We start from the raw sequence: 56,603 nt of genomic DNA, 5'->3' as shown, positions 1-56,603 counted from the left end.
GGTTGTACGCCGTGCATTGGTGGGGCGCCGGGCGGTTTCTTGAAGAGACCGACGATGCCTACATCGGCGGCGACGTCACGGTGATCGGGCCGAAAGTCGCCGGTTACATCGAGGAAGTGCTGGTCAGCGATAACCAGAAGGTGAAGGCCGGCGACGTGCTGATCCGCCTCGATGCCCGCGACTACCGCGCCAATCTGGCCAAGGCTGAAGGCGCCGTCGCCGCCGAAGAGGCGCTGCTGGCCAACCTCGACGCCACCGAACAACTGCAGCAAGCGGTGATCGGTCAGGCCCGCGCCGGCATCGATGCTGCCAGTGCCGAAACCGCCCGTTCGCGGGACGACAACGCGCGCTACAAACGTCTGGTGACCACCAACGCAGTCTCGGTGGAAAGCGCGCAACGGGCCGACGCCACCTTCAAGACCGCGCAAGCCTTGAGCGCCAAAGCCCAGGCCGAACTGCTGGCCGCGCAACGCCAACTCGCGGTGATCGAAACCCAGAAACAACAGGCCCGCGCCGCCCTTCAACAAGCCCGGGCCGAACGTGATCTGGCGCAACTCAACCTCGGCTACACCGAACTGCGCGCCCCGGTCGACGGCGTGATCGGCAACCGCCGCGCGCGGGTCGGCGCCTATGCCCAGGCCGGTTCGCAGCAGCTGTCGGTAGTGCCGGCCAGCGGTCTGTGGGTCGATGCCAACTTCAAGGAAGATCAATTGGCGCGGATGAAGCCCGGCCAGCGCGTGAGCATCCGCGCCGACGTGTTGTCCGGCCAGGAATTCCACGGTCGCCTCGACAGCCTCGCCCCGGCCACTGGCTCGCAGTTCAGCGTGCTGCCGCCGGAAAACGCCACTGGCAACTTCACCAAAATTGTTCAGCGTGTGCCGGTGCGGATCCTGCTCGACCCGGCCGACGGCGTGCTCGGCCACCTGCGTCCGGGCCTGTCGGTGACCGCTGAAGTCGACACCCGCGCCCAACCTGAAACCACCGCCGTGGCCAGCGCGCCATGAGCACCGCCCTCACCGCCTCCGCGCAGCCATTCAATGCCGCCGAGATGGCGACGGCGACCAAAGTGTTCGCCTTCGCCACCATGTGCATCGGCATGTTCATCGCGCTGCTGGACATCCAGATCGTCTCGGCCTCGCTGCGTGATATTGGCGGCGGGTTGTCCGCCGGCACCGATGAAACGGCGTGGGTGCAGACCAGTTACCTGATCGCCGAAATCATCGTGATTCCGCTGTCGGGCTGGCTGTCGCGGGTATTCTCCACGCGCTGGCTGTTCTGCGCTTCAGCGGTCGGGTTCACCCTCGCCAGCCTGCTCTGCGGCATCGCCTGGAACATCCAGAGCATGATCGCCTTTCGCGCGCTGCAAGGGTTTCTCGGCGGGTCGATGATTCCGCTGGTGTTCACCACCGCTTTCTTTTTCTTCACCGGCAAGCAGCGGGTCATCGCCGCCGCGACTATCGGCGCCGTGGCTTCGCTGGCGCCGACATTGGGCCCGGTGATCGGCGGCTGGATCACCGATATTTCGTCCTGGCACTGGCTGTTCTATATCAACCTGGTGCCGGGGATCTTCGTCGCCGTGGCAGTGCCGATGCTGGTCAAGATTGATCAGCCGGAACTGTCGCTGCTCAAGGGCGCGGACTATTTGAGCATGGTGTTTCTGGCGCTGTTTCTCGGCTGCCTGGAATACACCCTCGAAGAAGGCCCGCGCTGGAACTGGTTCAGCGACCAGACGATTCTGACCACCGCGTGGATCAGTGGCCTCGCGGGGCTGGCCTTCATCGGCCGCACGTTGCACGTGGCCAATCCAATCGTCGACCTGCGCGCGCTCAAGGATCGCAACTTCGCCCTCGGCTGCTTCTTTTCCTTCGTCACCGGGATCGGCCTGTTCGCGACGATTTACCTGACGCCGCTGTTTCTCGGCCGGGTGCGCGGCTACGGGGCGCTAGACATTGGTCTGGCGGTTTTCTCCACCGGGGTGTTCCAGATCATGGCGATTCCGCTGTACGCCTTTCTCGCCAACCGCGTCGATCTGCGCTGGATCATGATGGCGGGCCTGGCGTTGTTCGCGTTGTCGATGTGGGAATTCAGTCCGATCACCCACGACTGGGGCGCCGGAGAATTGATGCTGCCGCAAGCCCTGCGCGGGATTGCCCAGCAACTGGCGGTGCCGCCGGCGGTGACGTTGACGCTCGGAGGGCTTGCACCTGCGCGGCTCAAGCATGCGTCGGGCCTGTTCAACCTGATGCGCAATCTCGGCGGTGCTATCGGGATTGCGGCGTGCGCGACCATTCTCAACGACCGCACCAACCTGCACTTCACGCGGTTGGCGGAGCATCTGAACAGCAGCAACGAAGCGGTGAATCAGTGGCTGGCCCAGGTCGGCGGCAACTTTGCCGCGCTGGGTCAGAGCGGCGACGTCGGCCTCACCGCCAGCCTGCGTCAGCTATGGCTGCTGACCTACCGAGAGGCGCAGACGCAAACCTACGGCGACACGTTCCTGATGATCATGGTGTGCTTCGGCATCGCCACAGCGATGGTGCCCTTGATGCGCAAGGTGCAACCACCGGCCGCGCCGAGTGCCGATGCACATTGATCGATCAGGCTTGCGGGGTTTTACGGAAGCCCACGGCCAGACGGTTCCAGCTGTTGATGGTGCTGATCGCGACGCTCAGATCGACCATTTCTTTGGGCGAGAACTGGGCGGCGACCACTTCGTAGTCTTCGTCCGGGGCGTGGGTCAGGCTTAGTTGGGTCAGGGTTTCGGTCCACAGCAGCGCGGCGCGTTCACGTTCGGTGAAGAACGGCGCTTCACGCCATGCGGTCACGGCGAACAACCGGCGCGGGGTTTCGCCGCCCTTGATCGCGTCGGCGGTGTGCATGTCGATGCAGAACGCGCAGCCGTTGATCTGCGAAGCACGCAGCTTGACCAGTTCGATCAGGGTCTTTTCCAGCGGCAGTTTCGAGACGGCGGTTTCCAAGGCGATCATCGCTTTCAGGGCATCTGGGGACGCGGTGTAGAAATCGATACGAGGTTTCATGGCGACTCTCCGGGGCAAGTGAATGTGTGGCTACGTTAGTCCCGGGGCCGGGTCAGGCAAATAGCCAATCTCCCGAAAGTCGGGTAGGCCATTGCATTGGCGTTAGAAAAGAAAGTGTTGCGGGACAATTGCCAGCGCTCGTTCTGTGCCACTAGAATGCGATCAATTCTTAATTGCACAGTTTTCGCACTCACGACCGCACCCCCTGGCAACGGACGCCCGAAACGAGTATCTGCCCTTCATGTCGTCCCTCGATCAGCCGTTGAATCAGCAAGTCCAGACGCTCTACAGCGAACACCACGGGTGGCTGCAGGGCTGGCTGCAGCGCAAGTTGGGCAATCGCTGCGATGCGGCCGACCTGGCGCACGATACGTTCCTGCGACTGCTTACCCGTCAGGTGATCAAACCGCTGGGCAACGAACCACGAGCACTGCTGACGCACATCGCCAAGGGTCTGGTGATCGACCGCTGGCGCCGCCAGGACCTGGAGCGCGCGTACCTGGAAACCATCGCGCACCTGCCCGCCGCCGAAGTGCCGTCGCCGGAAACCCGCTACCTGATTCTCGAAACCCTGTGGCGCATCGAAGCGCTGCTGCGCGAACTGCCGGAACAGACCCGCGAGACCTTCCTGTTGTCGCAGATCGAAGGCCTGACCTACGCGCAGATCGCCACGCGCCTGAGTGTTTCGCTGATCACCGTCAAACGGCACATGCGTGCCGCGTTCATTGCCTGCCTGAGTGTCGCCTGATGAATTCGTCGATGATCAATCCGCAGATTCTCGGCGAAGCCGCCGACTGGCTGGTGCAACTGCATTCCGGCACCGCGACCCCGTCCGATCATCAGGCCATCGCCCAATGGCGCACCCGCAGCGCCGAGCACGCCATCGCCTGGCAACGGGCCGAAGCGCTGCTGGGGGATCTGCGCAGCGTGCCGGCCAACGTCGCGATCCAGACCTTGAAACGCGCGTCCCGCAAGGAAGGCCTGAGCCGTCGCCAGACCCTCACCCGCCTCGGCTTGCTGTTGATGGCCGGGCCGTTGGGCATCGCCTCGCAACATGTGCCGTGGCAGCAATGGACCGCCGACCAGCGCAGTGCCGTCGGCGAACAAAAGAACCTGCAATTGCCGGACGGCACTCAACTGGTGCTCAACACCGACAGCGCCGTGGACATCGCTTTCAGCCCGGTGGAACGCCGCGTCCTGCTGCTCAACGGCGAAGTGCTGATCAACACCGCCGCAGACGCCAGCGCTCGTCCGTTCATTGTCGAAACGCCGCAAGGTGCAGCCCGCGCGCTGGGCACGCGATTCTGCGTGCGCACCGAGGGTTCGCGCAGTCAGGTGTCGGTGCTCGACGGCCAGGTTCAGATCACCCCGCAATTGCTCACACAAAGTGCGACTCTCAAGGCCGGCGAGCGGCAGCGCTTCAAGCTCAACGGCTTCGACAGCGCCGAAACCTTCGACACCGCGTCTCTGGCCTGGGACAAAGGCATGCTGCTGGCCAGCAACATGCGCCTGGACGAATTGCTCGGCGAACTGAGCCGCTATCGCCGGGGCGTGCTGCGCTGCCATCCGGACGTGGCGGCGATGCGCGTGTCCGGAGCGTTTTCCCTGCGCGACACCGACGCCAGCCTGCGTCTGCTCAGCGACACCCTGCCGCTGAACATCAACAGCCTGACCCGCTATTGGCTGTCGGTGGAACCGCGTGTCTGAGCCCTCGGAAAATATTTTCAATATTCGCTGATACCTTTTCGCGACTCGTCCGGTGAGTGGATAGACCTCTCAATTCCACGCCCCCGACAGGAACACCGAATGACCGCAATGCCATCGCCCCGTCCTACCACTTTTGCGCTCAAAGCCCTGAACCTGAGCCTGGCCCTGGCCTTCAGCGCACTGCTGCCGACCGCCGCCCACGCCGCCGACAGCGTCAGTGAAAGCGCCAGCCGCAGCGTCAACATCGGCCCCGGCCTGCTCAGCCATGTGCTGGCGCAATTTGCGGTCAGCGTCGGTGTGCCGCTGTCGTTCGATCCGGCGCAACTGGGCAATCGCCAGAGCCCCGGCCTGCAAGGCAGCTATACCGCGCAGAGCGGTTTTGCCCGGTTGCTGGAAGGCAGTGGTTTCGAGCTGATCAGCACCGGCCACAACGGTTACACCGTGGCCCCGAAAGTCGCGGCGGACGGCGCGCTGGAACTCGGCGCCACCAACGTCAGCGCGCTGCACGACGACAGCGGTGACACCTACGGCGGCGAACAGGTCGCGCGCCGCGCGCAGGTCGGCATGCTCGGCAACCAGGAGGTCAACGACCTGCCCTTCAGCGTCACCAGCTATACCGCCAAGACCATGGCCGATCAGCAGGCCCAGACCGTCGGCGATGTGTTGCTCAACGACTCTTCGGTGCGCCAGTCCAACGGCTTCGGCAACTTCTCGCAGATGTTCATGATCCGCGGCTTGCCGCTGGCCTCCGATGACATTTCCTATAACGGCCTTTATGGCGTGCTGCCCCGGCAGATCATCGCCGTCGAAGCGCTGGACCGGGTGGAACTGTTCAAGGGCCCGAACGCGTTCGTCAACGGCGTGACCCCGAGCGGCAGCGGCATCGGTGGCGGGATCAACCTGCAACCCAAACGCGCGATGGACACTCCGACCCGCAGCGTCACCCTCGACTACAGCGCCGACGGCCGGGTCGGCGGGCATCTGGATCTGGGCCAGCGCTTTGGCGAGGACAACCGCTTCGGCGCGCGGGTCAACCTGATGCAGCGCGAAGGCGACACCGCCGTCGATGACGAAGACCAGCGCTCGTCGCTGTTCAGCGTCGGCCTGGACTATCGCGGCGATCGTCTGCGGGTCTCGACCGATTTCGGCTATCAGAAGCAAGTGATCAATCAGGGTCGCTCTGTGATCTATGTCGATTCGAGCCTGACAAAAGCCCCCAAGGTGCCGCACGCCAACGCCAGCTACGCCCAGAGCTGGAGCTATTCGCAACTCGAAGACACCTTCGGCATGGCCCGCGCCGAGTACGACCTGAACGACAACTGGACCGCCTACGTGTCCGGCGGCGCCAAGCACACCCGCGAGAACGGCGTGTACTCGTCACTGACCGTCACCGACCTCAACGGCAGCGCCCGTGGCGGCATGCTCTATTCGCCCCACGATGAAGACAATAAAAGCGCCATGGCCGGGCTCAACGGCCGCTTCGACACCGGCCCTGTCACGCACCAGTTGAACCTCGGCTGGGCGGGCATCTGGGGCGAGCAGCGCTCGGCGTTCGAAACCGTCGGCGCGGCCGGGCGCTACAGCACCAACCTGTACGACGTCACCGACAAGCCGCGTCCGGCGCCCACCTCATTTGCCAGCGACATCAACGACCCGCGCATCACCGGCAAGAACACCCTGCGCAGCGAGGCGATTTCCGACACCCTAGGCTTCGTCGATGACCGCATCCTGCTGACCCTCGGCGTGCGCCGTCAGGAACTGAAAGTCGACGGCTGGAGCACCGCCACCGGCGCCCGCACCTCCAGTTATGAAGAGTCGATCACCACCCCGGTCTACGGTCTGGTGATCAAGCCGTGGGAACACGTTTCGTTCTACGCCAACCGCATCGAAGGCCTGGCCAAGGGCCCGACGCCGCCGACCACAGCAATCAACCGCGACGAAACCTTCGCCCCGGTGCGCAGCAAGCAGATCGAAGCCGGCGTGCGCCTGGACATGGGCAGCTACGGCGCCAATCTCGGCGTCTATCGCATCGAGCAACCGTCGAGCTACACCCAGGACGGAATCTTCCGCGTAGATGGCGAGCAGACCAACAAAGGCGTGGAGCTCAACGTCTACGGCGAACCGCTCGACGGCCTGCGCCTGCTCAGCGGCGCGACCGTGATGAAGACTGAACTGGAAGGCAGCAGCAACGGCGTGAATGACGGCAACCGCGCCGTCGGGGTGCCGCGCTTCCAGTTCAACCTCGGCGCCGACTGGGACATCCCGGGCCTCGAAGGCGCCGCCCTTAGCGCGCGCATGCTGCGCACCGGCGGCCAATACCTGAACGCGGCCAACACCCAGAGCATTCCGGCGTGGAACCGCTTCGACCTCGGCTCGCGCTATGCCTTCAAGCTGGATGAAAAGCAGATCACCCTGCGGGCCAATCTGGAGAACGTCGCCAACGAAGCCTATTGGGCCTCGGCCAACGGTGGTTACCTGACTCAGGGCACGCCGCGCACGCTGAAGGTTTCGGCGACCGTGGACTTCTGACCGCTCGTCATCCGGCCGGCACCAAGGGTTCGGCGCGTCAGACCAATATCAGGTAAATCCCCCCTTCCGGAGACAGACCATGATGACGCGCAAACTCACTTCGCTGTTGCTGATCGGCCTGCTGGCCACAGGCTCGGCCGTCACGTTCGCCGCCAACGACGGCGCCGATGCCACGGGCACCAAATCCGGCTCCACCGGTGGTTCACAAATGCCGCCCGACAACACGCCGGGCTCGCCGTCCGGCGGTAGCGGCGCGGGTGGCGGCACCGGCACCAACGGCGGCGCCAGCGGTTCGGGTTCGGGAGCGGGCGGTGGCACGGTTCGGCCGGTGGCGGTACGGGCGGAGCCGGCGGTGGCACTGGCGGCTGAACGAACAAGAGCAGGTCATGGTGAAGACCATGGCCTGTGTCTGAACCCGATTGGTTTTTGTCAGCGATCCGAGCGCAGTAATTCGCCGAAGCCGACGTCCATCGACAACACGGCGGCGCGATTGCGGCCGGCGTTCTTGGCCTGATACAGCGCCGCGTCCGCGCGCTGGATGAACAGCTCCGGGCTGTCGTTGCCCAGCGGAATGAACGAATAGCATCCCAGGCTCACCGTCAGATAACCGGTCGGCGAGCCGCTGTGGGTGATGTGTTTGTCCATGACGCTGCGGCGAATCTGCCCGGCAATTGCCAACGCGCCGTTGATGTCGGTATCCGGCAGCAACACCGCGAACTCTTCACCGCCATAGCGCACCGCCAGATCGGACTTGCGCTGGCAGCAGTTTTTCACCACCTGCGCGACCTGCGTCAGGCAATGGTCGCCGGCCACATGGCCGTAGGCATCGTTGTAGCGTTTGAAGAAGTCGATATCGAGCATGATCAGGCTGACCGGGCTCGACTGCCGCGCGCCCCGGGCAAACTCCACTTCCAGCGAACGCTCGAACAGGCGCCGGTTGGCCAGCCCGGTCAAGCTGTCGTGGGTGGCGATCTGCTCTAGCGCCCGCTGGGCCTTGCGCAGGTTTTTCTCGATCCGCTCGCCATCGCGCACCTGATGAATGAACACCCAGCCGAACAGCCCCACCCCGAGGATCACCAGCGCGACGACAACGCTGGACTGGAAGGCCCGGGCATGCCACCCCTCCAGAATCGTGTCCCGCGATGAAGAGGCGGACACCACCAGCGGATAACTTGCCAGCTGTCGATAACCGTACAGACGCGTGACACCGTCCACCACCGAATCGATCATCGCCGTGCCAGCAGATGCATTGGGCAACAGCTTCCCGTAGATCTCGCCCTTGGCCAGCGAGGTGCCGATCAAAGCCTCGTCGAACGGTCGGCGGGCAAGCAAGGTGCCATCGGTCAGGCCGAGGAACATGGTGCCGTTGTCGTCCAGACTGAAGCTTTTGAAGAACTGGTCGAAGTAGGACATCTTGATCCCGGCCAGCAACACGCCCTGGAAATGACCGGCATGGTCGTTAACCCGTTTCGAGATCGGGATGATCCACTCGCCATTCTCACGGCTGCGGATCGCCGGGCCTATGTGCGCCACGCTCGACACGTTCTGCTGGTGAAACTTGAAGTACTCGCGATCCGCCACGCCATTGCCGCGCGGCAGATCCGGGAACGAGGTAATCACCCACTGGCCATCCCGATCGAACAGAAACAGCCCGTGCAACTGCTCAAGTTGCTGCACCCGCCGGGCGAAGGTTTTTTGCAGACGCGGCTTCTGCGTCGTGCCGTAGCCATCGTCCTGAATCCAGTCGACGAGGCTGGTCATGACCAGATCGGCCGCTTGAAAGGTGTCTTCGGCCTGCTGCGCCATGGCCCGGGTCAGGTTCGCCGACGACATCTGCGCACTCGCCAGATCCTGACGCCGCGACTGCTCGATCTGCAAATACAGCAAACCGGACAGGCTCAGACACACCGCAACAATGAACAGCACCGCCGCCTTGCGCAGGGGCAAACGCTTGAGGGTGCCGCCGGGGGCCTGATGCGGATCGTGAATGGGGATAGGCAAAAGCGTGTCCTGGGCAGGTACGACAGGGGCAAAGGCCCGAAACCCTTGTTTTTTGTGAGCGTAGCCCACCGGGTTGTGTGGGGCAACCAAGTGCCACCGAGACAATCCCGACCCTGTTGCTATCGGCGCGCAGGGCAATTGGATGACCTGCCGAACGAATTATTTTTGCCTGCCGGTTTTTGCCCGCATCAGCCCTGACGGGCCAACCGCCGCATCGCACTGTGCAGATGCGCCCGCGCACTTTCCGGATCGCCCTCGCGCATTTGCTCGTACGCCCGTTGCGCAACCGCATGCGGCACCGATTTCAGCACCCGTTGTGTGGCCATCGCCAGCAGTTGCACCTGCGCGGCACGCTCCAGGTAATACAGATCGTCCCAGGCTTCGGCGATGGTCGGCGCCGCGACAATCACCCCGTGATTCTTCAGGAACAGAATGTCGGCCTCGCCCATGACTCCGGCGATCCGGTCGCCTTCACGCTCGTCCAGCGCCAGCCCGTTGTAATGCTCGTCCACCGCCGTGCGCCCGTAGAACTTCAACGCGGTCTGACTCAACCACAACAGCGGGGGCCCTTCCAGCAGGCACAACGCGGTCGCGTTCGGCATGTGGGTGTGGAACGCAACCTTCACCCGAGGCAGCCGCTGGTGCAGGCGCGCATGAATATAGAAAGCAGTGGCCTCCGGCTGCCCCTCGCCTTCCACCACGTTGCCGTCGAAGTCGCAAATCAGCAGGTTCTGCGCCGTCACTTCGGAAAACGCATAGCCGTACGGATTGACCAGAAACAGGTCAGTGTGGCCCGGCAACATCGCCGAAAAGTGATTGCAGATCCCCTCCTCCAGCCCGTGCAACGCCGCCAGTTGAAAGCACGCCGCCAGCTCTTGGCGGGCGGTGATGATGGCTTCGCTGTCGAGGTTCAACGCGCCGGAACGCGCAGCTCGGGCGCTGCCGGTCAGGGTATGGGCCATGGCGAAACTCCTTGATGACGGGCGAGGTTTATTACCAGCCGAGGGACGAGAACAGCGGCAGCACTTCGTCCAGGGTTTTGAGGATCGCGTCGGGCCGATAGTCCGGCAGCAACTGACGACCGGTCCCACGGTCGATCCATACACAGCGAAAATGCATGTCGCGGGCCGCCGTGTGGTCGAGCATCGGGCTGGCGCAGATGTGCACCACCTGATCGCGGCTGACGCCCAATTGCTCATGAGCGTAGTCGAACAGCCTCGGCGCCGGTTTGTAGGCGCCGGCCTGTTGCGCGGTGATCACCCGGTCGATGTGGCCACCGAGTTGAGCGACGTTGCCGGCGATGATGTCGTCATCGGTGTTGGAGACGATGCATAGCTTGAAACCCCTGGCCTTGAGCTGCGCGAGGGTCTCGACGACTTCGGGAAACGGCGGCATCTGCGGGATCGCGGTAGCCAGGCGCTGACTGTCTTCGCTGGCACTCGCCAGGCCCAGTTCTTCCAGGGCCAGTTGCAGGCCGAGGGTGCTGAGTTCTCGAAACGAGCGATGCGGTGGCGTCTGTTCCAGGCGATGTTCGTGGCGATCGTAGACCTCGATCAGGCGCCCGGCGTCGACCCGGTGTTCACCCTTATCGCTCAGGATCCGCTCGGCCACGGCGCGCAGGCCTTCGTCCCATTGAATCAAGGTGCCGTAGCAATCGAAGGTCAGCCATTGCGGGCGCGGTGTGTTGATCAAGGTCATGGGGCATTCCTCTGCAAGTGAGGACTTCAGCTTATGAACTCGGGGTGATAGTGTGAAATTAAATAAATAGCCAACTGTAAGTTGCCAAACAAATATCGAGACCGCCGCCATGCTGGATCTGGAACTGCTGAAAACCTTCGTCTGCGTGGTCGATGAAGGCAGCTTCACCCGCGCCGCCGAACGCGTCCACCGCACCCAATCCACGGTCAGCCAACAGGTGCGCAAACTCGAGGACCTGGTCGGCCACGCCCTGCTGTTGCGTGATCGCACCGGCCTGAACGTCAGCGTCACCGAGCACGGCGAACTGCTGATCCACTACGCCCGCCGACTACTGGCCTTGTCCGCCGAGGCCAGCGAAGCCCTGGCCAGCGATCTGGATCTGGAAATCCTGCGCATCGGCATGCCGGAAGATTTCGACGCCCGGCGTATGGCGCTGATCCTCGCCGGCTTCACCCGCAGCCACCCGCAAGCGCGGCTGGAAACCGTCAGCGGCATGAGCCTCGACTTGCGCCAACGCCTCGACAGCGGAGAAATCGACATCGCCCTGATCAAACGCGAACCCGACAGCGGCCCTGCCTGGGCGACCTGGCCGGAGCGACTGGTGTGGGTCAAGGGCGTGGAATTCGACTCATCCAGTGGCGTGTTGCCGCTGGCGTTGTTTCCCCAAGGATGCCTTTACCGACAACGGGCGATCCGCCTGCTCGACGTGGCGCAACGCCCCTGGCGCGTGGCCTTCGGCAGCCACAGCCTGACCGGCATTCAAGCGGCCGTGGCCTCGGGGCTCGGGGTTTCGGTGCTGCCGGCGTCGGCGGTGTTGCCGGAGCATCGGGTGTGCACGGACTTGCCGCCGCTGCCGCCGACGGAGCTGGCGCTAGTCAGTCGCGAGGGGGTGTTGAGTGGATTGCAACGCGGATTGGTGGAGTTTTTGCGGGGGGAATTGGGGGTGGATGCGGGGGGATTTGCCTGATCCCCCCGATTAGCGCGGAGCTCAGGGCTTGTTGACTTCGCGCAGCAGGTCTGCGACCGGGAGGTTCATGGTGTTTGAGTAGTAGGGTTTGTAGCCGTAAGCGGTGACGACGACTTTGCAGGGGATTTGTTGTTTGCCTGAGAGGAGTTGGTTGATTTCTGCCACTGACAAGGATCTTTCCGAGCTTCGGTTGCTAGAGGTCTCGGAAATGAAAGCATGGGTCAAATAAGAGTAGCCCGCCGGGGCTCCGTCTCTTTTATCCGGCGATATCAATCCAAACGCTGAAAACCGAATGGCTTTACCAACCGAGAAGTCCTGATCTTCAGCCAAAGCACAATGAAGCATGCCTGAAGCCATTCCTACCCTCTCTCCCCGACCAAAAAGATCCAAGACATCAACATTCGACTGATACCTGATTACATATAGAGACCTGTCTCTCTCAACAGACACATAGCTCAAATTCGCCGGAGGCCATACATGGTCTTTTGCACAACCAGAACAAATCACGAAAAGCAGGCAAACGAACAGTCTATACATCAGGAAAATTCCTCCATGATCGAGTCAAACAGCAGATCACCAGCAGACTTGTTTCCCGCGATACGTGCGGTAAACAGACCCAAAGCGTTTGCATGATTGGTATCCACATTCGCGTTCAGTGACGGGCCACACGTGATAAGCCATTTTTCGCCAAAGTCGGCGACCCCATCTGAAGGGTCTCTTTTGCTAGGCGTAGCCTTGATATTGACCCAGTTGGCCGCAACCGGATCAGGACGGTCAAAATAAATATCTGAGCCCAACCAGACCAAAGCGCCCTCACCCACGGGATCAAGGGTAACCAGCATCTGAACCCGGTATCCCCATTCGGACATGATCTTTGTCAGGTGCGCGCCATTCCAGCCACCGAGGCTGTGACCGACGATATATACGGGGCAGCTTTTGTAAGGGATCAGGCTTAGAACATACCGCTGAATATCTTTCTTTCCTTTGACTTCGTTGTACCCCAACCAATCCGACTTATATTTCCCATCCGTTGCCAAATCCTGAACGCGCTGATCGAAGTACTTACGTGCTTCTTGAATGTTTCCATACGGCCCTGAAAAGTAATAACTCTCCTTATCCCCAGCGCCTCCGACAAACACAACAACCGCCTTGGTACTCTCCACCGGCACAGCCTTCACACTGACATCCGTCTTGTCCGTCAGCGCATGTTCCTTGTGCAGCTTGTAATTGTTGCCTTTCTCGCACGTAACCGTTTCCGCACTCATGCTTCATTCCTCCAGAAACAGTTTGATGGTTTCAGGAAGATGCGAACTGATCGTGTGGGTAAAACCGGCGGCGTCAGACACGCCATGCTCCATCCGACCGTCCGCGCGCTGAATCATGTACGGATGATTCGGCATCGGTTCGCCGGTCGTGTCGTTCACCAACTGCAACTTGTCGGTGAAGTGCACCGGCATTGGCAGCAGGCCGCTGAAAGGGGCGTTCACCACGGTATCGCCGATGATCACGGTGCCAGATCCACCGATGACCACATTCCCATGCCCACCGGTACTGTCCAGGGTGGCGGCGTTCAGGCCATTGATAAAAACCGTCGAGGCAACGCCACCGGTAATCGGACTGCCGCACGCCGACTTGTCGGTCATTCGCGCAGCGGGCAGCCCGTCGAAATTCACATTCGGTGAACCGCTGACAATCGGGTTGGTGCCATGCCCCGGCAATGGGCAAGCGGTCGGGTCGGTCACTCGGGCAGCGGGTTTTCCGCTCATGAAAAAGCTCCTTGCAGTATCGCGTCATCATCCGTGGGGCGCGCAGCATGAACAAAGTCCTTCCATTGATCAAACCCGATTGCAAAAAAAAACAGGCGCCTGAAAAGGCGCCTGTTTTTTATGACCGGTAACCGTTCCGGTCAACGCGACGGCGGCACTCGAATATCCCCCGCCCGGCACTGGGTTTTCACGCCCTTGCCGCAGGCGCCGAATTGCAGGTCTTTGCCCATGCACACGCGCACTTCCGAGAGTTCCGGGCCGTTGCAGATCACGGCGATGCCGTCTGACGGGATGCCCGGATTGCTCTTGCGGAACAGGTCGGCAATTTCCTGCGCTTCGAAGTAATAAGAGCTACTGAATGGTTGCAGCTCTTGCGGGATGTTCACCGCCGCCACAGCCTTGTCCGCTTCGTCCAGATAGCCCATCGCGCCGAGGCCGCTGCAGGTGCCGTGCTTGCTCCATTCGTGATCGAGCAGTTTTTTGGTCGGGAACAGCGTCAGGCCTTTGGCCGTTTCGGCGGCAGACAGGTTGGTCAGCGGCGGGCAGGACTCCGGCCAGCCGCCCTTGGCGTATTGCGGCCACAGGCCATGCAGGACAAAACCGTAACCTTTGCCAGTGCATTGCGGGTCGTCCTTGTGGGTCAGGCAAAAGGTCGGCGACCAGGACAGCGTCAGCAGGTAGTAATCGAATACCCCCGCCACCGATTCCGCCTTGCTGGCGGACGACTGGCGTGCCGAACTCAGGCCGATGCTACCGACCGTCAGCGCAATCAGCGCCATAATTGTAAAAAGCTTTTTCATGTTCCCGTTCCCTGGGACGCGTGCGTCCGTGGTTTCTGTGGTCTGACCATCACTTGGCCAGACGCTGATTGAGTCATGCATGTGTTGCAAGCGCATGACGCAGGGCAAAACCTGCATTACTTTGAAAGGACTACGATGATGTTGAAATCACCACAGGGAACCGACATGAGTAAAGCAGACGAACTCGCCGCGAAACTCAAACAAACCCGGCACACCCATGCTGACGAAATCACCTGCGCCGAACTGGAGATCGATTGCTGGCCGGCTCAGGTCTACGCCTTGTATCACCGCATCGAGGGCTGGTTGCAACCGGTCACCGAGGTAGGCCTGAAGATTCGGCGAAATCCTACCCATGTTTGCGAAAGTTCGCCGGATGGCGAGACCCACGACTACGCCATCGACCAGTTGATCATCGAAGCCAACCATCACAGCCTGACGTTCGACCCCATCGCCCGTTTCACCGAGGACGGCTCGGGGCGCGTGCAAATCGTCCTGCCGGGGCGCGAAGCATCGTTGCTGCGCACGGTCGATGAACATGGCGAAAGCCATTGGTGGTTGCAGACGCTTGAGACCGGGCAACAGCTGGATGCGATTGCGTTGACGGAAAACAACCTGCTGTTGGTGGTTCAGGAAGGCCTCGGCTTGTAGGAACCGTTACTGCCGCCGCGCCGAGCAATGGTCGACGATCACTCGTGAAACCGCTTCGATCATCTGCGGGTCCGCGTGACTGGCGGTGAACAGGCGAAACTCGGCTTCCGGCAATGTCGGCAAACCCAAGTCCGTACCGAGCGCCGCCAGCCCCGGCCCCAACTGACTGGCGGCCATCGGCGCCACCGCGAATCCAGCTAACGCAGCGGCGCGCAAACCGGCAGTGCTGGTGCAAAGCATGGCGGTGCGCTGGGCGATGCCAGCCTGGGCCAGGCGAGTCAGCGCCGCTTCACGATACGGACAAGGCTCGGGGAACAGCGCCAGCGGCAACGGTGTCGGCAATTGAGCGACCGGCTGCGCCGACCACGCCCACACCAGCGGTTCCTGCCAGAGCAACAGGCCCGGCTCGCGCGTCTCGCACAACGAACCGATGACCAGCTCCAGATCGCCCTGCTTCATCTGGCTCAGTAACGTGCCGGGAATATTCACCTGCACATCGATCTGCATCCCTGGATGCTGTGCCGCGCAATCCTGCAACGCCCGCAACAGCCGTGGCTCGACAAAGTCCTCCGACACGCCAATCCGCACCCGCCCCTCAAACGGCGTGCGCGTGAGCTGCGCCCAGGCATCGCGATTCAGCGCCAGAATCGTGCGCGCGTAGGCGATCAACCGTTCGCCATCAGCCGTCAATTGCTGGGAGCGTGTGGTGCGCTTGAGCAGCGGCTTGCCGATCTGTTCTTCCAGCCGCCGCAGATGGCCGCTGACCGCCGATTGGGTCAGATGAAGTTTTTCGGCGGCACGACTGAAGCCGTCCTCGTCGACAACGGTGACAAAAGTCTTCAACAACAGGGCGTCGAACATAGTTTGATTCGTAATCAATGGATTGAATGTTTACGATTTATAGTGAGAAGACAGCTATGTTGCAATGCCTCGCCTATCCCACCCGAACGTCGAGGCCAACCGTGACCACCCTTCTGCACATCGAATGCTCTCCCCGCAAACAACGCTCAGCGTCCATGGAAGTGGCGCAGCGTTTCATCGAGCGCTATCGGCAAAATGCCCCGGATACCCATGTCAGCACGCTCGATTTATGGAGCCTGCAACTGCCGGAATTCGACGAAGACGCGATGAACGCCAAGTACGCCGGCCTGAGTGGAACGCCGCTGACGCCATCGCAACAATCGGCCTGGCGAACCCTCGAAGACCTCGCCGCCCACCTGTACCGGGCCGATGTGCTGGTGTTTTCGGTACCGCTGTGGAATTTCAGCATTCCCTACAAGCTCAAGCACTTCATCGACCTGGTGTCGCAGAAAGACATCCTCTTCAGCTTCGATCCGGAGCGCGGGTTGCGCGGTTTGCTGCAAGGCAGGCAAGCCGTTGTGACCTATGCGCGGGGGATGGATTTTTCCGCGCAGTCGAGCACGCCGGCCGAGCGTTTCGACTTTCAGAAACCGTACGTGGAAGCGTGGCTGGAATTCATCGGCGTCAGCGATGTACACGCGCTGATTGTCGAGAAAACGATCTTCGGTGAAGAAGTAGATCGTGATTCGCGGGATGCCGCCTCGCAACAGGCAAGAGACCTGGCGGACGACCTGACCCGCCGAACCTGACACAACTGTAATCCGCCCCTCAGCCAGCTGAAAGCTGCCGCTGGTTAGCCTCCCCGTCATTGGTCAAACGGGGACTTCCAGCGCATGCCTTCCACCACCTCAAGACGCACCTTCGTCAAAGGCCTCGCCGCCGGCAGTCTGCTCGGCGGCCTCGGCCTGTGGCGCACGCCGGTCTGGGCCTTGAACAGCCCCGGCCAGGTGAACGAGTTAAGCGGCACCGACTTCGAGCTGTTCATCGGCGAAACCCCGGTCAACTTCACCGGCCAACCTCGCACCGCGATGACCATCAACGGCAGCCTGCCCGGCCCGCTGCTGCGCTGGCGCGAAGGCGATACCGTGACGCTGCGGGTGCGCAACCGACTGAAGGACAGCACGTCGATCCATTGGCACGGCATTCTGCTGCCGGCCAACATGGACGGCGTGCCGGGCCTGAGTTTCAAGGGCATCGAGCCGGGTGGCGTGTACGTCTACCAGTTCAAGGTTCGCCAGCACGGCACCTACTGGTATCACAGCCATTCCGGCTTGCAGGAGCAGGCCGGCGTCTACGGGCCGCTGGTGATCGACGCCCGGGAACCGGAGCCGTTCCAGTACGACCGCGAGCATGTGGTGATGCTCAGCGACTGGACCGACGAAGACCCGGCCAGCCTGATGAAAACCCTGAAAAAGCAGTCTGACTACTACAACTTCCACAAGCGCACCGTCGGCGACTTCATCCACGATGTCGGCGAAAAAGGCTGGGGCGCCACCGTCGCCGATCGCACGATGTGGGCGCAGATGAAGATGAATCCCACCGACATCGCCGATGTCAGCGGCGCCACGTACACCTTCCTGATGAACGGCCACGCCCCGGATAACAACTGGACCGGCCTGTTCCGCCCCGGCGAAAAACTGCGGCTGCGGCTGATCAACGGCTCGGCCATGACCTACTTCGACGTGCGCATCCCCGGCTTGAAAATGACCGTGGTCGCCGCCGACGGCCTGCACGTCAAACCGGTCAGCGTCGACGAGTTGCGCATCGCCGTGGCGGAAACCTATGACGTGATCGTCGAGCCCGCCGCCGACGCCTACACCCTGTTCGCCCAGGCCATGGACCGCACCGGTTACGCCCGTGGCACCCTCGCCGCCCGCGCCGGATTGTCGGCCCCGGTGCCGGCGCTGGACCCGCGCCCGCTGGTGACCATGGACGACATGGGCATGGGCGGCATGGATCATGGCTCGATGGACATGAGCAGCATGGATCACTCGAGCATGAACATGGGCCCGATGCAGTCGCACCCCGACAGCGAAAAGGACAATCCATTGGTGGACATGCAAGCCATGACCACGGCCGCGAAACTCGACGATCCTGGCCTCGGCCTGCGCAACAACGGTCGCCGCGTGCTGACCTACGCCGACCTGCGCAGCCCCTTCGAAGACCCGGACGGCCGCGACCCGAGCCGCACCCTCGAGCTGCACCTCACCGGCCATATGGAGAAATTCGCCTGGTCGTTCAACGGCATCAAGTTCTCCGACGCCGAGCCTCTGCGTTTGAAGTACGGCGAGCGCATCCGCCTGGTGCTGGTCAACGACACGATGATGACCCACCCCATTCACCTGCACGGCATGTGGAGCGATCTGGAAGACGAAAACGGCGACTTCCAGGTGCGCAAACACACCATCGACATGCCGCCCGGCACCCGCCGCAGTTACCGCGTGACCGCCGATGCGCTCGGCCGTTGGGCCTATCACTGCCATCTCCTGTACCACATGGAAATGGGCATGTTCCGCGAAGTGCGGGTGGAAGAATGAGGACGCCGACCATGACTCGATTTGCCGCGTTTTCGTTGTCACTCCTGTCGCTGTCTTCGGCGTTCGCCACCAGTGACATGCAGGGCATGGACCACAGCCAGATGGGGGATATGCAAAGTATGGACGACGGGATGATGCAGCCCGCCGCGCCGACCGAAAGCCGCACGCTGATCCCGGCGCTGACCGACTCCGACCGCGCCGCCGTGTTCACCAGCCACGCCGGGCATCAGGTCCACGACAGCGCCATCAACACTTACTTCCTCGCCGACAAACTCGAATGGCAGGACGCCGACGACGCCAGCACCCTGGCCTGGGATTTGTCCGGCTGGATAGGCGACGACATCGATCGCCTGTGGCTGCGCTCCGAGGGCGAACGCAGCAACGGCAAGACCGAAGACGCGGAGATCCAGGCGCTGTGGGGCCACGCGATTTCGCCGTGGTGGGACGTGGTCAGCGGCGTGCGCCAGGACTTCAAACCCGGCGCCCCGCAAACCTGGGCCGCGTTCGGCCTGCAGGGCATGGCGCTGTACAACTTCGAAGCCGAAGCCACGGCATTCCTCGGCGAAAACGGCCAGAGCGCGCTGCGGCTGGAGGGTGACTACGACATCCTGCTGACCAATCGCCTGATCCTGCAGCCCACCGCCGAACTCAACGTCTACGGCAAAAACGATCCGCAACGCGGGATCGGTTCGGGCCTCGCGAACACCGAAGCCGGACTGCGTCTGCGCTATGAAATCCGCCGCGAATTCGCGCCCTACATCGGCGTGACCTGGAACCGCACCTACGGCCAAACCGCCGATTACGCACGGGAAGAAAGCGAGGATCGCAGCGAAGCGCGACTCGTCCTCGGCGTGCGGCTGTGGTTCTGAATCCCATCAAAAAACAGAGGTCTTGCATGCGCACATTGAAAATCTCCCTCGTCCTCGCCAGCGGTTTGCTTTTCAGCACCCTGGCCCAGGCCCATCCGAAACTGCTGTCGTCGACCCCGGCCGAAGGTGCCGACGACGCGGCACCCGGCAAGATCGAACTGCGTTTTTCGGAGGACCTGCTGACCCAGTTCTCCGGCGCCAAACTGGTGATGACCGAAATGCCCGGCATGGCTCATTCGCCGATGCCGATGAAGGCCAAAGTCAGCGCCGGCAGCGACCCGAAAACCATGCTCGTCACCCCGCTCTCGCCCTTGCCGGCCGGCAGCTACAAGGTCGAATGGCGCGCGGTGTCGTCGGACACGCACCCGATCACCGGCAACGTTACGTTCAAAGTGAAGTGAGCGATGGCCGAACTGATCAACATCCTCCTGCGTCTGGTGTTGTATTTGGATTTGCTGCTGTTGTTCGGGCTCGCGCTATTTGGCCTGTACAGCGTTGACGCGGTACTGCGGTTTCGGCCGATGCTGCGCGGGATGGCGTTGATCGGGGCACTGCTGTCAGTAGCGGGACTGGTGCTGATGACCCGCGCCATGAGTGGCGAAACGCAATTCGCGGCTCTGTGGCCGCACCTGCAAATGATGGTGCTGGAAACCGACGTCGGGCTGGCGTGGTCGCTGCGGATGATTGCGCTGATCACCGTGATGATCTGGCCGGGATTGTGGCAGGCATCGATCGCCGGCGCCGTCGCCCTCGCCTCTCTGGCTTGGAGCGGACACGGCGCGATGGATAACGCGTGGCATCTGCTCAGCGACATCCTGCACCTGCTCGCGGCGGGTGCGTGGCTGGGCGCGATGCTCGCGTTGATCTTGATGTCGCGGCTCAATGCACTGTGCAGCGAGGCGCGCATTCGTTCGCTGGCCGACTCCGTCAAACGCTTCGAAGGCGTCGGCGCGGCGATTGTGCTGATCCTCTCGCTAACCGGCGTGGCGAATTACCTGTACATCGTCGGCCCGACACTGGGCGAAATCCTGCTCGGCACCTACGGCATTCTGCTGGCGATCAAGGTTGTATTGTTCGGGGGCATGCTGGTGCTGGCCGCGTTGAACCGCTTTCACCTCGGGCCGTTGCTCGAACAATCGTTGCGCGCCGGGCAGCATCAAGTGGCGGCCAACGCCTTGCGCCGCAGCGTGGCATTGGAGCTGGTGATTGCGCTGTTGATCGTGGGACTGGTGGCGTGGCTGGGCACGTTGAGCCCGGAGCCGGGATGACACCCGGCAAACGCATTCACTACACTGGCCCGCACTCCCACTGCACAAGCCCGATCTCCATGACAATTCCAAAAAGCACGATGATCTTCTGCGGCCTGCTGGCCATGGCCGGCGCCGCCCAGGCACAAGAACCGGCCTCGCACCTCGACACCGTTCAGCAACAAGGCCAGTTGCGCGTCTGCACCACCGGCGACTACAAGCCCTACACCTTCAAACGCCCGGACGGCGGCTTCGAAGGCATCGACATCGCCATGGCGCAATCCCTGGCCGACAGCCTCGGCGTCAAGGTCGAATGGGTGCAGACCACCTGGAAAACCCTGATGCCGGACATGCAGGCCGGCAAATGCGACATCGGCGTCGGCGGCATCTCAGTGACCCTCGAACGCCAGAAAAAAGCCTTCTTCAGCAACACCCTCGACGTCGACGGCAAGATCCCGCTGGTGCGCTGCGCCGACCAGTCCAAATACCAGACCATCGACCAGATCAACCAGCCCAACGTGCGCCTGGTCGAACCCGCCGGCGGCACCAACGAAGCCTTCGTCCACGCCTTCCTGCCCAAGGCGCAACTGGCGTTGCACGACAACGTGACCATCTTCGAACAACTGCTCGACAACAAAGCCGACGTGATGATCACCGACGCCTCCGAAGCCCTCTACCAACAGAAACTCAAACCCGGCCTATGCGCCGTCAACCCGAGCCAGTTCATGCAATACGGCGAAAAAGCCTACCTGCTGCCGCGCGATGACATCAGCTGGAAACTCTACGTCGACCAGTGGCTGCACCTGAGCAAAGTCAACGGCAAATACCAGAAAGTCCTGAGCGAATGGATCGCCGTACCCGCGGCTCAGTGACCCTCAATCGTCATGCATCAGGCCGGAGCTGTACTGGTTGAAACTGTTACCGATATTGCTCCCGCCGAACTTCAACGTATTCACATTACGCGCCTGCGGCGACTGACAGTCGCTGGAGAAACAACTGGTGGTGGTCAAGCCACCGGAACCGGAACAGGCGCTTAGAACCGAGACGGTTGCGACGATCAACAGCGCTTTGAGTGGGTTGTTCATGGTGTGTGGCGCTCGGGTGGGATCTTGTAGAGGGATCGTAGGCCTGCGCTGGTGGCGGGAAGATGAAATTTGCGGGGTTTTCAGCGTGGGTTCAGGTTGAACCCACGCCTGACGATCAACCCTCCGCGACAGAGGGATGCCCAAACCTACTTCGGCTCGACGTTATCCAACGCCTGATTCACCGCCAAAGACCCCAGCATCACCAACTGCGCAATGCCGATGGCGGTTTTGCGGTGGACGGGTTCCAGGGTGGCGGCGAAGTTGTTGAGCATTTCGGAGGCTGACCCCAAGGATTCGCTGGCGTTGGCAAGCAGGGATTCGGTGTCGTAGGCCGGGTTGGCGAAGTACATCGGGTCATGTTGGGTGTCGCTGCCCATGATCCGTTGCTGCGGGGTGAGGTAGTGATCGAGGGCGCGCTCGGCGGCTTCGTTCAGGGTTCGTGAATCGGGGAATTTATAGGGGGAGACTGGATCGGTTTCTGGTGGGTTGGGTGTTGGTTTGAACATGGAGTAACTCCCGACGGATAAGAGGTTAGGAGCCGCCACCTTCGCTACCAAACTAGGGTGGAGGCCATACGCAGGTTGGTAGACCGGCCGTCAGGAACCCCGGCGCATCCGAAGATGCCCTGCGCATGACCACCATAAAACGAAGGCACTGAAAGCCTCCGCAAGACAGTAGTCTTGTGCTTCTGACGGAATCCGGGCTACCAAACCCGATCACTGGTTTTCAGTGACCCAGGAACGATAAAACCCCCGTGCTAGAGGCACAAGCCGGCGGATTCTGTCTTAGGTGTAGGGGGTGGCGCAAGGATGTGTAGGGCTTGGATGACGAAATCATGAATCATTTAAACGAGTGGCTTTTTTAGGTTGAAAACCTATGATCGTTAGAGTGGATAGTCGCAACAGTTGTTGAGATTGGTCAAAAGCAGAGCTCGCATTTCGGCAGCGAGCTAATATAAAAGTTGTTCTACATCAAGAAGATATTTATGACTCAAAATTAATACTTTGACGCTTTCCACCTCTTCAATGAAAATGCGCGCAAAGCACAACGCCACCATTGGACACCGCTTTATGCCAGCAAATGGATTTGATTTCCTTGAGCCTCTCCCTGACAGCTGCCCACCAGCAAAGGTAACTGCGCCGAGCGAACCGACGCTTTGGAGACTCTTAAGGGCAAGCAATCATACCGCCAGCGATTTCGACTCTCAGCGCAAACGCTCTTCAACACACAAATATCCAGATGAGTGCTCAGCCAGGTCTGTTTCGCTGATGACTTCCTTGGCCGCATGCCGGGCCGCGGCGAAAAGTCCGAGAATGGTGAAAATGAAGTTTACTCATGCCGTTGAGGTACCGTTCAGTAAAAAATACGGTGTATGGCATAAAGACCAGCCCACACATGTAAATTGGTGGCCGTATAGTTCTGTCGACCCGACAGCGATCGCTGGAAGAGTGGAGGCTCTCAATGGCTAAGCTATCGGTAGAAAAAATATTGCTTAGCTATGATGTTCCATTGATTGCGCTTGCGAAGGCAAAAAACGGAGACAAATATTTAGGCGTCAACTATGACGATGGCGAAACCGCATTCAAGTTTTACTTTTCCAGAATAAAAACTGAACATCTGAAGCAGCTATATGCCGAAAAAATTGATGTGCATTACGCTGTCACCAAACTTCATAAGGGCAAGTATGAGCTTGGAGAGGTGTGGGGAAGTGTTGGCGAAGAATTCAGAACAAAAAGCTCAGCTGTACTCCCACCCGATGCCCTACCTGAACCAGGTATGTTTATCCCTGGTCACGCAGAAGAAAGCTTGAATAGTGACATCAAAGTAGTAGACATAGATGGACAGTGGGAAATTAGCGATTTAAGGCGATTCTCAGATTTAGTGCAAGACTGCTACTCTCTCGGATTTGCACTTCTTGGTGCGACAGGCCAAGCGGCTACAAAAAAAATCAATGCTGTATTTCACAAGCATCCCTGGAGAGGCGGATTTAGTTCCGTCAATTTTTTCAAAGAGCTTTATAGAAACATTCCGAATGAAGATAGAGCCGCGATCCGAAAGATTGATTACGCCTCTCCCGGAGAAATAAAGTTTTATATGAATGGTGACGTTGCCGATTCAATTCGAGAGCTTGTGAACGGCATCAACGATGATGAAAGCCCAGCTCGCGCAGCCTACAAAAAAGCATACGGACATCTCCAAAACCTAGGATGGCTTAGCAAGTCAGACACTGACATTACGCTTTCAGATCAAGATTTCGCCGACCTTTCCGAACTATTGGAGGATACTTGCGAGGCATTTGGACTAGACGATAGCGCCTCACATATTCTCGACCTAGCCAGCGAAGATCCGTTATCGGCCATCAAAATCGTCCTAGCTTATTATCGTAGACTTCAAGGACTCGCAGACTACGTGGCGACCGGAAAAGCTCAGGATATTTTCCACGATGCCAAATGACAACTTTATGCCAGCGGTAAAGGGTTAAATGCCTCTAAAAAGCTAGCATAGACGGGATTCAAAACTCACTATAACAAGCTGACAAGGCCCGCCCAGCTCGGACCTTTTTTGCATCTGGCGTTTGAGCATTGCCAAAGTACAGTGCTGTTTTTGCTCAACCATGAACTCGCTTATCCCAACTGTAGACAAGCAATGACGACAGAGTCATTTCCCACCTAGCACTCCAAAAAAATTCCACTCCCCTTTTGTAACACATACGTTTTCGTAACAACAAATCTCAACAACCATCGCCACTAGATGACCTATCGAAGAAATACACACTTACTCAACATTAAGAAATTTCACCCCCCCTTCCGCTCTTTTATATTTCTCCATTAGGGAAATTTGCGATTTATTTTTAGCTTCATTCAATCGCTTTTTAAGGTCCAAACCAGCAGTCTGTTTGCAAGCTATCATTCGCCCAACTCTCCCCATGGCACTATGATAAAGATGAGCTACCTCCTCGAACACCTTGCCACTTTCTACTTGAATCTCAAATTCTCGCACCGCAGCTTTAATTCTGTTTCTCTCAGCCTTAACAACACCAGCAGAACAACCAGAAATACCCAAACCGGTAACGACTAGAGGTTCCCGACTTCCACCATGCGTAATAACCTGGCCTTTTTTTAGAATATGCATTTTTGCTCTTTTTTGCCTAAAACCTTTTTGAGCGAGCATTCCTGTGACTTTCGATATAACTTCCGATCATTGCGCATTGAGCAACTGCTTTCTTGAAGAGATAGTTATATCATCTGCAAATCGACTATAAGCCAATCCCTTGCCATGTATCCACTCAACAAGCCGCGGTTCAAGATCCCAGAATACCAGATTCGCAATATAGCTACTGGTACTTGCACCTTGAGGAACGTATCCATCCTTCGTTACTATTAGCGAAAGAATCTCTGAGACCCCTCGGCCAAAACCAAAAAAACCTTCAAAAATCCATCTCACTTTATCAACAGTGATTGATGGGAAAAAATTAGTTATATCCTGCAACGCAATTGACTTAGCAGAAACATGTTCCCGTGCATTTGAAAAAGGGCTTCTAGGGCTTACATCATCTTTTATTCCGCCATGAAGATAGCTAGGATAATCAACAAAAACAAACAGCCTATCAACAATTTTTCTCTGAATTTTTTTCAACGGCTCAAACGCATCATATGTAACCCTAACGCTCTTGTCCTTTTTTTCTTGCAATACCTCTCTATATAACAAACTACACGAGGCGGATAATTTTAGCAGCGACTCTGGACTTTCACCCAGCATTAACCCAAGTGACTTAAGATTATAAATTGGCTTTCGCTTGTACTTCGCGGAAATCATAAAAACCACCCATAAAAAAGCCCGCACTATTAAAATGCGGGCTTCTATAAATTCGATGATGCGATTTGGTGCGTCATTATTTCAAGAACTCCATCATAACATCAATGTAAATTGATGCTTTTTCATGGATAAGAGACCAGTTCTCAAAACACCACTTAACCGAAAATTGAATTGCTGCACCCTTAATACTCTCAAGGATAAAGCTCTTTCTCTCGACTTTTGTTGGTGCGGCTCCTTCTGGATTCTCTTTGCTATCTTTAGTGACGCGGACACCTTCATTATTTTGCACATTCTTCAACGGGGACCGTTGAAGGCTCTTCATTTTTTTCATCGATATATCCTCACGGGCTGGATTGCCCCGCCGCGAAGCTTTCAGGCCGAAAGGAACATGAAGGTGTCCATACAAATCGCAGTTCTGGCTTATCAAACGAAGTTTGATAAGCCCGTCCGCCGCAATATTCGCCCTGTGATCTGAGTAATCGCTGATTCGGCCAACGGCCGGCTGCTTTTCGTTAACGGATAAAACCTTCGCTAACGCTCAAATTCGACAACGAGATTTCTCGTTACCGGAGAGTGCTCAACGCTCTGCATAGACTCTGAGATAAACCTATGGATTTCATAGGAATAGCTCTGCAGAACTAGATCAGGGCGGACACACGGGTGGCGGAAAAGCCTTGTAGAACCCAAAGCTGATTGGCTAACCAATCACAACTGCAAGCCTGATTTTCTATCGATGTTTTTAAAGAGCGCATTCGGATGGTACATCCGACCTAGAAAACGTTATAGCTCATAGCCACTACGAAAGCAACTCGGCGCAATCGTTACCCAGGACCTTCATCGAGTCGAAGCAGCGCTAGACTCTTCTAAGCAGCTTTGTTCAATCTGATAAACTCCCCCACCTCCCAGCCACACCGATTCCGTACCCCCAATGCCCCCAATCACCGCCACACCCGCCCCACTCTCCCGCCGTTTCTCCGTCGCGCCGATGATGGATTGGACTGACCGCCATTGCCGGTACTTCCTACGCATCCTGTCGAAAAACGCCCTGCTCTACACCGAAATGGTCACCACCGGCGCGCTGCTCAACGGCGATCACGAGCGTTTCCTCCGTCACAACGAAGCCGAGCACCCGCTGGCGTTGCAGTTGGGCGGTAGTGTTCCGCTGGACCTGGCCGCTTGCGCACGTATGGCGCAGGAGCACGGTTACGACGAGGTGAATCTGAACGTTGGCTGCCCGAGTGATCGGGTGCAGAACAATATGATCGGGGCGTGCCTGATGGGGCATCCGCAGTTGGTGGCGGATTGTGTGAAGGCGATGCGTGATGCGGTGTCGATTCCGGTGACGGTGAAGCATCGGATCGGGATCAATGGGCGGGACAGTTATGAAGAGCTGTGCGATTTCGTCGGCACGGTGCGGGATGCCGGGTGCACGAGTTTTACGGTGCATGCGCGGATTGCGATTCTGGAGGGGTTGTCGCCGAAGGAGAACCGTGACATTCCGCCGTTGCGTTATGACGTGGCGGCGCGGTTGAAGGCGGATTTTCCGGAGCTGGAGTTCATTCTGAACGGCGGGATCAAGACGATGGAGGCCTGCCATGAGCATTTGCAGACCTTTGACGGGGTGATGCTGGGCCGCGAGGCGTATCACAATCCCTATCTGCTGGCCGAGGTGGATCAGCAGTTGTTCGGCAGTACCGCGCCGGTAATCAGCCGGGCCGAGGCGCTGGCGCAGTTACGGCCTTATATAGCCGAGCATTTGCTGGCCGGCGGCGCGATGCATCACATCACCCGGCATGTGCTGGGCCTGGGCACCGGTTTCCCGGGGGCGCGCAAGTTTCGTCAGTTGTTGTCGGTGGATATCCACAAGGCCAAGGATCCGCTGGCGTTGCTGGATCAGGCGGCGGAGTTGCTGGCCGGGCGTTGAGGCCCGACCTGCGCGGCTGAGGGTCAGGCGGCTGCGGCCGCCGTCCAGTTCACCCAGCCGAACATCCACGTCGCCAGGATCAACAAGCCAAAAGCAATCCGATACCAGGCAAACGCGGCATAACTGTGGTTCGCAATGAACTTCAGCAACCCGCGCACGGCGATCATCGCGAAAATAAAGGCAACCACGAAGCCCAGGGCGAAGACCGGCAGGTCACTGCTCTCGAACAGATCCCGGTACTTGTAGCCGGAATACACCGCCGCACCGACCATCGTCGGCATCGCCAGAAAGAACGAAAACTCCGTAGCGGCCTTGCGTGACAATCCAAACAGCAAACCGCCAATGATGGTTGATCCGGAGCGAGATGTACCCGGAATCATCGCCAGGCACTGTACGAAACCGATCTTCAGCGCGTCGGACCACTTCATGTCGTCTACATGGTCGACGCTCACCACATGGTCACGCTGCTCGGCCCATAACATCACGATGCCGCCCACAACCAACGCTACGGCGACGGTGATCGGGTTGAACAGGTAATGATGAATGTCATCGGCAAATAACACGCCCAGCACCACTGCCGGGAAAAACGCGATCAGCAGATTGGCCGTAAAACGTTGGGCATTGCGTTGGGTCGGCAGGCCTTTGACGATCTCGAAGATCTTCGGCCGAAACTCCCAGACCACCGCCAGAATGGCGCCCAGTTGAATAATAATGTTGAACGCCATGGCGCGTTCGCCACCGAACTCCAGCAAGTCGGCAACGATAATCTGATGGCCTGTACTGGAAATGGGCAGGAACTCTGTCAGCCCTTCTACCGCACCTAATATCAGCACCTTGAACAAGGTCAGTAAATCCATTAATCCTCCGTCAGAACGCTCCCGAAGAGCGCCCGGTCAACTGCATTCAGGCATTGGGTATCTGAAGTAAAACAATTGGCAAATACACACCCATTGCCCGACTCGGGGACGGAGAATATGTCTTATCAAAAGACACACTCAAGCCATGTTAATAATCGTCCGCCTAACAACTTGTCGGCCTTGTAGCAAAAAACAGCGTCGCCTCATAAAATGTGACCCATCTCACACTCCAGGCAATCCCGTGCAATCGAGTAGTGGCCAAGGGACATAAAAAACAGATCGCGATAATTACAAAATAGTGGCACCATCTCACATTGCCACCATCTAACGACCCGATTTTCGATAGTTCACAGCCCCGAAAAAATCAACTAAAAGCTTGAAAGGCTTAATTATTGTTAGAAAACTCGGGAGCCACGTCTAAAATCCGCGCAAATGTTACCAATTGTCAGTCACAGATGAGAACCGGTGCTTTAACATCCCGATGTCAGCACCTTTTCGAGTCAATGCATGATGCTCACAGGTAACTTAGCGACTAAAATCCAGCGCCGTACAAGCAACGAACCAGGTGTTCTCACCCTGGCTCGTACCCGTGGCGTGGCAGAAGATTTTAGTGCGCTAATCGCAAAGCATGTGCAGAACAATGTGGCGCTTGAAGCCGACGCCTACGCTAGTTCATATCAGCAAAACGAATATTACGGTTCCCATCGAGCCATCTTCATTGTCATTGATAGCCCGCAGGCACTGGAAGATAACCTTGCACTGGTGGAAAACCTGCGCAATGACAATTCGAAGCCGATTATTTGTGCAGTGATCACAGGTCGCGGCGCCCACAACAAGATCAAGTATTTTCTTGCAGGGGCCGACTTCTGTATCAAACTCAACACCTTGTCCGATGATGGCACGGAGCCGCTCGGCGAGTTCTTCGACAGTGAAGAATGGCAACGGGATATCAGCCTGGTGCTGGACTCCACCCGCATCTGCCTCTCGGACGCCAGCCGCCGACTGGATATTTCCTTTGCCGAAATGAAGATCCTGCAAGCCTTCGCGCAGACCGGCAATCACATTCTCAGCCATGATGAAATCGCCGGCATCATGGGGCTCAACACCCATTTCTACGATCCTCGGGCGCTGGAAAAATCCATCAGTCGCTTGCGTGGGAAAATAAAGGACGTGTACGGTACGAACGCCATACAGAGCATTCGCGGGTATGGTTATCGTCTGATGAGGGGGTTGATCTCCAACGCCTGAATCAAGGAATCAGTCTTTTTGCAGCATACGAGGGAACGTCTGATGCAACTCTTTGAAAATCCGCTGTCTCATAGTTTTAACCGCATCACACATCTAATAAAAAGCCGTCAATTGCATGAGCGCTGCAACACTTAAACATAACAATAAACCATTACTCTAATAGCAGACCGAGTGGAACTTATCGAGGGCCATTTTTGGGCCCAGACCCTGCCTTTCGATTAATTCCGAGGAAAACATTGCTCGCCTGCCCATTATTTTTCGCCAAATTTGGTGTGTACTTTAGGAGAGAGACATGGAAACCAGCACGACCCTCCCAAGAAAATACTTTGTTGTCGTGACTAACAGCTCAGCGTCGCAACGCGAACTCGAGAGCATTCTCTCCAGTGAGCGTTTCAATTCGTTTGGCACGTCTCAGGCACAAATGTTTATTGAAGGTGTTGCTTCGCCCTCTTCCGCTCCGATGCTGATGGAGTTCACTTACCCAAGCGGCACAAGGAAGCATGTCGCACGCAGCATTGAACACGATACCCAGAAAATACTGGCCACCCTCGAATCGGAATGGCTCGCAGCGCAATCGGCCCCTCCGTTTCACAGCACTTCGGCAACAGCCGGAGAAACCACCCATACGTCCCGAACGATTGAATCCACTGGGTCCTGCACCGAAGCCTGGCATCTCGATAATGACCAGGGTGCATTGACAAAGGAAGGCGTCGAAATCAGTCTCACCGGGCTCGAAACCGCACTGGTTTGCAAAATGCTGCACCACGAAGAACGCGTTGTCAGTCGAGACGAACTGATCCTCAGCATTGGCAGAGAACCGGAGCAATACCGGGGTCTGGAAATGTGTCTGAGTCGTCTCCAGGACAAATTCAAAAGTGCCAGCAATGGCGAACGACTGTTTCGTGCCGTACGCAATCGTGGTTATTGCCTGATCCAGGAAGTTGTTGCCTGACAATAACGCCAACGCGAAAAACAAACAGATACAAGTGCTATTACAAGAATAAAAGAAGCACTCTGTTTGGCCCACCTCCTTATAGTCTTCCCTGCCTCCCTACCCTTCCTACGATAGCAAACCCGATCTCAATTATTCACCCCCTGCCTTTCGACCTTTTCTAACGTTTGAATATTGGAAATTTAAATAAGTTGGCACTGTGCCATCTTGTTAGAACTCGTCAGACAGCATCCCTGGCAATAACTTAGTCTATTGACTGACGACAGTTCCGCATTCCGGCGTTGTTACCTCAGGACACTGGCTCAAACAACAATAACAAGTCTGCTTAACAACTCGGTTTTCTACTGTCGAAACCTGAATGGACGTCTTTTGGGGATATCGTATGGATCTTTCTCTTCGTATCAATCGAAACACCGGCCTCAAGGGACTGACCTTTTGGGGCCAATGGGCGCTGGCACAGAGTTTCATTGTTTCACTGTTGTTCTTTCTGGCCGAACAGCACACCGGAACCGTCGAGTTCTACTACCGGATGTGCACGATACTGGCGGTACTGGCGTCGGTTCCGGCCTATACCTTCAGCGGCGCGTATCGAAAGCGAGACAACTATCTGACCGGGCTGGGTCGACTGTTCGTGGGTTGGTTCATGACCATGGCCGGTCTGGCGTTCATCGCCTTCATCTGCAAGGCCGATGCGCTGTTCTCCCGCCAGGTCATCCTTGAGTGGGCGGTATACGGTTTCCTCGGTCAGGCACTGCTGTACGCACCGCTGCACGCGTTCTCGAAGTTCTATCAGCGTTCGCGCAAAAGCGAACACAAGACCCTGATCGTCGGCACCGGTGAATTGGCGCTGGGACTGGCGAAAAAATTGAGTCAGCTGGAAAACCTGCCGTTGGTAGGTCTGGTCAGCAACGGCGAAGTCCCTTCCCTGGAAGCGGACGCTCCACGCGTCGTCGGCGCTCAGGACGAGTTGCTCGAGCTGATTCAGAACCATGACATCCGCCGCTTGTACATCACGCTGCCGCTGTCGGAAGCCGCCAACATCGAAGCCATGTATGTCGATCTGTTGGATGCCAACGTCGACGTGGTCTGGGTGCCGGATCTGAACAGCCTGACGCTGCTCAACCATTCGGTGAAAGTCGTGGACGGTCTGCCAGCGATCTACCTCAACGAAAGCCCGCTGACCAGCCGCCCGACCGCTGCGCTGAGCAAGAGCCTGGTGGAAAAAGCCGTCGCCCTGCTGGCCATCATCCTGCTGAGTCCGGTGCTGTTGGCCGTGGCGTTGGCGGTGAAGATCAACTCGCCGGGCCCGGTGTTTTTCAAGCAGGATCGCCACGGCTGGAACGGCAAGGTGATCAAGGTCTGGAAATTCCGCTCGATGCGCGTGCACGATGACCGTGACGTCAAGCAGGCCAGCCGCAACGATTCACGCATCACCGCAGTCGGCCGCTTCATCCGTCGCACTTCGCTGGATGAATTGCCGCAGCTGTTCAACGTGTTGCAAGGGCACATGGCGCTGGTCGGTCCACGTCCGCACGCCGTGGCGCACAACAACTACTACTCGGGCAAGATCCTCGCCTATATGGCCCGCCACCGAATCAAACCGGGCATTACTGGCCTGGCACAGATCAGCGGTTGCCGGGGCGAGACAGACACGCTCGACAAGATGGAAAAGCGTGTTGAGATCGACCTGAAGTACATCAACAACTGGTCGCTGTGGCTGGATGTGAAGATCCTGGTGAAGACGCCGTTTACCTTGCTGTCGAAGGATATTTACTGAGACGCAGGGCTTGAGAAGGCAACACCGCAAGGGGACGAAAGTCCCCTTTTTTGTGGGCGGGATTTGGGGTTGGCTGGGGCTTCGAAACCGAGGAGTGACAGATACTCTGATGTCGGCTGAACAGACGCCTTCGCGGGCAAGCCCGCTCCCACAGGGATCTGGGGAATGGCGAAGATCAAGGCATCACCTTAAATCCTGTGGGAGCGGGCTTGCCCGCGAAGGCGCCGGATCATTCACCATCAGGTTTGAACCTGCCAACCACCTGCAACACACCAGCTCCCACAGCAATCATGGCCGTATCAAGATCCCCCTTCACCACAAACAAAAACGGGAGCCATCAGGCTCCCGTTTTGACTTTCCGCTCTCCCGGTCTTACTCGGTAATCTTCTCGAAGTTCCGGTAGAACATGTCCCCTTCCCGACTGTCCGTCATCGAGTGCAGCTGGAAGCTGCGGTTCAGCCTCGCACCACCGTCACGGGTCAGCGGCGCCCACACCAGGTTGGCGCGGCGCATGGTCGACATGCTCATCATCTCGTCGAACGGAATCGACAGGTACAGGCCCTTGTCGAAACTACCCTCGCCATACTCGGCGCTGCCGGCGGTGGTGATCGTCGCCCAGGCGCCGAAGCGCACGCCGTTGGAAAACTCGCGGGAGATATCCAGCGTGCCGCCAAAGTCGCCCGCCAGGTAACGCCCGACGCTGACGGCAGCAAGCGTTTCGTAAGGCAAGTCGGTGTAGCCGGTGATGTGGCCGGTCCAGACCGAGTAATCCTGCAGGCCGAAGCCCTGGTCGAAATCACGCTGACGCACGTAGTTCAGATCCGCACCGATCGACCAGCGCTTGCCGGTCGGACGAAACAGCACCTCGCCCCCTACCCCGGCGAACATCGACTCCAGATAACCGCCGTAGACCATGCCGTACAAATCCTTGTCCAGTTGCTCGGCGTGGCTGACCTGGAACAGCGGCATAGTGGTGTCCGACGTGGTCAGGTACTGACGCAAATCCGTACGCACACGCGGCAGGCCGCTGGGTGCGTCGTATTTGAACTTGTCGAAGTTGTTGATCAGGTTCTGACTGAGCAAACCGTTCCACCAGGTGTTGCGGTTGAAGCGGTATTCCGCATCGAGATCCGCAGTGAACTGATAGAGCAAGCCATCGGGGCCACCGACGTTCTGTTTGAAGCCCAGCCCGGCGCCATAAATGAAAGATTGCGGCGCTTCGGTGTAGAGGGTTTTCTCGTTGTGCGGCATCGCCGGGTTGATCTCGGTGGTGCGGTGCAGCGCTTGCAGCGGCTCCTCGTTGTTGATCACTTCGCGGAAGGTTTGCCGGGGCACGCTGGTTTCTTCCAGCGGCAGGTCATAGCGCTTGTTGACCACGGTGAACCAGTCGATGTCGTCGTTGACGCTGTTGTCGAGAATCCGGCTCGCGCGGCCGACAGCCTTGGGCGAATGGAAGTAGCGCTGCTGCTCGCCGTACACAATCAGTTCGGAGTCACGCTGGCTGATGCGCTCGACCTTGTAGCCGGCGTTCTGCTGCAAGCGTTTCGATACGTCGGCCCAATTGACCTGGTCAGGCGCGGTGTCCGGCGCTTTCGGCGGCAGCGGTTCGGCCGGTGGGTCGAAGGTTTTGGCCGGGGCCTTGCGGCTGACGAAGTTGGTGTGGAACGTGACGCCGAACATCGCGGTGTTACCGCGCTCCCACGCCGCGCTCAGGTCAAGGGAATCGGTCACCTTGAACACCGCGCCGAGGTTGATCGGCGAGTCCTGCTTGATGATGTTGTCCTTCGGCTCGTGCTTGTAGTCGTTGCCTTCGTATTCGAGTTTCAGGCTGAGCCGGTCCCAGGGCGTCTGGTAACTCACGCCGCCGAAAAACGCAGGCTTGCCGCGAAAGTACGACCCGGCGTTGACGTCACCGGTGCCTTCCAGATCGGGTCTGGTTTTGAAGCGATCACTGGCCCAGCCCAGCGGGTTGTCGAAATCGCCGCGATTACCGATGTAACCCCAGGCAATGCCGGCGCTGAAATCAAAGTTGTCGTAGCGTTTGTTGGCCACGAAGAACTCACTGGCGAACAAACCCGTACCACCGATGTCTCGAAAGCCCAGCGCTACTTCCGGCGCCCAGTGGCTTTCCTGCCACAGCCGGACCTTGGCGTCGACCGCCTTGTCCTTATAGCTCTGGCTGCCACTCAGCGCCTCGGAGCCGTAAGGCCGGTTGGTGATGGCGGTGTAGCGAAACGAACCTTCCAGCCAGTCGAGCGGCTGCAACGAAACGCTGTATCGGCTGTACGGTTCGGTGCGGTTGGCGTTGACACTCAACTCACCGGCGGGCGACATGCGCGCGGTCGGGGTCTGTAGCAGACCGACGCCACCGAAATCATTCTGGGTAATGCGCGGCTCGGCATGCACCAGGCCGCAGGGCAATAACAACACAGCTGCAAAACGCAAATTCAACGAACCACCTCAGCCAACTGCGTGGCAATAAATTCGGCCAACTGCTGATTCAGTTCAGGGACAGGCGGATCAAGATCATCATTTTTCAACGGCACCAGAATCTTGCTGCCGGCGACAGGCATGTGCCCGCTCTCACGGTTCCAATGAGCGATGCCGACCCGGCGCGAAACGCCATTGGGCTGGATCAGCCACAGGTAATCGGCGTCGGCATCGTCTTCCAGCAGCGCGCAGCCTTGCAGGTATTCCCGGGCTTCGAGCAGCGGCTGATAAGGCAAGCGGCACGGCTCGGCGACCGCGCCCAGCACTTCGACTTCGTCGACTCGCTTCGGGTAGATCAGGCGATCGCCATCGTCCAGACGGATGTTGCGGGCGAAGCCGACTTCCACCGCCACCGGATCGAGATCGGCGATCTGCCGTCCGGTCACCGGCATCTGCCGGACTTGCTCGGCCACCTGCTGCGCCAGCGCTGCCCGCGAGGGCTTGTCGAAGAGCATCGCCATGCGTTGCAGCACATCCAGATCGAACAGCACGCCGACCTTGAGCCGCGTCTGTTCCTCCAGTAGTGACTGACGCAGCAGGACGCCCGCCAGAAAGTACCCTTCGGCATTCGGTACGGCCTCGCCAATCACATCGCGTAACCGCCCGTTCGCCGGCAACTCGACCGGGCCCGGATTGGCGACATCACCGGTAACGGTGACCGCTGCCTGGCTCGCACCCGTGAGCAACAACAGACACGCCGATAGCGCTCTCAGCCGCTTCACGGAACGTGCCTGCGATCAGGCGTCAGTTGCACGATCCTGACCCGCAGTTGCGAAGTCAGTTGCTGCTCACTCTGCACAATGAAACCGTCAGCTGGATTGACCCAATAACGATTGGTCGCACGCAGGCCGATGGCCGGGGCGTCAATCTGCTCATCGACACGCAGCACGGTGTATTCCTTGTCGAGAATTTCGAGGGTTTCCAGGGACTTTCGCGAGAAGCGGCTGTTGAGGATGATGCCGACTTCCTGACCTTTGTAGAGATCGATCCAGCGTCGGCTGGTGTAGCCGTCGGGGATATTCTGAAGACCCTTTTTGAACGGCGAGTCATCGGACAGACGCGTCCCGTCCAGATCGCCTTCCACGCCCAGGCCGATGGTCCGCACCACAAACCCGTCGCGCATCAACAGCACCTGTTTGCCCGAGGCGACCCAGAACTGCAGGTCCTCGCGCTCGCGCACCAGCGCCAGCACGCCGGAGCCGGACGGTGTGGTCAGTTTCAACTGGGGATACTTGACCCCGGCGACCTGCTCCGCCGACACGTCCAGTTCGTCCGGCCCGAGGGCCGCCGATTTGAGGTTGTTCAACGAAGCGCTCATCAGCGGGTTACAGCCACACAACAACGAGGCCGCCATCAGGCAGACGCCCACTTTCAACGTTTTCACAGTCGGCGGCCTTATTTGCTGTTGTTACTGTATTCGCTCCAGTTCTTCGCAGCGGAAGCGCCCGTACCGACAATCGATGCCGACGGCACCAACTGACTGATCAGACGGTTCCAGCGAGTCACGTTGGCAGGCCCGACATACACCACATCCTGAGGCCGAACTTCGAAGTGCGACGCGAGCGCCATGGCGGTCGGCGATTCGGCTTCCAGCTGGTAGATTTTCGCAGGCTCCACGTCGAGGTTCTCCACCCCGCGAATGACGTAAACGGCGTTGCCGTTGGAGGTGGTCTGACTCAAGCCACCGACCGAACCGAGCACGTCGGACAGGTTCATGGTGGCGGTCTTGAAGCTCAGTGCGCGAGGCTGGTTGACCTCGCCCATCACGTAGATGCGCTTGTTGTCGTTGTACGGCAGATACAGCTGATCGCCTCCCTTGAGGTAGACGTTCTGCAACTCGGAATCCTGCTGATTGAGGGCATCGAGATTGAGCGGGTACACCCGCCCGTTGCGCGTCAGCATCAGCCCCGACAGGTCGGCATTATTGGTATCGATACCGGCCGAACCGAGGGCTTCGACCACGCTCAGCGGGTTGGTCGAAATCGCCTGGGGGCCGGCCTTGGCCACGGCGCCCGAGACTACGACTTTCTGGCTGGCGAAACGCAGCACCGCGACATCCACTTGCGGCTCGGCAATAAACGCCGAGAGGCGTTGCTCGATGTCCGAGCGCAGTTGCTGGATGGTTTTGCCGGCGGCCTGTACTTCCTTGATGTACGGGTAATACAGCGTGCCGTCGGAACGCACCAGACGGCCGTTGGCATCGATCTGTTGCTGCGCGCCCGAGGGGGCAGTCAGCTCGGGATGATCCCAGACCGTGATGTACAGGACATCGTTGCTGCCAATGCGATATTCGGCCGGAGTTGCCAACAACTCCGCCGGCACCGACTCGCGCTTGTACGTGGCCCGGTTCATGGCGATGAGCTTGGGAGTGATCGGAATCAGCTCGACCCGGCTGCTTTCGCTGGCACCCTGACGCGTGATGCTGCTGGTACTCAGGTACTGACCGGGGGAAAACATGCAACCTTGCAGAGCGAAACTTGCCAACATTAAAAGAGTAAAACGACGATTCATAATGGCACTACGCTATTCAAGGGCGAATCCAAAAACAAAGTCACCCGGCTTTCGCCGGGCGACCCTGTACTGCACCAACAGTGACTTCAGTTAGTTGTGCGTTCCGGTTGTACCCGTGGTACCGGTGGTACCCGTTGTACCGCCGTTGGCACTTCCACCACTGTTGGACGCCGCGACAGCACTGGCGACCATGGCAGTACTGGCAGCAGGCGCTGTAGAAGCCGCGACACTGCCAGATACATTGGTCACCGCCGTCAGTGGCGCTTCAGCTGCGGCTGCCCAGTTGCTCAACATCGTCAACAGGGCGATCGCCATCACTTTTTTCATATCAACTCCTTTCTAACATCGCACCTGAACATCGGGTGTTCGTTAGAGGTGGTAGAGTTCAAGTCGCAAATGTGCGAACAAGATCCGTTGTTCTTCCACAGTCTTACCCAACTGATAAAAGTCGAACGGCAGGTTTATATCTACGGACTTGCAAAAGGCATTACCAGCGTATTTTCCCGACGATATCTAACAACCTGACCGAAACTAACATTGCACTAAAACGCCATCATTCCAGATAACCCCGGGGATGATTCGATTGCCAGCGCCAAGTGTCGGTGACCATGTCCTGCAAGTTGCGCGTGGCTTTCCAGCCCAGTTCCTTCGCCGCTTTGGACGCGTCGGCCCAGCTCTCGGCGATATCACCGGCACGTCGGGGTTTGACCCGGAAAGGTACCGGCCGCCCGCACGCCTGCTCGAAGGCGCGCAGCACTTGCATCACGCTGTAGCCATCACCGGTGCCCAGGTTCCAGGTGTGGATGCCGGTACGCCCGGCAATCGACTCCAAAGCCTTCAGGTGACCGTCCGCCAGGTCCACGACGTGGATATAGTCACGCACGCCTGTGCCGTCGACCGTGGGGTAATCGTTACCGAAGATCGACAGCTCTTGCAGGCTGCCGACGGCCACCTGGCTGATGTAAGGCACCAGATTGTTAGGGATCCCGTTGGGGTCCTCACCCATGTGGCCGCTGTGATGCGCGCCGATCGGGTTGAAGTAGCGCAGCAGCGCGATGCTCCAGCGCGGTTCGGACTGGCACAGGTCGCGCAGCACGTTCTCGACGATCAGCTTGGACTGGCCGTAGGGATTGGTCGGGGTGCCGGTCGGGAAATCTTCGCGGATCGGCATTTGCGTCGGCTCGCCGTAGACCGTGGCCGAGGAGCTGAACACCAGCCGGAAGACACCTGCTGCCGCCATCGCCTGACACAGCGTGATGCTGCCACTGACGTTGGTTTCGTAGTACTCCAGCGGCTTGCGCACGCTCTCACCGACAGCCTTGAGCCCGGCGAAATGCAGCACCGCATCGATGGCGTGCTGCTGGAAAATCCGGTCCAGCAAGGCCCGGTCACAGACATCCCCGCGAATCATCAGCGCACTTTTGCCGCAAATGGCTTCAACCGCGTGCAATGCGGCGTCGCTGCTGTTGCAAAGATTATCCAGAACTACAACTTCATGACCTGCTTCAAGTAGTGCAAGTGTGGTGTGCGAGCCGATATAGCCGGCGCCACCCGTTACCAGAATCTTCATAGCGCGGTCCATAAGTGGGAAAAGTGCCAACTCGCGTGTCAAGCGCTGTTTGTTTAATGTGTGTCTTGATTCACACAAACAGCGCGACAACAACCAAAAACAAAAACAGTTCAATCACTGGCCATAAATATTTTTACAAGCCAAACTGTATTGCCTGGTACTTATTAGCACTCCCGCGCATACACCACTATCAACAGATACCGACTAAAAATAACTGTTAATTATAAAACCGACATCTCATAACATTGCCGTGTTTTATACTCATTCTTGTTTGCCACTCATATCCTGACTCAGGTATTAAAGTACACCTTCAATAACTTGCAACCCTTTGTTATTGCATTAACCGATGGCCCTGCGCCATGAATGTCCAGGATACTTTTATGATTCGTAAATGTTTGTTCCCCGCTGCCGGTTATGGCACGCGTTTCTTGCCGGCCACCAAAGCCATGCCCAAGGAAATGCTGCCGATCGTCAACAAGCCGTTGATCGAGTACGCCGTTGAAGAAGCACGGGACGCCGGCCTGCAACACATGGCCATCGTCACCGGCCGGGGCAAGCGCGCGCTGGAAGACCACTTCGACATCAGCTACGAACTCGAGCATCAGATCCGTGGCACCGAGAAAGAAAAATTCCTGGCCGGCACCCGTGAACTGATCGACACCTGCACCTTCTCCTACACCCGTCAGGTGGAAATGAAAGGCCTGGGCCACGCGATTCTCAGCGGCCGTCCGTTGATCGGCGACGAACCCTTCGCCGTGGTGCTGGCGGACGACCTGTGCCTGAACCTGGAAGGCGACGGCGTGCTCACGCAGATGATCGAGCTCTACAAGAAATTCCGCTGCTCGATCGTCGCCATCCAGGAAGTCCCGCGCGACCAGACCCACAAGTACGGCGTGATCGCCGGCGAGGCGATTTCCGACGGCATCTACCGGGTCAATCACATGGTGGAAAAACCGGCCCCGCAAGACGCGCCGTCGAACCTGGCGATCATCGGCCGCTACATCCTCACGCCCGACATCTTCGACCTGATCGCCGACACCGAGCCAGGCAAGGGCGGCGAAATCCAGATCACCGACGCCCTGATGAAACAGGCGCAGAACGGTTGCGTGCTGGCCTACAAGTTCAAGGGCCTGCGCTTCGACTGCGGCGACGCCGAGGGTTACCTGCAGGCGACCAACTTCTGCTACGAGAACGTTTACCTGAAGGGCCGCTGAACGGCCCCCACTGATCCATCGCAGCACGCACATCCAACGAGGCAACCATGAACATTGCACAACATTCCGCAGAGATTGAACGTGAGGTGGACAACCTCGGGGTGATGAGCTGGTTATCCCGCCATCAGCCATTGCCCAGCGCCAATGGCCCGTGGCTGGGCACCCTGCTGCTGGTCGACCGCATCGGCGTATTTCCCTCGTCCGGGGACATACGCCGATCGATGCACGATCCCTGGCCCCTGCTCGCCCACTTGAAACGGATCTACGGCGAACAGGCGCTGGAGGTTGATGACCGCGACGGGCTGAAGATGATTTTCAGCGACTGGCGTTTTCGGGTGCGGATCTGCTGCAACGATCCGGCGATCATCGTCAACGTGGAAACCCGTTGCGTGACGCAGTTGATGCCACAGAAAACCGCAGAGCTGCTGAGTCATCTGGATCTGTTCGACAACTGAGGGCTACTTCGAAGTCTCGCCACAGCGGTCCTGTGGCGAGACTTTTTGCTGTCCGCCCACGACCCAACGATAGAAGTAATCGGCAATCACCCGCCCACCCGTGGCCGGTACCGGATGAATCTTGTCCGGCCCGATCATGGCTGCGGCGTAGCGTTTGACGTCCGTACCGAACGCACATTGCAGATTGGCGTAACCCAGTCGCTGCTCACGGGCCCAGGGCTCGATGACCTGCGCATAAGCCGACATCGGATAGGCGCTGGAGCGGGTGGTGTCCTGACGCAGGATGAGATTGATGCTCGCCGCCGGTTGAATCTCGCGGAGCATGCCCACCAGACCCTGAACGTTGTGCAGATACTGCTCAGGCTTCACGCCAAAGCCTTGATCGTTGCCACCGAGCATGATCAGGTAAATGTCTGCGGGGATCTTCGACACCACGGCTTTCCACTGCGCCTGCCAGCGGGCATCGTCGTGATAGAAATCAGCGGACGCCGCACCGGACGCCGCCAGTTTCGACACCCGAACTCCGTTCTGATCGTTGCTCAGCCACAGGCCGAACAGAGTCGGCGCGCCCTTCACCACTTCCAGTCTGAAGGCCCAGTCGGTCGCGGTCGACGTGCCGGGCAAAGGGACTTCCTGAACGCCCTCGCCTGCGAGTTTCAACGGCTGCCAGTCGGCGGAAGGCGACCAGCGATAACGCAACTCACTGGACTCACCGTTGCCGAGGTAGAGCAGTTTCGCCTGAGTAACGGAGGTATCGATGGCGGGCGTCGGGCTGGCATCGACTTGCAGCCAGGCGCCGGGCCGGCCGGTTACCGTGCGGCTGTCGGGGCTGGCCTGACCGAGAGCGGACACCTTCCAGTCCCCACCAAAGTATTTCTCGCTGCTGCGGGTGTATTTGAAATGCGTGCCGCCCAGCGCTGCGCCGTGGTTGAACCCGACATAACCCGGCCCGGCAAACCCGACCTCGCCAGCCACGCGCTGCACCAGTTTGTTCAGGTAAAAATCCTGTCCGGCGCTGTAGCTGTCGCCGATCACCGAGATCGACAGAACCTTTCCGCCTTTGCCTTCGCGCCACTGGGCAAACCGTTCGCGGGCATCACCGACCTCGACCACAGACGCCGCTACCGGCCGGACGTCATCAACTGCCAACATGCATTGAATCCCTTACTGAGTGATGGCCCCTTCGCGAGCAAGCTCGCTCCCACAGAGGGTATGCAAAGGTCACAAAGCCTTTGTGGGAGCGAGCTTGCTCGCGAAGCTTTTAGTTATTTTGCAAACGCCGCGCATTCTCCGGAGGCTCGCAAAACCTAAGCCTGCGCTACCGGTGCAATGGACGCCGGCGGTTTCTTTTTCGTCGCGGCTCGTTCGCCGAGGAAGAGCACGGAGGTGAAGTTGAATCGACTGAAAATCATCGACAACACCACCGGCCCGAGCAAGCCACACGTCACGCCGCAGAACACCAGCACGCTTTCGTCTTTAACGCCCAAGCGGCCGAGGATCGAGCGCGACGTGGCGGCGAACAACACGTGAAACAGGAAAATCGCATAGGAATAACCGCCGAGCCAGGTCAGTGCCTTCGAGCGCATATCACTCGACAGCAACGCGATGCACGACACGCAGCCCACCGTCAGGCCGATCAGGCTACGGCGGTCGACAATCAGCTCGCGGTCCACCGACGCCACGTACAGCAGCGTCAGCGAAATCAGCACAAACACCAGCGGGCCGATCACCTTGAACGTCTGCTTCAGCTCGCTGACTTTCTCCTGGCCGATCATGCCTGCCACGAAGAACGGCAACAGATAAATCGCCCCGTTAATGCCGAACGCATCAACCGAAAACGGCGGCAACAGGAACACCGCCGCCGCGAACGCGAAAAGCAGATACAGGCGCGTCGGTGTGCGCAGCAACCCGCGCCATTCCAACAGGCCGACGAACATGAAAATGATGAACACCGCCTGCAGGAACCAGAAGTGGTTGATCGGCACATAGAACGACAACAGCGCGTCCATCACGCTGACGTCCTTGTTCACGCCCGGCCCCACCGCCTGCAACACCGAGAACGGCACACCCACGCAAAACAGCGGCACGATCAGGCGCCGCACCTTGCCGCTGAAGAACGCGGAAAAGTCGTTGCCGCGAATCTTGTAGATGGAATAGATGTAACCCGAGATGAAGGTGAACAGTGGCATGCGCACGTACACCATCGAATCGGCAATCACCCGGAACGGCGAGCCGATGTCGATTTTCAGACCACCGCCCAACGGCCCGATCACGTGATAGAGCACCAGCAACAGGCACGCCAGGCCACGCAGGGTTTCGATCTCCAGGGACTTTTTCTTGCTCGACATAAAGCACCCGCCTCAATTCAGAATTCTTGATTCAACCTTCACCGGTTTGTTCGCCCGCAGCATCAAACCCAGGCCCACGAACAACACCGGCACCACCATCGAAAAGTGCCGGGCGAACGAGCCGAAGTCCGGTTCGAACAGGCCTTGAACCAGCAGGAACGCCAGCGGAATCGCGATCAGTTCCTTGGGTTTGGTCTGGATCGGCGCGCCCTTGTAATCGGTCGAGGTGATGACTTTGAACAGCAGCAGCGCGGTCATGATCATCAACGCCACGAAGATCACCTGACCCGGCCCGGACAGCAGGATCAGCTCAACGGGGAACGACAACCGGAAGAAAATGATCATCGAATCCAGGGCCTGCGAGACGAAATCGCTGCCGCTGAGCCACGAAACGATCAGCGACTTGGACCCCTCCTCGCCCGCCGTGCGCAGTTCGTTGTTGCTGGCGCGAATCGACGACACCGGAAAGCCCAGCGCCAACTGGATCGCCATCGCAACCGCCAGATAGAACAGGAACAGCATCAGGAAGAAGGTTGTGCGCGAGACGTATTTTTTCATCACACAGACGCCGACCCAGGACAGCGAAAACAGAATCCAGTACGGCCGGATCAGAACGCCGTAGATCACCGCCGAGAGGAAAAATCCGCCGCGATATTTGCGCGTCAGCGAGCTGAACAGAATGCTCAGCACCGCCACCGACACGATGATTTCCTTGGTCAGATTTTCCAGGAAAAACGAACGCACGATGCCCCACAGGCACAAGGTTCCGAAGATGGTCAGCGGCATGCGCCGGAACACCACCACGGGAATCGCCGTGAGGAAGAAGTTGCAGAACATCCCGTAGGCCCAGGCGTTGGTCAGGTTGATCCCGGTGGGCCGCAGCAGGAACGCCGAACACTCGTAGGACGAGCGATCCGGCGAGAACGGGTTCCAGAAATTACAGTTGTCGGCCCGGGCGTAGGACGACCACAAGGTCATCGCATCCGGGCCCGGATCGCGGGGAATCAGCAGCGGCATGGCCACCGACAGAAACAGCCCGGTGAACAGGATCAGGAACGACAGCGAGGAATCGAGTCGGCGGCCGCGAAACTCGATGCACGGTAATTTCAGGCCCATGACACGGCAGCCTTTTTCGCTCGGGTCACACGAGTCAGCACGGCGATCACACCGAGCTGCACGATGATCGCGAAGACGTTGCCCCAGGCTGCGCCGTAGATCGAATAATGCTTGATCAGCAGGTAACTGACCGGCACTGAAACCAACAGACAAATGGCCGCACTGGCGAGGGATACCCGACTGTTTTTCGACGCAATCAACCCGCCCCAGACGATGTCGCCAATGGCACGCAGGGCGAAGGAGAAAATCAGCACGCCAAGGATGCCGTTGTCCGGGCGCGGAACACTGGTGGCGACGTAATCAAGCACCACATTGAAAAACAGATAAATGCCCACCGCGACCGCCGCCGACACCGCCAGCGACCGTGCGACCCATTTGTTCACGAACAACTGCTTCACCGTGAACGGTTGCTGATCCGCCTGATAACGCTTGGCGAGAACCGGAATCCCGACCACCGCCACCACCGCGTAGGACAACGCCTGCAAGGTGTTGGCCGCCGACCACGCGTACACGTATTTACCGAGGCTGGCGTAGGGTTCGAGGTCGATGATCAGAAAGCGCTCGGCGTACTGACTCAACGCGATCAGGCCGGTGCCCAGATAAAACGGCAACCCGGCTTTCCATACTGCGGCGGTGGCCAGCGTCCCCTCTTCCCGCCCGTGATGGACCTTCACCACGATCAGGTAACCGGCGACGATCACCAGCACGTTGGCGATGACCCACAGCCACAACACGCTGGCGATTCCGGACACCCAGCCGAGCGCCATTCCGCCCACGGCCAGCAGCGCCCAGAGCCCGGTCTTGATGAAAAACAGCAACGCACCCGCCGTGGCTTTCTGTGCAGAGAACACGAACGAGTTGATCTCGAACGACAGGTGTTCGGTGAGCAGCACCAGCGTCACGCAGGCGATCAGCGCGGTGGTCGCTTCAACCGACTGGAACAGTGAATAAATCACCACCGTCAGCACCGACAACGCCAGGCCCACGGCCAGGTACAACAGCAACACCTTGTCGACGACCCGACGCGAACTGCCACCCACGCTGATCAGCCGGTTGATCTCGGAACTGAAACCGACGCTGTAGAACTTCGATGCGATCAACGACGCCGCGACCACCACGCCGTAAAAACCCAGCGCCTCGTAACCGAGGTAATGGGTGATGGCGAGCACCAGCAAGAACTTCGCGCCCAGTGCCCCGCCTCGCAGCAACAGCCGGAATATCATCGAATGACGCCCTTGATGATGTCGTCCATGGCCACGGTTTTCGCCTCGATCTCGCGGCAGGTGTCGGTCAGGCGCTTGCCGAAATTCGACAGCGCGTCAGGCGCGTAAACCGTGTCGATGATGGTGTCGACATTGATGTCGCCGCCGTTGATGACCCAGTCCTCGACGCCCATGTCCTGATAGGCGCCGAAGCCTTTGCGTTCATAGCTGATGTGGTACGCCGGGACACCCGAGAGCAGCGATTCGATCGCCCCGTGCAGGCGCACGGAAATCACCAGGTCCGGTTGGTATTTGGCCAGCGTGGCCTTCAATGGCAGCAGGTCTTCGGTGATGCCCAGTTCGCGATAGAACGCGCCGTCATCATTACCGCGCACGGCGCTCTGTACGGCGCAGACCACTTTGCTTTTGTTCTTCAAGCGCTGCAGCAACACCTTCAGGTTGGCCACGTAGGCGAGCTTCTTTTCCTTGCTCCATGCCGGCGGTTTGCGCAGCACCACACACACCGTCGCTGGCGTCGAGGCGCAGCGGGTGAACTTGGGTTGCTGAAGGATCTTGCCGGCCAGCGCCTGCACCGCGAGGTCCGGTGCGCGATAGACATTCTCGCAAGCATCGAACAGCGCCGAGGAGCGGTTATCGCGCACGAACACCGCATCGGCGCTGGCGTAGTGGCCGACGATTTTGTCGCTGTCGCCGTGGAAGGGCCCGATGCTTTGCGGCAAGTACACCGACGGCACTTTGCTGAGGATCGCGGTTTCCAGTTGCTTGGCGTGCCCCAGTTTCAGCTTGATGTGCTCAAAGGCACTTTTCGAGCGCATGTAGCCGCCACCGACGCCGACGATCAGATCGGTTCTCTTCAACAGATCCGCCAGCCCCGCGTAGGACTGATTGAGGAACACCGCTTCTTTGACCCGGCCCAGGCCCTTGGCCGCCATCACCGGCGCGTCGAAACGCGGGTGCGGCAGGTACTTGAAAGAGTCCGGATCGGACGCCACGACGCTGATCGCGGTGTCTTCGCCAAAGTTGCGCTGCACCAGCGCGATGGCCAGATCGACCAGCAGACCATCGCCGGAATTGGAGGCACTGTAGCCATGCAAAATCGTTACGTTCATGAGCGGAGTTCTACTTAATAAGAGGGAGCGGAATACACGTCGTAGGTCTGGCGGATCATCAACGCGGCGCTGAAACGCTCGCGGACGATGCGTCGACCTTCGATGCCGAGGGCCGACAACGCAGGCTTCTGGATTTGCTTGAGGCGATCGGCCAGCGCCTGGTGGTCACCGGCGGGGAACACGTAACCGGACACACCATGGGTGACCAGTTCAGGCAACGACGTGCAGTCGCTGGCGATCACCGGCAAGCCCAGCGCCATGCCTTCCAGCGGCACCATGGCAAAGCCTTCCCAGCGGCTCGGGACGATCAGCGCATCGGCTTTCTGATACAGCGCGTGCACCTCGGTTGGGGTTACCCAGGGCAGGTATTCCACCCCGTCCAGCGGCGGACATTCGACGACGTCCTCGTTCACCGCACTGCCCACCACCGTCAGTTTCAGGTCGCTGCGCTTTGCTTCGGTATAGGCCTTGAGCAACACGTCGAAGCCTTTCTGGTAGTCGAGGCGACCGACAAACAGCAGATGAATCGGTGCCGGATCATCGGCCTTGCGTTCGTCATCCTTGTGATCGATGCCGTTGTAGATCAGCGTCATGCGCTTGCGCTCGATGCCAAACTTCGCGGCCTTGTCCAGCTCGAACTGGCTGACGCAGATGATCTTGTCCGTGACCTTCTGCAGCACCCGCTCGATCCACGCATAGACTTTCTGCTTGATCGGCGAGCTTTCCATCAGGAACGAAAACGCATGGGGGCAGTAGACGATTTTCGGCTTGCGCCACGGGCGCAAAAGCACGCACACGCAACGGCCGATCACCCCGGAAAAGGTGCTGTGCAAATGCACCACATCGGGTTTTTCCTTGAGCAGGACCCGCGCCAGTTGCCAGGCAAAACGCAGCAGCGACGGCACATTCCGCCCGCTTCGGGCGAAGGTGCGGATCTGCTGCTCATCGATGCCGTGCAGTTCTTTCTTCTGGTCGAGCGGGACCAGGTACACCAGCTCATAGCGCCCGTCTTCCGGCGCCGCCGAAATCGTGCGGATGACCGTCGCCACCCCGCCTTTGATCGTTTCCGCCACGTGCAGTATTTTTTTCACAACCCACCCACTTTCATGCCTGTAAGGACCGTCGCTGAGATTCAGGACTGGTCGGACGCGTATTCGTAGTTGTAATAGCTGCCGTTGCCGTAATAGCTGGCCGCGCGCTTCTCGACGCCGTTGAACACCGCGCCCTTCAACTCGATACCGTTCTGGGCGAAACGACGGATCGTCATTTCGATTTCCTTGGCCGGGTTGACCCCGAACCGCGCGACGATCAGGCTGATGCCGGCTTCGCGACCGACAATCGCCGCATCGGTCACGGCCAGCAGCGGTGGTGTGTCGATGATCACCACGTCATAACGCTCGCTGAGTTGCGCCAGCAGTTCGCGGAAATTGGCGTGCATCAACAGTTCGGAAGGATTCGGCGGCACCTGGCCTCGGCTGATGAAGTGCAGGTTGTCGACCTCGACCTTGTTGATCGCCTGATCGAGAGTGCAGCGCTTGACCAGCAGATCCGACAGGCCGTTGGTGATCGGCGTGTTCAGGGTCTTGTGCAGATGCCCCTTGCGCATGTCGGCGTCGATCAGCACCACGTGCTGCCCGCTTTGCGCCATGACCGCCGCGAGGTTGGAAGAGACGAAGGTTTTGCCGACCTGCGGGCTCGGGCCGGAAATCATGATCCGGTTGTTGGTCGAATCCAGCGCGGCGAAGTGCAGACAAGTGCGCAGGCTGCGAATCGACTCGATGGACAGGTCGGTCGGATTGCGCAATGCCAGCAGGTAGGCCGGCGTATCGGCCGAAACCTTGGCCCTTACCTTTTTGTTGTCCTCTTCGCGCTGCAGATCGCTGTAGGGAATCGACGCGTAAACCGGCAAGCCGAGCTGCTCGATGCCTTCCGGTCCTTCCAGACCCTTGCTCAGGGATTTGCGCAACAGCACCAGCGCCACGCCGACAAATGCGCCGAGAAAAGTGGCGATCAGCACGATCAGAGGCTTTTTCGGTTTGACCGGACTGGTCAGGTCGACATCCGCCGTATCCACCAGACGCACGTTACCCACGGCACCGGCGCGGATGATGTCCAGCTCCTGGGATTTGTTCAGCAACTGGGTGTAGATCTGCGAGGCGACTTCGACATCGCGGGTCAGGTTGAGCAGTTCCTGTTGCGTGGCCGGCAGATCCTGAACCTTGCCTTCCAGCGACCGCTGTTGCTGGGTCAGTTCGCCGATCTGGGTCATCAATGCGCGATAGGCCGGATGCTGTTTGGTGAACTTGCGATCCATCTCCGCCTGTTGCAGTTTCAGCTCGGAAATCCGCGTTTCGAGCGCCACGGACTGGCCGAGCACCGATTGGGTTTCCAGCGAGATGTTCACGGTCTTGCCGTGGGTCTGGTAGGCGTTGAGCGCATCGCTGGCCTTGGCCAGATCACGCTTGACCTGCGGCAACTGGCTTTGCAGGAAGGCCAGGCTCTGCGCCGCTTCGGCCGAGGTGCGGCGTACGTTCTGATCCACGTACAGCGAGGCGATCTTGTTGAGAATCTTCACTGCTTCGGCGGCGTCGCTGCTGGCCAGGGCCAGACGGATGATCCCCGATTCCTTGCCTTGCTCGGAGATGTCCAGCGCGTCCTGATAACCCTGGATGGTCACGATTCGTGGGTAGCGCACCACTTCGAAACGGGTACCGGGGTTGGCCAACAGTTGCGCGACCTGCCCTTCTACGCCGTCCTGCGCGAAGGCTTCGCCTGCCACGCCGTCGACCAGCAGGTTGTCGTTGTCGTCGAGCAGCTGAAAGCGATGTTGTTCGCCGGCGATCAAGGTGAGTTTCTTGCCCAACAGTTCCTTGGGCAGATTGAGCTTGGCAAACTCCAGGCGTTCACCGCCCCAGGCGTAGCTGCTCAGGCCGAAACGCGGCGGCGCGACGCTGAGTTCGGTCTCACCGCGATAGCGACGAGAAAGAAAGCCGCCGATCAGCGGAAAGGTGTTGGGGGTGACGTCGATATCCAGACGCAGATCGTCGACTGTCTTGCCGATCACCGCGCGGGATTTGATGATGCCGATTTCGGTCACCGACGGCGATTGCCCGCCGAGCATGCTGTTGAGGTCGGAAAAACCGAGCATGTCGTTCTTTTTCGGTTCGACTTGCACCAGCGCGTTGGCCAGATACACCGGCGTGGCCAAGATCGCGTAAGCCACACCGGTCATCATGAACGCGCCGGTGAACGCGCCGATCAACCATTTCTGGTCGATCAGGCTGCCGAAGATGCCGAGAAGATCAATACTGTCTTGATCGTTGTCGCGGGTGCCGATTACTGACGGTAACTGCATAAGTCTTTCTTACCATTCACTGAACTGAAGAATATTCATCAACGCGCCAGGCGTTGCGCCCATGAGCTAACAGCATCTTCAATCAATGCATGGGCATGAATAAAAGCGGCTTGCCCCTGACGATACGGGTCCTGTATTTCTCGTTCGCTCTGCCACTTGCCCAGCAGAAAAACTTTGCCCCTGGCGTGAGAGGCAATCTTCAGTACTTGATTAACATGTTGTTTTTCCATGACCAGAATCAGGTCTGATTCATTGACGATGTCCGCTGTCAGTTGCCGCGCCTTGAACCCTTCGGCACTGTGGCCACGCTCTTCCAACACCTGGCGCGCGTTGGACTCCACACCTTCGCCGACCCGCGCAGACAGACCTGCAGAGGTCACGCTGATCGCCGCGGGTGTCAGTGCATTGCGCAACAGAAGTTCCGCTGTCGGACTTCGGCAAATATTGCCCACGCAAACGACAAGAATCTTTTTGAACAAGGTTTACTTTCCCGTGTAATGTCATTCGGCCAACATGCCTTGCACATTCGAATGAACCCGCAAGACCTTCCTTCACTCGGAAATAGATTCACCCGTTAATACCGATGCATTAAGTACCACGGCCTCTAAAAGTCTCCCAACCAGAATTACCGGACTAAAAATAACTGTGATTTTCGGGCGAAAGTTTTCCGACAAAAAATAACATTCATGCACTTAGTATCTTTATTGCCCTCGAAACCAATGTAACGAGATAACCATTCGCTAGATGTCATTCTCATCAGGAGAGCAGACATGAAATCAGCACATCTCAAACATCTTGGTGCCGCCACCTTGTTGTTGCTCGGTGTAGCCGCACAGGTTCAGGCCAGTGACTTGTTCCCGGCGCTGCCGACGAAAACCATCGGCGTTCAGGTCAAGATCCAGAGTTTTACGGCGGCCGATGCCGAGCAGATCAAAGCGGCCGGGTTCAGTTTTGTACGCTTCGGGGTCTGGAGCGACAGCCTCGGCGGCAAGTCCTATCAGAGGCAGATCAGCGATGCGTTTGCGGCGGCGAAATCCGCCGGTTTGCCGGTTTTGATGACTGTACGCGCCACCAAACCGTTGACTGGAGACCTCACGACAGCCGGCGAAGTATTTGCCAATGCCGTCAGCGGGCTGGAAAAAGCCTGGAGTTCGCAACTGGTCGCCATCGAAATCTGGAACGAACCGGATCTGGGCACCTACTGGCCGACCGGCAACTTCAACACCACGTTCGTGCCGTTCATGAGCGCCATGTGCAAAACCCTTCAGGGGCAACCTCAATCCACGCCTCTGGTCGGCTTTGGCTTCGCCCGGCCGCCCACTGCGGGATCGGCGTCCACCGTGGCGCTCAACAGCCTCGTCGAGGCTTACCCCAATTGCCTCGATGCCATTTCCTATCACCCCTACGGCATGACAGCCACGCAGATCAGCAATGCCCAGAATTTCATTCAGCAGAACTTCCATTTGCCGGGTGTGATCAGTGAATGGGGAATCTCGGCGCTGGCCTCCAACGGCGGCCCGGACGGCCAGGCCACCAAAGTTTCTGCGTTCATCGCTGATGTGAAAAGGCTCAAGATCCCGCTGACTTCCATCTACGAATGGAAGAACAGCGACTCGGGAAAAGACGATCGCGAGAAGAATTTCGGTCTGTTGACCTCGGACGGCCAACCGAAACCGGCTCAAACGGCAGTCAGGACACAATTGGAGCTGGAGTAGGCGCTGCAACAGGTCAGTTGCTTTGAACCTGTCGTCTGTTTTGGCATCGTATTGATCGATAACGCGCCCCACCTTTCAAACAGCCGTTTTCAGGTTGTTGCCGCCGGGGCGCTCGATACGCCTGCATGCCCTTGAGTGGCTGCCGGCGCTCGGGTAATGTCACCAGACCCATAGGACAGAGCACGCTCATGACTTCCAAGCTGGAACAACTCAAACAGTTCACCACCGTCGTGGCCGACACCGGCGACTTCGAAGCGATTGCCCGGGTCAAACCGGTCGACGCGACCACCAACCCTTCCCTGCTGCTCAAGGCAGCGGCCATTCCGGCCTACGCCGAATTGCTGAACGCCAGCGTGCGCGACTGCAAGGGCGATGTCGGCCTGGCCAGCGACCGTTTCGGCGTCGCGGTCGGTCAGGAAATCCTCAAGGTCATTCCGGGCCGTATTTCCACCGAAGTGGACGCACGTCTGTCGTTCGACCAGGACGCGATGCTCAAACGTGCCCATCGCCTGATCGAACTGTACGACAAGGCCGGCGTCGGCCGTGACCGCGTGCTGATCAAGATCGCCTCGACCTGGGAAGGCATCCGCGCCGCCGAGATCCTGGAAAAGGAAGGTATCCAGACCAACCTGACCCTGCTGTTCTCCTTCGCTCAGGCCGCTGCCTGCGCCGATGCCGGCGTGTTCCTGATCTCGCCGTTCGTGGGCCGCATCTACGACTGGTACAAGAAGGCCAACGGCAACGACTACACCGGTGCCGACGATCCGGGCGTGCAGTCCGTGACGCGCATCTACAACTACTACAAGGCCAATGACTACAAGACCGTGGTCATGGGCGCGAGCTTCCGCAACCTCAACCAGATCGAGCAACTGGCCGGCTGTGACCGCCTGACCATCAGCCCGGACCTGATCGAGAAACTGGCGGCCGACACCGGCAAGCTGGAACGCAAACTCGCTCCGGGCCATGCCGGCGAAGCGCGCTTGAGCCTCAACGAAGCGCAATTCCGCTGGTTGTCCAACGAAGACGCGATGGCCACCGAGAAACTGGCCGAAGGCATCCGTCAGTTTGCCCGCGACCAGGAAAAACTCGAGGCGCTGCTGCAAGCCAAGCTGTAATCGGCCAAGCGCAGACGCAAAAAGGGCGAACCCTCACAGGTTCGCCCTTTTTTGTGCCTCGCGGTCTGGTTGATCAGTGCCGTTCGAGGGCATTCACCAGGTCATGGAACGCTTCGCGGTTGGAGTCGTTCAGGCCCATGAGAATCTTGTGCGCTTCGAGCACCTTGATCCGCACCACCTCTTCCGACTGATCCTGATCCGGTAGGTCATCGAGGCATTCCGGGCACGGCACGGGATGGTTGACGATATTGAACACCTGCTCGAAACCCATCGACTGCAACAGACGGGTGATGTCCTCGTGGGTGGTGACCACGGTCGGCAGCAGGCCGACCTTCTGCCGCGACAGGATCGACAGCTTGGCCAGAAGGCCCAGGGTGGTACTGTCGATGCTGCGGGTTTCGGTCAAATCGATCACGATCGCGTTGAAATTCAGCGCGGTGAAGATTTTTTCAATAGTCGCATCCAACGCCGAACACAGGGTCAGGCGAACTTCACCGACAAACTTCAGGACGAAGGTGCCGTCCTGCTCGGCGAACTGGATTCTACCGGTACTCATTAAAGATTCCTGCTCAACACCAACAGGGCGATATCATCCGGCATCTCCCCTAGCGTGGCCAATCCAAAAACCTGCCGCAGACCATCCAGGCTGCCGCCCGCCGACTTCACCTTCTGGGGCAAAGCGGCTTCTTTCTCTTTGAGTGTGGGCTCTGGCAAAAGATCCAGAATGCCATCAGACATCAGCGTCAGGCTGAACGTCGGTGGCAGCTCAAGCACGTGGTCTTCGTAGGTGGCTTCGTTGAAAAGCCCCACGGGCAGACCGCGCCCCTCGAGGTAGCGAACACTGTCAGGCGTGTACAACACTGGCAACGGCAGATGGCCGCCGATGCTATAGGTCAACAAACCGGTCTCCTCGTCGATGACTCCACCGACCATTGTGACGTGTTTACCCAGCTTACAACTGATCAGTCCCCGGTTGATATGACCAAGGACTTCCGAAGGCTTGAATTCCGGCAGCGTGCCGTTGCGCTTGGACTCGAACAACAAGCGCGTGGTCATGAACTTCAGCAGCACGGTGACGAAGGCCGAAGAGGCGCCATGGCCCGAGACATCCGCCAGGTAAAACGCAACCCGGCGCTCGTCAACACGGAAATAGTCGACAAAATCACCCGACAGGTACAGCGACGGAATGATCTGGTGTGCGAATCTGAACTCGTCGATGCTCCACGGGCTCTCCGGCAGCATGTTCATCTGCACCTGGCGACCGGCGTTCTGGTCTTCCTGGAGCAGGTTCAGGCTGGCTTCAAGTTCGCGGTTGGCCTTTTCCAGTTTCTCGCGATAGCGCTGGTTTTCCAGCAGCAAACGCGCACGATCCAGGGCCCGGCGCACGGAGTGCTCGAGCACGGCCAGATCTTCGAGAGGCTTGATCAGGTAATCCGCCGCGCCCAGGCGCAGTGCCTCGACCGCGTCGTTCATCACGCCGGCACCCGACACCACGATCACTGGAGTCTGCGGTGACCGCTCGGTAACCTGACGGATGAGTTCGAGACCGCCCATCTGCGGCATACGCAGATCGCAGATGACCAGGTCGGGCTTGTCTTGCTCGAATACCTGAAGACCCTGCTGGCCATTGCTGGCCTGCAAGACGCTGAAACCACTGTCTTCCAAATAGGCCGCGAGGCTCGCGCGCACTACTTCGTCATCATCGATTATCAGCAGCGTGGCACTGGTTTTTGGCATGTGGGCAAACGGCGCCAGAATTAGGTTGGCGTAGCAGGCGGGGCAAAAGCCCGGCACAGACTACTGGATTCGCTTTCTAGCCTCTCTGCTGCACCGCTTTGAAGCGTTTGCTTCGCACACGGTTGCACCAGAGGTGCCCTTCTAAGGCGCAGACGGTACTCCCATCCTTCGAGCGTTTCAAGCATGCGCCGATGGTCGCTTGGAGACTTTGTTTGTCAAATCACTCGCAGTTATAAGAACGGCCTTTACGGTAACCCAATGGATGGTCGCGCCCACAAAAAAGGCGACCTCGCGGTCGCCCTTTTATACCGATCAATCGAGATCAGAAATCGTCTTCGACCTGCCCGTCCTTGACCTTGAACTCGCGGTTCTGCAGGTAGGCGTTGCGGATGAAGGTGTACTTGTCGCCGCTGATCAGCTTCTCGCTCGACAGCAGGCTGGCGCGGGTGTCGACGATGTTCAGGCCGAAGATCGAGTTACGCACCGGTACATCGTTGATGTAGCGATAAGGGCCGGTGTAGCTGTCGACATATTTGGAAGGCGCGTCACGCAAGGTGCTCGGCCCCATCAATGGCAGCATCACATAAGGACCGCTGCCAACACCCCAATAGCCAAGAGTCTGGCCGAAGTCTTCGTCGCTGCGGTTCAACCCCATTTTAGTGCCGACATCGAAGAAACCGAGCAGGCCGAAAGTGGTGTTGAAGATCAGACGCGCAGTATCGACGCCGGCAGCAGCCGGTTTGCCCTGAAGAATGTTGTTCGCCAGGTTGGTGACGTCACCGACGTTGCGGAACATGTTGTGAATGCCATCTTCCAGGAATTGCGGAGTAACAAATTCATAGCCCTGAGCCAGAGGCTTCAGTGCATAGGTGTCGACAAAATCGTTGAACTCGAAAATCGGGCGGTTGACGCTTTCCCAAGGGTCTTCTTCCGTTGCAGCGTTAGCGGCGAACGGAACCAGCATGACACTGGCGCATACACAAAGCTGAGCGAGAGGGTTGCTCCAGCGCATAGAAAACTCCTTGGTCTGAACGGGCGCGGCAACCTGGCCACGGTAATATGGCCGTAAGTATAAGGCGGAAAGGCGCTTTAGGCACTTATCCTACAAGATTCGTTCCGTAGGAGGTTTCGTAACGCCCCTGTCATCCAACTGTCACCGTCGCTGCTTAGCCTGATGATTATTTCAGGGACGTTTTCCATGCCTCAGGCCGAAGCCTTGCCACTTTCAGCACCCAACCTGACCGCCGTGCTGTTCGGACTCAGCGGTTGCCTCGTGGATTTCGGCGCCCGTGCCCGTCACCAGACGCACATCAGCCCCGAACACGCCGATGCCACGCCGGGAGCACTGGACGTTGTGCGCAGCCTGCAACGTCAGCTCATCCCCTGCGCCTGGCTCGATGAGTTGCCCCCCGCCCTCACTCAAATACTTTCATCGGCACTGCCGACCTGGATCAAACCATCGCAATATCCAGCAACAATCAATTCTTGGCCGGCGCCCAATGCCTGCTGGCAAGCGTTGATGGGCTTGAATGTCGATCGCCTCGACGGTTGCGTGCTGGTCAGCGGCGAACCGCGCCTGCTGCAATCGGGCCTGAATGCCGGGTTGTGGACCATAGGCCTGGCGTCGTGCGGCTCACTGTGCGGGCTGGCGCCCAGCGAATGGCTGGCCCTGAGCCAGAAGGAACGCGAACAACTGCGCGGCAAGGCGACCGTGCAACTGTTCGGCCTGGGCGTGCACTCGGTAATCGATCATCTGGGCGAACTCGACACCTGCCTGGCCGACATCAATCTGCGTCGCGCGAAAGGCGAAAAGCCCTGACCGGGATCATGCAGGTTGCCCCAGAGTGGATTAGTCTTAAGGAGAGCCATAGACCTTTGGCGCACGGCTGCGGTCTATGCCAGTGCCTCTCGATAAAAGGAAACCACCATGCCCGCTCAAGAACTGCAAAAACAGCTCAATGCCCTGCGCGAGCAACTGGATCAGACTCCGCCGCTCACCGAAGAAGAGCGCGAACATCTGCGCGACCTGATGGCGCAGATCGAATCCGAGATAAAACTGGAACAGTCCACTCATGAAAACAGTATCGCCGATGGTGTGAACCTGGCGGTCGAACGCTTTGAACTCGAACACCCGACCATCGCCGGTACTTTGCGCAATATTGCTACTACCCTGCACAGCATGGGCATCTGAAACCCGCGAATGCAAAAAAGCCCTGCCAGCGATGGCAGGGCTATTTTATATATGGAGCTTGAAACACAACCTTTGTGGGAGCGAGCTTGCTCGCGATTGCGGTGTGTCAGCCAACATCAACACTGTC

At 58.7% G+C, this 56,603-nt stretch carries 56 protein-coding genes and 1 pseudogene (1 of these 57 running past the window's edge); 25 read left to right on the top strand and 32 right to left on the bottom strand.

The features are described from left to right. A protein-coding gene (locus tag N8H71_RS24660; protein WP_262196004.1) for an HlyD family secretion protein crosses the window boundary here: on the top strand, nt 1–1,004 show its 3' portion. 118 nt of this gene lie to the left of the window's left edge; only the last 1,004 of its 1,122 coding nucleotides appear in the window; its start codon lies beyond the left edge, outside the window; it ends in the stop codon at nt 1,002–1,004. Next, complete coding sequence (locus N8H71_RS24655) at nt 1,001–2,593, top strand: DHA2 family efflux MFS transporter permease subunit (RefSeq protein WP_115078605.1); 1,593 nt, start codon at nt 1,001–1,003, stop codon at nt 2,591–2,593. The genes N8H71_RS24660 and N8H71_RS24655 overlap by 4 nt, the downstream gene beginning before the upstream one ends. 4 nt (nt 2,594–2,597) lie before the next feature. Here N8H71_RS24655 and N8H71_RS24650 read toward each other — a convergent pair whose 3' ends face one another. Next, on the bottom strand, nt 2,598–3,038 hold the full coding sequence (locus N8H71_RS24650; protein WP_007955895.1) for a carboxymuconolactone decarboxylase family protein: 441 nt from the start codon (nt 3,036–3,038) through the stop codon (nt 2,598–2,600). A gap of 241 nt (nt 3,039–3,279) precedes the next feature. On the opposite strand from N8H71_RS24650, the gene N8H71_RS24645 reads away from it, so the two are divergent. The 4 genes and pseudogenes from N8H71_RS24645 (at nt 3,280) to N8H71_RS24630 (ending at nt 7,643) form a co-directional block, all read left to right on the top strand. After that, nucleotides 3,280–3,786 (top strand): sigma-70 family RNA polymerase sigma factor, encoded by a 507-nt coding sequence (locus N8H71_RS24645; RefSeq protein WP_262196003.1) that lies wholly within the window; start codon nt 3,280–3,282, stop codon nt 3,784–3,786. After that, complete coding sequence (locus N8H71_RS24640; protein ID WP_262196002.1) at nt 3,786–4,745, top strand: FecR domain-containing protein; 960 nt, start codon at nt 3,786–3,788, stop codon at nt 4,743–4,745. Before N8H71_RS24645 ends, N8H71_RS24640 begins: the two co-directional genes overlap by 1 nt. Nucleotides 4,746–4,844: 99 nt before the next feature. Continuing rightward, nucleotides 4,845–7,274 (top strand): TonB-dependent receptor, encoded by a 2,430-nt coding sequence (locus tag N8H71_RS24635; protein ID WP_262196001.1) that lies wholly within the window; start codon nt 4,845–4,847, stop codon nt 7,272–7,274. 79 nt (nt 7,275–7,353) lie between these two features. Next, nucleotides 7,354–7,643: pseudogene (locus N8H71_RS24630) on the top strand (hypothetical protein). Nucleotides 7,644–7,703: 60 nt separating this feature from the next. Here N8H71_RS24630 and N8H71_RS24625 read toward each other — a convergent pair. The 3 genes from N8H71_RS24625 to N8H71_RS24615 all read right to left on the bottom strand — a co-directional run bounded on the left by N8H71_RS24625 (nt 7,704) and on the right by N8H71_RS24615 (nt 10,973). Continuing rightward, complete coding sequence (locus tag N8H71_RS24625) at nt 7,704–9,275, bottom strand: sensor domain-containing diguanylate cyclase (RefSeq protein ID WP_262196000.1); 1,572 nt, start codon at nt 9,273–9,275, stop codon at nt 7,704–7,706. Between the two features lie 188 nt (nt 9,276–9,463). Next, nucleotides 9,464–10,237, bottom strand: coding sequence for an aldolase (locus tag N8H71_RS24620; protein ID WP_262195999.1), 774 nt, complete (start codon nt 10,235–10,237; stop codon nt 9,464–9,466). 31 nt (nt 10,238–10,268) lie between these two features. Beyond that, nucleotides 10,269–10,973, bottom strand: coding sequence for a haloacid dehalogenase type II (locus N8H71_RS24615; RefSeq protein ID WP_262195998.1), 705 nt, complete (start codon nt 10,971–10,973; stop codon nt 10,269–10,271). Nucleotides 10,974–11,082: 109 nt separating this feature from the next. Between N8H71_RS24615 and N8H71_RS24610 the strand changes: the two genes are divergently transcribed. Next, a complete protein-coding gene (locus N8H71_RS24610) occupies nt 11,083–11,940 on the top strand; it encodes a LysR substrate-binding domain-containing protein (protein ID WP_262195997.1) in 858 nt (285 codons plus the stop codon). 21 nt (nt 11,941–11,961) lie between these two features. Here N8H71_RS24610 and N8H71_RS24605 read toward each other — a convergent pair whose 3' ends face one another. The 4 genes from N8H71_RS24605 to N8H71_RS24590 form a co-directional block, all read right to left on the bottom strand. After that, nucleotides 11,962–12,297 (bottom strand): hypothetical protein, encoded by a 336-nt coding sequence (locus N8H71_RS24605; RefSeq protein WP_262195996.1) that lies wholly within the window; start codon nt 12,295–12,297, stop codon nt 11,962–11,964. A 179-nt stretch (nt 12,298–12,476) separates the two neighbouring features. Next, complete coding sequence (locus N8H71_RS24600; RefSeq protein WP_262195995.1) at nt 12,477–13,205, bottom strand: alpha/beta hydrolase; 729 nt, start codon at nt 13,203–13,205, stop codon at nt 12,477–12,479. A gap of 3 nt (nt 13,206–13,208) precedes the next feature. Further along, nucleotides 13,209–13,706: a PAAR domain-containing protein gene (locus tag N8H71_RS24595; RefSeq protein ID WP_011335137.1), complete on the bottom strand. Its 498-nt coding sequence runs from the start codon at nt 13,704–13,706 to the stop codon at nt 13,209–13,211. Between the two features lie 140 nt (nt 13,707–13,846). Continuing rightward, nucleotides 13,847–14,506 (bottom strand): ribonuclease T2, encoded by a 660-nt coding sequence (locus tag N8H71_RS24590; protein WP_240869108.1) that lies wholly within the window; start codon nt 14,504–14,506, stop codon nt 13,847–13,849. Nucleotides 14,507–14,671: 165 nt separating this feature from the next. On the opposite strand from N8H71_RS24590, the gene N8H71_RS24585 reads away from it, so the two are divergent. Beyond that, on the top strand, nt 14,672–15,154 hold the full coding sequence (locus N8H71_RS24585; protein ID WP_085608248.1) for a hypothetical protein: 483 nt from the start codon (nt 14,672–14,674) through the stop codon (nt 15,152–15,154). Nucleotides 15,155–15,160: 6 nt separating this feature from the next. On the opposite strand, the gene N8H71_RS24580 is transcribed toward N8H71_RS24585, so the two are convergent. After that, on the bottom strand, nt 15,161–16,015 hold the full coding sequence (locus N8H71_RS24580) for a LysR family transcriptional regulator (protein WP_262195994.1): 855 nt from the start codon (nt 16,013–16,015) through the stop codon (nt 15,161–15,163). A gap of 101 nt (nt 16,016–16,116) precedes the next feature. On the opposite strand from N8H71_RS24580, the gene N8H71_RS24575 reads away from it, so the two are divergent. The 6 genes from N8H71_RS24575 to N8H71_RS24550 all read left to right on the top strand — a co-directional run bounded on the left by N8H71_RS24575 (nt 16,117) and on the right by N8H71_RS24550 (nt 21,540). After that, nucleotides 16,117–16,764, top strand: coding sequence for an FMN-dependent NADH-azoreductase (locus tag N8H71_RS24575; RefSeq protein ID WP_262195993.1), 648 nt, complete (start codon nt 16,117–16,119; stop codon nt 16,762–16,764). Nucleotides 16,765–16,848: 84 nt separating this feature from the next. Beyond that, the gene (locus N8H71_RS24570; RefSeq protein ID WP_262195992.1) at nt 16,849–18,552 is read left to right on the top strand and encodes a copper resistance system multicopper oxidase; all 1,704 of its coding nucleotides are present in this window, start codon (nt 16,849–16,851) and stop codon (nt 18,550–18,552) included. 11 nt (nt 18,553–18,563) lie between these two features. Then, the gene (locus N8H71_RS24565) at nt 18,564–19,421 is read left to right on the top strand and encodes a copper resistance protein B (protein WP_262195991.1); all 858 of its coding nucleotides are present in this window, start codon (nt 18,564–18,566) and stop codon (nt 19,419–19,421) included. Nucleotides 19,422–19,447: 26 nt separating this feature from the next. After that, complete coding sequence (copC, locus tag N8H71_RS24560) at nt 19,448–19,822, top strand: copper homeostasis periplasmic binding protein CopC (protein WP_262195990.1); 375 nt, start codon at nt 19,448–19,450, stop codon at nt 19,820–19,822. Between the two features lie 3 nt (nt 19,823–19,825). Further along, nucleotides 19,826–20,689, top strand: a complete 864-nt coding sequence (gene copD, locus N8H71_RS24555; protein ID WP_262195989.1) for a copper homeostasis membrane protein CopD — start codon at nt 19,826–19,828, stop codon at nt 20,687–20,689. A gap of 59 nt (nt 20,690–20,748) precedes the next feature. Next, on the top strand, nt 20,749–21,540 hold the full coding sequence (locus tag N8H71_RS24550; protein ID WP_262195988.1) for a transporter substrate-binding domain-containing protein: 792 nt from the start codon (nt 20,749–20,751) through the stop codon (nt 21,538–21,540). Nucleotides 21,541–21,543: 3 nt separating this feature from the next. Here the strand turns inward: N8H71_RS24550 and N8H71_RS24545 are convergent, their stop codons facing one another. Next, nucleotides 21,544–21,753 carry a hypothetical protein gene (locus N8H71_RS24545; RefSeq protein WP_085648165.1) on the bottom strand — a complete coding sequence of 70 codons (210 nt, stop codon included), beginning with the start codon at nt 21,751–21,753 and terminating at the stop codon, nt 21,544–21,546. A gap of 146 nt (nt 21,754–21,899) precedes the next feature. Continuing rightward, entirely contained in the window at nt 21,900–22,259 is a 360-nt protein-coding gene (locus N8H71_RS24540) for a DUF6124 family protein (protein WP_262195987.1), read from the bottom strand. Nucleotides 22,260–23,214: 955 nt separating this feature from the next. Between N8H71_RS24540 and N8H71_RS24535 the strand changes: the two genes are divergently transcribed. Continuing rightward, nucleotides 23,215–24,207 (top strand): hypothetical protein, encoded by a 993-nt coding sequence (locus tag N8H71_RS24535; protein ID WP_262195986.1) that lies wholly within the window; start codon nt 23,215–23,217, stop codon nt 24,205–24,207. A gap of 321 nt (nt 24,208–24,528) precedes the next feature. Here the strand turns inward: N8H71_RS24535 and N8H71_RS24530 are convergent, their stop codons facing one another. The 3 genes from N8H71_RS24530 to N8H71_RS24520 all read right to left on the bottom strand — a co-directional run bounded on the left by N8H71_RS24530 (nt 24,529) and on the right by N8H71_RS24520 (nt 25,900). Next, entirely contained in the window at nt 24,529–24,924 is a 396-nt protein-coding gene (locus tag N8H71_RS24530; protein ID WP_262195985.1) for a hypothetical protein, read from the bottom strand. Nucleotides 24,925–24,951: 27 nt separating this feature from the next. Beyond that, entirely contained in the window at nt 24,952–25,569 is a 618-nt protein-coding gene (locus N8H71_RS24525; RefSeq protein ID WP_262195984.1) for a reverse transcriptase family protein, read from the bottom strand. Between the two features lie 76 nt (nt 25,570–25,645). Next, nucleotides 25,646–25,900 (bottom strand): hypothetical protein, encoded by a 255-nt coding sequence (locus N8H71_RS24520; protein ID WP_262195983.1) that lies wholly within the window; start codon nt 25,898–25,900, stop codon nt 25,646–25,648. A 597-nt stretch (nt 25,901–26,497) separates the two neighbouring features. Between N8H71_RS24520 and dusA the strand changes: the two genes are divergently transcribed. Then, on the top strand, nt 26,498–27,493 hold the full coding sequence (gene dusA / locus N8H71_RS24515; RefSeq protein WP_127799002.1) for a tRNA dihydrouridine(20/20a) synthase DusA: 996 nt from the start codon (nt 26,498–26,500) through the stop codon (nt 27,491–27,493). Between the two features lie 23 nt (nt 27,494–27,516). On the opposite strand, the gene N8H71_RS24510 is transcribed toward dusA, so the two are convergent. Continuing rightward, complete coding sequence (locus N8H71_RS24510) at nt 27,517–28,350, bottom strand: undecaprenyl-diphosphate phosphatase (protein ID WP_262195982.1); 834 nt, start codon at nt 28,348–28,350, stop codon at nt 27,517–27,519. A gap of 507 nt (nt 28,351–28,857) precedes the next feature. Here N8H71_RS24510 and N8H71_RS24505 point away from each other — a divergent pair. The 3 genes from N8H71_RS24505 (at nt 28,858) to N8H71_RS24495 (ending at nt 32,327) form a co-directional block, all read left to right on the top strand. After that, nucleotides 28,858–29,598 carry a winged helix-turn-helix domain-containing protein gene (locus N8H71_RS24505; protein ID WP_085686754.1) on the top strand — a complete coding sequence of 247 codons (741 nt, stop codon included), beginning with the start codon at nt 28,858–28,860 and terminating at the stop codon, nt 29,596–29,598. Between the two features lie 292 nt (nt 29,599–29,890). Continuing rightward, a complete protein-coding gene (locus tag N8H71_RS24500; RefSeq protein ID WP_262195981.1) occupies nt 29,891–30,550 on the top strand; it encodes a winged helix-turn-helix domain-containing protein in 660 nt (219 codons plus the stop codon). Nucleotides 30,551–30,932: 382 nt separating this feature from the next. Beyond that, complete coding sequence (locus N8H71_RS24495; protein WP_262195980.1) at nt 30,933–32,327, top strand: undecaprenyl-phosphate glucose phosphotransferase; 1,395 nt, start codon at nt 30,933–30,935, stop codon at nt 32,325–32,327. Nucleotides 32,328–32,699: 372 nt separating this feature from the next. On the opposite strand, the gene N8H71_RS24490 is transcribed toward N8H71_RS24495, so the two are convergent. The 6 genes from N8H71_RS24490 to galE all read right to left on the bottom strand — a co-directional run bounded on the left by N8H71_RS24490 (nt 32,700) and on the right by galE (nt 38,898). Further along, entirely contained in the window at nt 32,700–34,778 is a 2,079-nt protein-coding gene (locus tag N8H71_RS24490; protein WP_262195979.1) for a YjbH domain-containing protein, read from the bottom strand. Continuing rightward, nucleotides 34,775–35,539: a capsule biosynthesis GfcC family protein gene (locus N8H71_RS24485; protein WP_262195978.1), complete on the bottom strand. Its 765-nt coding sequence runs from the start codon at nt 35,537–35,539 to the stop codon at nt 34,775–34,777. Before N8H71_RS24485 ends, N8H71_RS24490 begins: the two co-directional genes overlap by 4 nt. Next, nucleotides 35,536–36,201, bottom strand: a complete 666-nt coding sequence (locus N8H71_RS24480) for a YjbF family lipoprotein (protein ID WP_262195977.1) — start codon at nt 36,199–36,201, stop codon at nt 35,536–35,538. Before N8H71_RS24480 ends, N8H71_RS24485 begins: the two co-directional genes overlap by 4 nt. Nucleotides 36,202–36,212: 11 nt before the next feature. Next, on the bottom strand, nt 36,213–37,328 hold the full coding sequence (locus N8H71_RS24475; protein WP_347710525.1) for a polysaccharide biosynthesis/export family protein: 1,116 nt from the start codon (nt 37,326–37,328) through the stop codon (nt 36,213–36,215). 90 nt (nt 37,329–37,418) lie between these two features. Beyond that, nucleotides 37,419–37,655, bottom strand: coding sequence for a hypothetical protein (locus N8H71_RS24470; protein ID WP_085686766.1), 237 nt, complete (start codon nt 37,653–37,655; stop codon nt 37,419–37,421). 226 nt (nt 37,656–37,881) lie between these two features. Then, nucleotides 37,882–38,898, bottom strand: coding sequence for a UDP-glucose 4-epimerase GalE (galE, locus tag N8H71_RS24465; RefSeq protein WP_262195975.1), 1,017 nt, complete (start codon nt 38,896–38,898; stop codon nt 37,882–37,884). 380 nt (nt 38,899–39,278) lie between these two features. On the opposite strand from galE, the gene galU reads away from it, so the two are divergent. Both galU and N8H71_RS24455 read left to right on the top strand, forming a co-directional pair. Further along, nucleotides 39,279–40,112 carry a UTP--glucose-1-phosphate uridylyltransferase GalU gene (gene galU / locus N8H71_RS24460; RefSeq protein WP_085686770.1) on the top strand — a complete coding sequence of 278 codons (834 nt, stop codon included), beginning with the start codon at nt 39,279–39,281 and terminating at the stop codon, nt 40,110–40,112. A gap of 47 nt (nt 40,113–40,159) precedes the next feature. Beyond that, nucleotides 40,160–40,567 (top strand): mannose-1-phosphate guanylyltransferase, encoded by a 408-nt coding sequence (locus N8H71_RS24455; protein ID WP_262195974.1) that lies wholly within the window; start codon nt 40,160–40,162, stop codon nt 40,565–40,567. Nucleotides 40,568–40,570: 3 nt separating this feature from the next. On the opposite strand, the gene N8H71_RS24450 is transcribed toward N8H71_RS24455, so the two are convergent. The 8 genes from N8H71_RS24450 to N8H71_RS24415 form a co-directional block, all read right to left on the bottom strand. After that, on the bottom strand, nt 40,571–41,719 hold the full coding sequence (locus N8H71_RS24450; RefSeq protein WP_262195973.1) for an SGNH/GDSL hydrolase family protein: 1,149 nt from the start codon (nt 41,717–41,719) through the stop codon (nt 40,571–40,573). Between the two features lie 155 nt (nt 41,720–41,874). Beyond that, nucleotides 41,875–42,915: an acyltransferase family protein gene (locus tag N8H71_RS24445; RefSeq protein ID WP_262195972.1), complete on the bottom strand. Its 1,041-nt coding sequence runs from the start codon at nt 42,913–42,915 to the stop codon at nt 41,875–41,877. Between the two features lie 12 nt (nt 42,916–42,927). Then, complete coding sequence (locus tag N8H71_RS24440; RefSeq protein ID WP_007951624.1) at nt 42,928–44,031, bottom strand: hypothetical protein; 1,104 nt, start codon at nt 44,029–44,031, stop codon at nt 42,928–42,930. Then, nucleotides 44,022–45,254, bottom strand: coding sequence for a polysaccharide biosynthesis C-terminal domain-containing protein (locus tag N8H71_RS24435; RefSeq protein ID WP_262195971.1), 1,233 nt, complete (start codon nt 45,252–45,254; stop codon nt 44,022–44,024). The genes N8H71_RS24440 and N8H71_RS24435 overlap by 10 nt, the downstream gene beginning before the upstream one ends. Further along, nucleotides 45,251–46,363, bottom strand: coding sequence for a polysaccharide pyruvyl transferase family protein (locus N8H71_RS24430; protein WP_262195970.1), 1,113 nt, complete (start codon nt 46,361–46,363; stop codon nt 45,251–45,253). The genes N8H71_RS24435 and N8H71_RS24430 overlap by 4 nt, the downstream gene beginning before the upstream one ends. Nucleotides 46,364–46,377: 14 nt before the next feature. Continuing rightward, entirely contained in the window at nt 46,378–47,454 is a 1,077-nt protein-coding gene (locus N8H71_RS24425) for a glycosyltransferase (RefSeq protein WP_262195969.1), read from the bottom strand. A gap of 41 nt (nt 47,455–47,495) precedes the next feature. Beyond that, nucleotides 47,496–49,718, bottom strand: a complete 2,223-nt coding sequence (locus N8H71_RS24420; RefSeq protein WP_262195968.1) for a polysaccharide biosynthesis tyrosine autokinase — start codon at nt 49,716–49,718, stop codon at nt 47,496–47,498. 38 nt (nt 49,719–49,756) lie between these two features. Further along, nucleotides 49,757–50,197, bottom strand: a complete 441-nt coding sequence (locus N8H71_RS24415) for a low molecular weight protein-tyrosine-phosphatase (protein WP_262195967.1) — start codon at nt 50,195–50,197, stop codon at nt 49,757–49,759. 291 nt (nt 50,198–50,488) lie between these two features. Here N8H71_RS24415 and N8H71_RS24410 point away from each other — a divergent pair, with 291 nt between their 5' ends. Further along, nucleotides 50,489–51,433, top strand: a complete 945-nt coding sequence (locus N8H71_RS24410) for a glycosyl hydrolase family 5 (protein ID WP_262195966.1) — start codon at nt 50,489–50,491, stop codon at nt 51,431–51,433. 188 nt (nt 51,434–51,621) lie between these two features. After that, entirely contained in the window at nt 51,622–52,548 is a 927-nt protein-coding gene (tal, locus tag N8H71_RS24405) for a transaldolase (RefSeq protein ID WP_262160534.1), read from the top strand. Between the two features lie 73 nt (nt 52,549–52,621). Here the strand turns inward: tal and rssC are convergent, their stop codons facing one another. The 3 genes from rssC to N8H71_RS24390 form a co-directional block, all read right to left on the bottom strand. Beyond that, nucleotides 52,622–53,104, bottom strand: a complete 483-nt coding sequence (gene rssC, locus N8H71_RS24400; RefSeq protein ID WP_003226553.1) for an anti-sigma factor antagonist RssC — start codon at nt 53,102–53,104, stop codon at nt 52,622–52,624. Then, nucleotides 53,104–54,285, bottom strand: coding sequence for a two-component system response regulator RssB (rssB, locus tag N8H71_RS24395; RefSeq protein ID WP_262195965.1), 1,182 nt, complete (start codon nt 54,283–54,285; stop codon nt 53,104–53,106). The genes rssC and rssB overlap by 1 nt, the downstream gene beginning before the upstream one ends. Before the next feature lie 322 nt (nt 54,286–54,607). After that, a complete protein-coding gene (locus N8H71_RS24390) occupies nt 54,608–55,297 on the bottom strand; it encodes an MlaA family lipoprotein (protein WP_262195964.1) in 690 nt (229 codons plus the stop codon). A gap of 186 nt (nt 55,298–55,483) precedes the next feature. Here N8H71_RS24390 and N8H71_RS24385 point away from each other — a divergent pair, with 186 nt between their 5' ends. Further along, complete coding sequence (locus tag N8H71_RS24385) at nt 55,484–56,104, top strand: HAD family phosphatase (protein ID WP_262195963.1); 621 nt, start codon at nt 55,484–55,486, stop codon at nt 56,102–56,104. 108 nt (nt 56,105–56,212) lie between these two features. Then, nucleotides 56,213–56,476: a DUF4404 family protein gene (locus N8H71_RS24380; protein ID WP_134827565.1), complete on the top strand. Its 264-nt coding sequence runs from the start codon at nt 56,213–56,215 to the stop codon at nt 56,474–56,476. Nucleotides 56,477–56,603 lie beyond the last annotated feature (127 nt).

Source organism: Pseudomonas koreensis (genome assembly GCF_025447595.1).
Classification (GTDB): domain Bacteria; phylum Pseudomonadota; class Gammaproteobacteria; order Pseudomonadales; family Pseudomonadaceae; genus Aquipseudomonas; species Aquipseudomonas koreensis_H.
Note: the sequence above shows the minus strand (reverse complement) of the source record. Positions and strands in the feature narration are given on the sequence as shown.

Coding starts and splice junctions, on each gene's coding strand:
- N8H71_RS24650 (WP_007955895.1), bottom strand. CDS start 3,038: ATGAAACCTCGTATCGATTTCTACACCGCGTCCCCAGATGCCCTGAAA.
- N8H71_RS24540 (WP_262195987.1), bottom strand. CDS start 22,259: ATGTTCAAACCAACACCCAACCCACCAGAAACCGATCCAGTCTCCCCC.
- N8H71_RS24410 (WP_262195966.1), top strand. CDS start 50,489: ATGAAATCAGCACATCTCAAACATCTTGGTGCCGCCACCTTGTTGTTG.
- N8H71_RS24580 (WP_262195994.1), bottom strand. CDS start 16,015: ATGTTCGACGCCCTGTTGTTGAAGACTTTTGTCACCGTTGTCGACGAG.
- N8H71_RS24435 (WP_262195971.1), bottom strand. CDS start 45,254: ATGATATTCCGGCTGTTGCTGCGAGGCGGGGCACTGGGCGCGAAGTTC.
- N8H71_RS24550 (WP_262195988.1), top strand. CDS start 20,749: ATGACAATTCCAAAAAGCACGATGATCTTCTGCGGCCTGCTGGCCATG.
- rssB (WP_262195965.1), bottom strand. CDS start 54,285: ATGCCAAAAACCAGTGCCACGCTGCTGATAATCGATGATGACGAAGTA.
- tal (WP_262160534.1), top strand. CDS start 51,622: ATGACTTCCAAGCTGGAACAACTCAAACAGTTCACCACCGTCGTGGCC.
- N8H71_RS24450 (WP_262195973.1), bottom strand. CDS start 41,719: ATGTTGGCAGTTGATGACGTCCGGCCGGTAGCGGCGTCTGTGGTCGAG.
- N8H71_RS24380 (WP_134827565.1), top strand. CDS start 56,213: ATGCCCGCTCAAGAACTGCAAAAACAGCTCAATGCCCTGCGCGAGCAA.
- N8H71_RS24455 (WP_262195974.1), top strand. CDS start 40,160: ATGAACATTGCACAACATTCCGCAGAGATTGAACGTGAGGTGGACAAC.
- N8H71_RS24530 (WP_262195985.1), bottom strand. CDS start 24,924: ATGCTCGCTCAAAAAGGTTTTAGGCAAAAAAGAGCAAAAATGCATATT.
- galU (WP_085686770.1), top strand. CDS start 39,279: ATGATTCGTAAATGTTTGTTCCCCGCTGCCGGTTATGGCACGCGTTTC.
- N8H71_RS24495 (WP_262195980.1), top strand. CDS start 30,933: ATGGATCTTTCTCTTCGTATCAATCGAAACACCGGCCTCAAGGGACTG.
- N8H71_RS24470 (WP_085686766.1), bottom strand. CDS start 37,655: ATGAAAAAAGTGATGGCGATCGCCCTGTTGACGATGTTGAGCAACTGG.
- N8H71_RS24500 (WP_262195981.1), top strand. CDS start 29,891: ATGGAAACCAGCACGACCCTCCCAAGAAAATACTTTGTTGTCGTGACT.
- galE (WP_262195975.1), bottom strand. CDS start 38,898: ATGAAGATTCTGGTAACGGGTGGCGCCGGCTATATCGGCTCGCACACC.
- dusA (WP_127799002.1), top strand. CDS start 26,498: ATGCCCCCAATCACCGCCACACCCGCCCCACTCTCCCGCCGTTTCTCC.
- N8H71_RS24600 (WP_262195995.1), bottom strand. CDS start 13,205: ATGAGTGCGGAAACGGTTACGTGCGAGAAAGGCAACAATTACAAGCTG.
- N8H71_RS24445 (WP_262195972.1), bottom strand. CDS start 42,915: ATGTCGAGCAAGAAAAAGTCCCTGGAGATCGAAACCCTGCGTGGCCTG.
- N8H71_RS24590 (WP_240869108.1), bottom strand. CDS start 14,506: ATGAAAAAGCTTTTTACAATTATGGCGCTGATTGCGCTGACGGTCGGT.
- N8H71_RS24595 (WP_011335137.1), bottom strand. CDS start 13,706: ATGAGCGGAAAACCCGCTGCCCGAGTGACCGACCCGACCGCTTGCCCA.
- copD (WP_262195989.1), top strand. CDS start 19,826: ATGGCCGAACTGATCAACATCCTCCTGCGTCTGGTGTTGTATTTGGAT.
- N8H71_RS24510 (WP_262195982.1), bottom strand. CDS start 28,350: ATGGATTTACTGACCTTGTTCAAGGTGCTGATATTAGGTGCGGTAGAA.
- N8H71_RS24440 (WP_007951624.1), bottom strand. CDS start 44,031: ATGGGCCTGAAATTACCGTGCATCGAGTTTCGCGGCCGCCGACTCGAT.
- N8H71_RS24430 (WP_262195970.1), bottom strand. CDS start 46,363: ATGAACGTAACGATTTTGCATGGCTACAGTGCCTCCAATTCCGGCGAT.
- N8H71_RS24640 (WP_262196002.1), top strand. CDS start 3,786: ATGAATTCGTCGATGATCAATCCGCAGATTCTCGGCGAAGCCGCCGAC.
- N8H71_RS24635 (WP_262196001.1), top strand. CDS start 4,845: ATGACCGCAATGCCATCGCCCCGTCCTACCACTTTTGCGCTCAAAGCC.
- N8H71_RS24565 (WP_262195991.1), top strand. CDS start 18,564: ATGACTCGATTTGCCGCGTTTTCGTTGTCACTCCTGTCGCTGTCTTCG.
- N8H71_RS24620 (WP_262195999.1), bottom strand. CDS start 10,237: ATGGCCCATACCCTGACCGGCAGCGCCCGAGCTGCGCGTTCCGGCGCG.
- copC (WP_262195990.1), top strand. CDS start 19,448: ATGCGCACATTGAAAATCTCCCTCGTCCTCGCCAGCGGTTTGCTTTTC.
- N8H71_RS24545 (WP_085648165.1), bottom strand. CDS start 21,753: ATGAACAACCCACTCAAAGCGCTGTTGATCGTCGCAACCGTCTCGGTT.
- N8H71_RS24475 (WP_347710525.1), bottom strand. CDS start 37,328: ATGAATCGTCGTTTTACTCTTTTAATGTTGGCAAGTTTCGCTCTGCAA.
- N8H71_RS24615 (WP_262195998.1), bottom strand. CDS start 10,973: ATGACCTTGATCAACACACCGCGCCCGCAATGGCTGACCTTCGATTGC.
- N8H71_RS24585 (WP_085608248.1), top strand. CDS start 14,672: ATGAGTAAAGCAGACGAACTCGCCGCGAAACTCAAACAAACCCGGCAC.
- N8H71_RS24390 (WP_262195964.1), bottom strand. CDS start 55,297: ATGCGCTGGAGCAACCCTCTCGCTCAGCTTTGTGTATGCGCCAGTGTC.
- N8H71_RS24505 (WP_085686754.1), top strand. CDS start 28,858: ATGATGCTCACAGGTAACTTAGCGACTAAAATCCAGCGCCGTACAAGC.
- N8H71_RS24420 (WP_262195968.1), bottom strand. CDS start 49,718: ATGCAGTTACCGTCAGTAATCGGCACCCGCGACAACGATCAAGACAGT.
- N8H71_RS24655 (WP_115078605.1), top strand. CDS start 1,001: ATGAGCACCGCCCTCACCGCCTCCGCGCAGCCATTCAATGCCGCCGAG.
- N8H71_RS24605 (WP_262195996.1), bottom strand. CDS start 12,297: ATGGCTTCAGGCATGCTTCATTGTGCTTTGGCTGAAGATCAGGACTTC.
- N8H71_RS24520 (WP_262195983.1), bottom strand. CDS start 25,900: ATGAAAAAAATGAAGAGCCTTCAACGGTCCCCGTTGAAGAATGTGCAA.
- rssC (WP_003226553.1), bottom strand. CDS start 53,104: ATGAGTACCGGTAGAATCCAGTTCGCCGAGCAGGACGGCACCTTCGTC.
- N8H71_RS24385 (WP_262195963.1), top strand. CDS start 55,484: ATGCCTCAGGCCGAAGCCTTGCCACTTTCAGCACCCAACCTGACCGCC.
- N8H71_RS24570 (WP_262195992.1), top strand. CDS start 16,849: ATGCCTTCCACCACCTCAAGACGCACCTTCGTCAAAGGCCTCGCCGCC.
- N8H71_RS24525 (WP_262195984.1), bottom strand. CDS start 25,569: ATGATTTCCGCGAAGTACAAGCGAAAGCCAATTTATAATCTTAAGTCA.
- N8H71_RS24535 (WP_262195986.1), top strand. CDS start 23,215: ATGGCTAAGCTATCGGTAGAAAAAATATTGCTTAGCTATGATGTTCCA.
- N8H71_RS24610 (WP_262195997.1), top strand. CDS start 11,083: ATGCTGGATCTGGAACTGCTGAAAACCTTCGTCTGCGTGGTCGATGAA.
- N8H71_RS24645 (WP_262196003.1), top strand. CDS start 3,280: ATGTCGTCCCTCGATCAGCCGTTGAATCAGCAAGTCCAGACGCTCTAC.